Origin of the sequence: Acrocarpospora macrocephala (genome assembly GCF_009687865.1) — a bacterium.
Classification (GTDB): Bacteria; Actinomycetota; Actinomycetes; order Streptosporangiales; family Streptosporangiaceae; genus Acrocarpospora; species Acrocarpospora macrocephala.
Window position 1 is genome coordinate 9,123 of sequence record NZ_BLAE01000008.1, and the last position, 46,430, is coordinate 55,552.

46 protein-coding genes, 2 tRNA genes and 1 other RNA gene are annotated in these 46,430 nt (G+C 66.8%); 27 read left to right on the plus strand and 22 right to left on the minus strand.

Annotated features, from left to right (window positions below; all coding sequences use genetic code 11):
• The coding region (locus Amac_RS07010) for a DNA polymerase III subunit gamma and tau (protein ID WP_155353697.1) at positions 1–1,874 on the minus strand (1,874 nt) is incomplete at its 3' end.
• Between the two features lie 60 nt (positions 1,875–1,934).
• Positions 1,935–2,030, minus strand: an RNA gene (ffs, locus tag Amac_RS07015) — signal recognition particle sRNA small type.
• An 82-nt stretch (positions 2,031–2,112) separates the two neighbouring features.
• Here ffs and Amac_RS07020 point away from each other — a divergent pair.
• The 6 genes from Amac_RS07020 (at position 2,113) to Amac_RS54715 (ending at position 6,609) form a co-directional block, all read left to right on the plus strand.
• Positions 2,113–2,198, plus strand: a tRNA-Ser gene (locus Amac_RS07020).
• Between the two features lie 342 nt (positions 2,199–2,540).
• Complete coding sequence (locus Amac_RS07025) at positions 2,541–2,954, plus strand: ribonuclease domain-containing protein (protein ID WP_155353506.1); 414 nt, start codon at positions 2,541–2,543, stop codon at positions 2,952–2,954.
• An 8-nt stretch (positions 2,955–2,962) separates the two neighbouring features.
• Complete coding sequence (locus Amac_RS07030) at positions 2,963–3,337, plus strand: barstar family protein (RefSeq protein ID WP_155353507.1); 375 nt, start codon at positions 2,963–2,965, stop codon at positions 3,335–3,337.
• Positions 3,338–4,428: 1,091 nt separating this feature from the next.
• Positions 4,429–5,379 carry a KPN_02809 family neutral zinc metallopeptidase gene (ypfJ, locus tag Amac_RS07035; RefSeq protein ID WP_155353508.1) on the plus strand — a complete coding sequence of 317 codons (951 nt, stop codon included), beginning with the start codon at positions 4,429–4,431 and terminating at the stop codon, positions 5,377–5,379.
• A gap of 46 nt (positions 5,380–5,425) precedes the next feature.
• Positions 5,426–6,271: a KPN_02809 family neutral zinc metallopeptidase gene (gene ypfJ, locus Amac_RS07040; RefSeq protein ID WP_155353509.1), complete on the plus strand. Its 846-nt coding sequence runs from the start codon at positions 5,426–5,428 to the stop codon at positions 6,269–6,271.
• Positions 6,272–6,312: 41 nt separating this feature from the next.
• Positions 6,313–6,609 (plus strand): type II toxin-antitoxin system VapB family antitoxin, encoded by a 297-nt coding sequence (locus tag Amac_RS54715; protein WP_218040916.1) that lies wholly within the window; start codon positions 6,313–6,315, stop codon positions 6,607–6,609.
• 243 nt (positions 6,610–6,852) lie between these two features.
• On the opposite strand, the gene Amac_RS07045 is transcribed toward Amac_RS54715, so the two are convergent.
• From Amac_RS07045 to Amac_RS07070, 6 genes are all read right to left on the minus strand, one after another.
• The gene (locus tag Amac_RS07045) at positions 6,853–8,013 is read right to left on the minus strand and encodes a hypothetical protein (protein WP_155353510.1); all 1,161 of its coding nucleotides are present in this window, start codon (positions 8,011–8,013) and stop codon (positions 6,853–6,855) included.
• Positions 8,010–8,567 (minus strand): DUF4365 domain-containing protein, encoded by a 558-nt coding sequence (locus tag Amac_RS07050; protein WP_170322362.1) that lies wholly within the window; start codon positions 8,565–8,567, stop codon positions 8,010–8,012. Before Amac_RS07050 ends, Amac_RS07045 begins: the two co-directional genes overlap by 4 nt.
• A gap of 122 nt (positions 8,568–8,689) precedes the next feature.
• Positions 8,690–8,777 (minus strand) — tRNA-Ser (locus Amac_RS07055).
• A 43-nt stretch (positions 8,778–8,820) separates the two neighbouring features.
• The gene (gene tadA, locus Amac_RS07060; protein WP_155353698.1) at positions 8,821–9,249 is read right to left on the minus strand and encodes a tRNA adenosine(34) deaminase TadA; all 429 of its coding nucleotides are present in this window, start codon (positions 9,247–9,249) and stop codon (positions 8,821–8,823) included.
• Between the two features lie 14 nt (positions 9,250–9,263).
• Positions 9,264–9,746, minus strand: coding sequence for a tRNA adenosine deaminase-associated protein (locus tag Amac_RS07065; RefSeq protein ID WP_155344948.1), 483 nt, complete (start codon positions 9,744–9,746; stop codon positions 9,264–9,266).
• Between the two features lie 15 nt (positions 9,747–9,761).
• Positions 9,762–10,250, minus strand: a complete 489-nt coding sequence (locus tag Amac_RS07070) for a tRNA adenosine deaminase-associated protein (protein WP_155344949.1) — start codon at positions 10,248–10,250, stop codon at positions 9,762–9,764.
• A gap of 140 nt (positions 10,251–10,390) precedes the next feature.
• Between Amac_RS07070 and upp the strand changes: the two genes are divergently transcribed.
• The 6 genes from upp (at position 10,391) to Amac_RS07100 (ending at position 14,417) form a co-directional block, all read left to right on the plus strand.
• Positions 10,391–11,029 carry a uracil phosphoribosyltransferase gene (upp, locus tag Amac_RS07075; RefSeq protein WP_155353512.1) on the plus strand — a complete coding sequence of 213 codons (639 nt, stop codon included), beginning with the start codon at positions 10,391–10,393 and terminating at the stop codon, positions 11,027–11,029.
• Positions 11,030–11,156: 127 nt separating this feature from the next.
• On the plus strand, positions 11,157–11,372 hold the full coding sequence (locus Amac_RS07080; RefSeq protein ID WP_155344951.1) for a three-helix bundle dimerization domain-containing protein: 216 nt from the start codon (positions 11,157–11,159) through the stop codon (positions 11,370–11,372).
• Between the two features lie 85 nt (positions 11,373–11,457).
• A complete protein-coding gene (locus Amac_RS07085) occupies positions 11,458–11,625 on the plus strand; it encodes a hypothetical protein (RefSeq protein ID WP_155353513.1) in 168 nt (55 codons plus the stop codon).
• Positions 11,622–12,152 carry a PH domain-containing protein gene (locus Amac_RS07090; protein WP_155339877.1) on the plus strand — a complete coding sequence of 177 codons (531 nt, stop codon included), beginning with the start codon at positions 11,622–11,624 and terminating at the stop codon, positions 12,150–12,152. The genes Amac_RS07085 and Amac_RS07090 overlap by 4 nt, the downstream gene beginning before the upstream one ends.
• 147 nt (positions 12,153–12,299) lie before the next feature.
• Entirely contained in the window at positions 12,300–13,628 is a 1,329-nt protein-coding gene (locus Amac_RS07095) for a helix-turn-helix domain-containing protein (protein WP_155353514.1), read from the plus strand.
• A gap of 102 nt (positions 13,629–13,730) precedes the next feature.
• Positions 13,731–14,417: a FadR/GntR family transcriptional regulator gene (locus Amac_RS07100; protein ID WP_155353515.1), complete on the plus strand. Its 687-nt coding sequence runs from the start codon at positions 13,731–13,733 to the stop codon at positions 14,415–14,417.
• 11 nt (positions 14,418–14,428) lie between these two features.
• Here Amac_RS07100 and dnaN read toward each other — a convergent pair whose 3' ends face one another.
• A complete protein-coding gene (dnaN, locus tag Amac_RS07105) occupies positions 14,429–15,523 on the minus strand; it encodes a DNA polymerase III subunit beta (protein WP_155353516.1) in 1,095 nt (364 codons plus the stop codon).
• Positions 15,524–16,028: 505 nt separating this feature from the next.
• Here dnaN and Amac_RS07110 point away from each other — a divergent pair.
• Positions 16,029–16,589: a Uma2 family endonuclease gene (locus tag Amac_RS07110; protein WP_246268126.1), complete on the plus strand. Its 561-nt coding sequence runs from the start codon at positions 16,029–16,031 to the stop codon at positions 16,587–16,589.
• 60 nt (positions 16,590–16,649) lie between these two features.
• Here Amac_RS07110 and Amac_RS07115 read toward each other — a convergent pair whose 3' ends face one another.
• Positions 16,650–17,297, minus strand: a complete 648-nt coding sequence (locus Amac_RS07115; RefSeq protein WP_155353518.1) for a response regulator transcription factor — start codon at positions 17,295–17,297, stop codon at positions 16,650–16,652.
• Between the two features lie 2 nt (positions 17,298–17,299).
• The gene (locus Amac_RS07120) at positions 17,300–18,772 is read right to left on the minus strand and encodes a sensor histidine kinase (protein WP_170322363.1); all 1,473 of its coding nucleotides are present in this window, start codon (positions 18,770–18,772) and stop codon (positions 17,300–17,302) included.
• Between the two features lie 133 nt (positions 18,773–18,905).
• On the opposite strand from Amac_RS07120, the gene Amac_RS07125 reads away from it, so the two are divergent.
• From Amac_RS07125 to Amac_RS07160, 8 genes are all read left to right on the plus strand, one after another.
• Positions 18,906–19,769: an ABC transporter ATP-binding protein gene (locus Amac_RS07125; protein WP_155353520.1), complete on the plus strand. Its 864-nt coding sequence runs from the start codon at positions 18,906–18,908 to the stop codon at positions 19,767–19,769.
• Between the two features lie 21 nt (positions 19,770–19,790).
• Positions 19,791–20,549 (plus strand): ABC transporter permease, encoded by a 759-nt coding sequence (locus tag Amac_RS07130; RefSeq protein ID WP_155353521.1) that lies wholly within the window; start codon positions 19,791–19,793, stop codon positions 20,547–20,549.
• Between the two features lie 102 nt (positions 20,550–20,651).
• The gene (locus tag Amac_RS07135) at positions 20,652–21,428 is read left to right on the plus strand and encodes a helix-turn-helix domain-containing protein (protein ID WP_307729703.1); all 777 of its coding nucleotides are present in this window, start codon (positions 20,652–20,654) and stop codon (positions 21,426–21,428) included.
• Positions 21,429–21,455: 27 nt separating this feature from the next.
• Positions 21,456–21,908: an SRPBCC family protein gene (locus Amac_RS07140; protein WP_155353523.1), complete on the plus strand. Its 453-nt coding sequence runs from the start codon at positions 21,456–21,458 to the stop codon at positions 21,906–21,908.
• Positions 21,909–21,987: 79 nt separating this feature from the next.
• Positions 21,988–22,728, plus strand: coding sequence for a metallophosphoesterase (locus Amac_RS07145; RefSeq protein WP_155353524.1), 741 nt, complete (start codon positions 21,988–21,990; stop codon positions 22,726–22,728).
• 92 nt (positions 22,729–22,820) lie between these two features.
• On the plus strand, positions 22,821–23,150 hold the full coding sequence (locus Amac_RS07150; RefSeq protein ID WP_218040917.1) for an ArsR/SmtB family transcription factor: 330 nt from the start codon (positions 22,821–22,823) through the stop codon (positions 23,148–23,150).
• 1 nt (position 23,151) lies between these two features.
• A complete protein-coding gene (locus tag Amac_RS07155) occupies positions 23,152–23,619 on the plus strand; it encodes an SRPBCC family protein (RefSeq protein WP_155353526.1) in 468 nt (155 codons plus the stop codon).
• A 24-nt stretch (positions 23,620–23,643) separates the two neighbouring features.
• On the plus strand, positions 23,644–24,240 hold the full coding sequence (locus tag Amac_RS07160; protein WP_155353527.1) for a dihydrofolate reductase family protein: 597 nt from the start codon (positions 23,644–23,646) through the stop codon (positions 24,238–24,240).
• 52 nt (positions 24,241–24,292) lie between these two features.
• Here Amac_RS07160 and Amac_RS07165 read toward each other — a convergent pair whose 3' ends face one another.
• Complete coding sequence (locus Amac_RS07165; protein WP_155353528.1) at positions 24,293–27,559, minus strand: glycoside hydrolase family 97 N-terminal domain-containing protein; 3,267 nt, start codon at positions 27,557–27,559, stop codon at positions 24,293–24,295.
• Between the two features lie 143 nt (positions 27,560–27,702).
• On the opposite strand from Amac_RS07165, the gene Amac_RS07170 reads away from it, so the two are divergent.
• Positions 27,703–28,860 carry an ROK family transcriptional regulator gene (locus Amac_RS07170; RefSeq protein ID WP_155353529.1) on the plus strand — a complete coding sequence of 386 codons (1,158 nt, stop codon included), beginning with the start codon at positions 27,703–27,705 and terminating at the stop codon, positions 28,858–28,860.
• A 21-nt stretch (positions 28,861–28,881) separates the two neighbouring features.
• On the opposite strand, the gene Amac_RS07175 is transcribed toward Amac_RS07170, so the two are convergent.
• Together Amac_RS07175 and Amac_RS07180 are read right to left on the minus strand one after the other, a co-directional pair.
• Positions 28,882–30,096, minus strand: coding sequence for an RNA polymerase sigma factor (locus Amac_RS07175; protein ID WP_155353530.1), 1,215 nt, complete (start codon positions 30,094–30,096; stop codon positions 28,882–28,884).
• On the minus strand, positions 30,096–30,512 hold the full coding sequence (locus tag Amac_RS07180) for a YciI family protein (protein WP_155353531.1): 417 nt from the start codon (positions 30,510–30,512) through the stop codon (positions 30,096–30,098). The genes Amac_RS07175 and Amac_RS07180 overlap by 1 nt, the downstream gene beginning before the upstream one ends.
• Positions 30,513–31,108: 596 nt before the next feature.
• On the opposite strand from Amac_RS07180, the gene Amac_RS07185 reads away from it, so the two are divergent.
• The gene (locus tag Amac_RS07185) at positions 31,109–31,690 is read left to right on the plus strand and encodes a hypothetical protein (protein ID WP_170322364.1); all 582 of its coding nucleotides are present in this window, start codon (positions 31,109–31,111) and stop codon (positions 31,688–31,690) included.
• Positions 31,691–31,783: 93 nt separating this feature from the next.
• Here the strand turns inward: Amac_RS07185 and dnaB are convergent, their stop codons facing one another.
• A complete protein-coding gene (gene dnaB / locus Amac_RS07190) occupies positions 31,784–34,354 on the minus strand; it encodes a replicative DNA helicase (RefSeq protein WP_155353533.1) in 2,571 nt (856 codons plus the stop codon).
• A 482-nt stretch (positions 34,355–34,836) separates the two neighbouring features.
• Between dnaB and Amac_RS07195 the strand changes: the two genes are divergently transcribed.
• Positions 34,837–36,144, plus strand: a complete 1,308-nt coding sequence (locus Amac_RS07195) for an MATE family efflux transporter (RefSeq protein ID WP_155353534.1) — start codon at positions 34,837–34,839, stop codon at positions 36,142–36,144.
• 303 nt (positions 36,145–36,447) lie between these two features.
• Positions 36,448–37,920: an amino acid permease gene (locus tag Amac_RS07200; protein ID WP_155353535.1), complete on the plus strand. Its 1,473-nt coding sequence runs from the start codon at positions 36,448–36,450 to the stop codon at positions 37,918–37,920.
• Positions 37,921–37,965: 45 nt separating this feature from the next.
• Here Amac_RS07200 and rplI read toward each other — a convergent pair whose 3' ends face one another.
• The 4 genes from rplI to rpsF form a co-directional block, all read right to left on the minus strand.
• The gene (rplI, locus tag Amac_RS07205) at positions 37,966–38,412 is read right to left on the minus strand and encodes a 50S ribosomal protein L9 (RefSeq protein ID WP_155353536.1); all 447 of its coding nucleotides are present in this window, start codon (positions 38,410–38,412) and stop codon (positions 37,966–37,968) included.
• Between the two features lie 17 nt (positions 38,413–38,429).
• Positions 38,430–38,666 carry a 30S ribosomal protein S18 gene (rpsR, locus tag Amac_RS07210; protein ID WP_155353537.1) on the minus strand — a complete coding sequence of 79 codons (237 nt, stop codon included), beginning with the start codon at positions 38,664–38,666 and terminating at the stop codon, positions 38,430–38,432.
• A 69-nt stretch (positions 38,667–38,735) separates the two neighbouring features.
• Positions 38,736–39,326, minus strand: coding sequence for a single-stranded DNA-binding protein (locus tag Amac_RS07215; protein WP_155353538.1), 591 nt, complete (start codon positions 39,324–39,326; stop codon positions 38,736–38,738).
• Positions 39,327–39,449: 123 nt separating this feature from the next.
• On the minus strand, positions 39,450–39,740 hold the full coding sequence (rpsF, locus tag Amac_RS07220) for a 30S ribosomal protein S6 (RefSeq protein WP_155344977.1): 291 nt from the start codon (positions 39,738–39,740) through the stop codon (positions 39,450–39,452).
• 178 nt (positions 39,741–39,918) lie between these two features.
• Here rpsF and Amac_RS07225 point away from each other — a divergent pair, with 178 nt between their 5' ends.
• Complete coding sequence (locus Amac_RS07225) at positions 39,919–40,227, plus strand: hypothetical protein (RefSeq protein ID WP_246268128.1); 309 nt, start codon at positions 39,919–39,921, stop codon at positions 40,225–40,227.
• Positions 40,228–40,591: 364 nt separating this feature from the next.
• On the opposite strand, the gene Amac_RS53530 is transcribed toward Amac_RS07225, so the two are convergent.
• Complete coding sequence (locus tag Amac_RS53530) at positions 40,592–40,768, minus strand: hypothetical protein (protein WP_170321454.1); 177 nt, start codon at positions 40,766–40,768, stop codon at positions 40,592–40,594.
• 179 nt (positions 40,769–40,947) lie between these two features.
• Between Amac_RS53530 and Amac_RS07230 the strand changes: the two genes are divergently transcribed.
• Positions 40,948–41,718, plus strand: coding sequence for a deoxyribonuclease IV (locus tag Amac_RS07230; protein WP_218040918.1), 771 nt, complete (start codon positions 40,948–40,950; stop codon positions 41,716–41,718).
• A gap of 1,241 nt (positions 41,719–42,959) precedes the next feature.
• Here the strand turns inward: Amac_RS07230 and Amac_RS07235 are convergent.
• Positions 42,960–44,147, minus strand: coding sequence for a glycosyltransferase family 87 protein (locus Amac_RS07235; protein ID WP_155353539.1), 1,188 nt, complete (start codon positions 44,145–44,147; stop codon positions 42,960–42,962).
• Positions 44,148–44,877: 730 nt separating this feature from the next.
• Positions 44,878–46,197 carry a glycosyltransferase family 87 protein gene (locus Amac_RS07240; protein WP_155353540.1) on the minus strand — a complete coding sequence of 440 codons (1,320 nt, stop codon included), beginning with the start codon at positions 46,195–46,197 and terminating at the stop codon, positions 44,878–44,880.
• Positions 46,198–46,430: the final 233 nt, after the last annotated feature.

Here is a 46,430-nt window from a genome sequence, read left to right on the forward strand (position 1 = left end):
GTCTGGGGGCGCTGGCTTGTGGGGGGTTGATGTGCTGGCGGGGGAGGCGTTGCCGTACCGGAGGGGGAGCCGCTGGGTGGAGGGCCTGCGGGTGGGCGGGGGGTGCCGCCGGTTGGGCCTGAGCCGACGACGATGTCGACGCGCCAGTTGCCACCGAGGACGTCGCCGAGGGCGGCCGCTACCACCTCGTCGCGTTTGCCCTTGAGGAAGCCTTGGACGTCGCCGGGCTTTTCGAAGCCCACGGTGACCAGGTTGCCTTCGGCGCCCAGGAGGCGGCCTTGGGCGTTGAGGATCATCCAGGCGACTCGCTGGCGGGTTTTGACGGCTTCCAGGACGTGTGGCCACGCTTGCATGACAGTGCCCATCCCGGCAGATTCCGCAGGCGCGGACGCGGGTTCGGCGGCGGGGAGTTGCGGGCTGGGCATACCCGGACGAGCCGCCGCAGGCCAGTCGTCGTCGGATTGGGTACGGCCGCCCGCCGGCCCGGTTGACGAACCGCTGCGAGGTTCGGGGACGGCGCCAGCCGAGGGGGTGGAGACCGTACCGGGGCGGGAGCCGGAGGTCGCATCTGGTTCATGGTCGGGGCGGGAGCTCGCGGCGGAGGCCGTACCAGGGCCAGCGGGGGGCGTGGCGTGGCCGGTGGAGGGTGTGCCGGATCCGGCTTGGGCCGAACCGGCTCCATGGGTTGTGGCGGGAGCCGTACCGGATGAGGGGCGGGGGCCTTCGCGTTCGAGGCGTTCGAGGCGGGCCAGGAGGGCGGCTTCGCCCTGGGCGGCGGCGGGGAGGAGGAGGCGGGCGCACATGAGTTCCAGCAGCAGCCGGGGCGAGGCCGCGCCACGCATTTCGGTCAGACCGGCGTTGAATACCTCGGCGGCGCGGGTGAGTTCGGCGGGACCCATGGAGGCGGCCTGCCCCTGCAGGCGCTCCAGCTCGTCGGCGGGCCGATCGAGAAGACCGTTTCCTGCGGCTTCCGGCACATTCGCCAAGATGACCAGATCGCGGAAACGTTCCAGCAGATCCATCGCGAACCGCCGCGGATCGTGACCGCCCTCGATGACGCGGTTCACGGCATGGAAGACGAGCGAGCCGTCCCGACGGGCGAACGCGTCGACGATCTCGTCCAGGAGGTCACCGTCGGTGTAACCGAGCAGCGAGACCGCGCGCTGGTAGGTGATGCCGGCGTCGTCGGTGCCCGCGAGCAACTGATCCAGAATGGAGAGCGAGTCACGAGCGGAACCGGCCCCGGCACGGACGACCAGCGGAAGCGCTGCCGCCTCGTACGGCACCGACTCCGACTCCAGGATCTCCTCCATGAGCTGCCGGATCGTCGCGGGCGGCATCAGCCGGAACGGGTAATGGTGGGTCCGGGACTTGATCGTCCCGATGACCTTCTCCGGCTCCGTGGTCGCGAAAACGAACTTGAGATGCGGCGGCGGTTCCTCGACGAGCTTGAGCAGCGCGTTGAACCCCTCCCGGGTCACCATGTGCGCCTCGTCGATGATGTAAATCTTGAACCGCGCGGAAACCGGCGCGAAGAACGCACGTTCCCGCAGATCGCGGGCATCGTCCACGCCACCGTGCGACGCCGCGTCAATCTCGATCACATCGAGATGGCCGGGCCCCGTCGGCCCCAGCGCCACACACGACTCGCACACCCCGCACGGATCGGGCGTCGGCCCTTCCGCACAGTTCAGACTCCGCGCGAGGATCCTTGCGCTGGAGGTCTTCCCGCAGCCACGCGGCCCGCTGAACAGATACGCATGATTGATCCGCCCGCTCCGCAACGCCTGGCGCAGCGGCTCGGTGACGTGTTCCTGCCCCTTGACCTCTGCGAACGTCCCTGGCCGGTACTTGCGGTAGAGCGCGAGACTCATACGGTCTCCTCGGGGAGAGCGTCGCCGATGGTCGGCCCTGAGATCGCGAGGATCCCAAAACCAGAAGACCCCCCGCACACCCGCCAGAGCCCGCTTATCCTTGCTGCCTTCCGGCCCTGGGGAGGTTCACAGGATGACGCCGCGCGAGGGGTCCTGACACAGTCTAGCCCTGCCCGGCAGTGCGTGAGGCCACCTCGGAATGGGCGCGGCATCCCTTGGGTCATGTAAGCTTCTCGGCGGAGGATTCGCCTAGTTGGCCTAGGGCGCACGCTTGGAAAGCGTGTTGGGGGCAACCCCTCACGAGTTCGAATCTCGTATCCTCCGCGCTTGGTTGAGCAGCAGAAACACGAAAGGGCCGGTCGATCCAACCGGCCCTTTCGTGCGTCTTGGGTCAGTTGCTTCTTAAGCACCCTCCGAGACCTGTCGCCGCGAGTAGATCCCTCACTGGGTGTGTTGGGGTCGGTAAGCGCCCGTATGCGTCACGACGACACCCCACATGCTGATCCGTTTCTGCGCAGTCAACGTGCCGGCCACCTGGTGATGTCGCCGGCGTTCCCCAGCCGCGAAGAGTTCACCATCCCTTTGACGATCTTTCTCTTCACTTGACACGAGTCAAAGGTGATCATCAGGGGTGTCACTGCCCTCGCTTTCCCTCATGGAGGCTTCGTGCACACCCCGCATCGCCCCCGACCCTGGTGGCCGGCACGGCTCACCCTCGTGCTCGCCACCATCGTCTCCCTGACCGGTGTGGCCGGCATCACCCCCGCCGAGGCGTCGGTCTACAACTCCTGCACCATCTCCCGATGCTCCGACGCGCGTTCGGCCAACGCGACCTGGAGATCCAAGGGCTACCCCACCACCAGCGGCTGGTACTCCTGGCCGGACGGCCGGTACAACTACACTGGCGGGCGCCACTACAACCGCGAGGGCCAGCTGCCCAGCGGCGCCACCTACTACGAGTACGACGTCTACTCCCGGGCGCGGGGGGCGGCACGTGACGCGTACCGGATCGTCGTCAACCGCAGCACCGGCGTGACCTGGTTCTCGCCGAACCACTACACCGACTTCTACCGGCTCTAGGAACTCCCATGACCGCCGCACGTCCGCTGCCGCACTGGCTGACAGTCTCCACCGGCCCGGCGCCGGCGGTCATCGACGGACGCGCATGCCGGACCCGCGCCGCCTTCTTCGAGGAGGCGGCACGGGTTCTGCGCTTCCCCGACTACTTCGGCCGCAATTGGGACGCGTTCGCCGACTCCCTCAGCGACGCGACCCGCGCCGGAACACTCACCCTTGTCGTGGAGCACGCCGAGGACCTCCTCAGCGCCGAGCCTCCCGAACAGTTCGCCACGCTGCTGAGCATCCTGGCCGAGGCCGCCCATACCGGGCTGACCATAACGCTGCACACCGACCCGGACCACGAAGCCCCGCTCCGCCATCGAGCAGCCCAAGCCCTCACCTGATCAGGGGAGCGGCGTCGTTCAGCGGTGGCTGTCGTAGCGCTCATGCCCTGCTCGGCGACCTGCCTGGACTGGCGCGTACAGAGATCCGCACTTGAACGCGCATTAGGGGCAACCCCTCAGGAGTCGAACCTCGTATCCTCCGCGCTTGGTTGAGCAGCAACAACGCCCAGGGGCCGACTGACCCAACCGGCCCTTTTGCCGCGGCTCGGACCAGCTGCCCCTTGAGCACATCTTGCGACCTAGCCGGGTAATAGATCCCGGCCTTCTCGCCTTACTAGTGAAACCTCGGACTCTGCCACAGAACCACGTGTACTCGCATTCTTGGACCACTATCGCTATCCATAGGTCCGCATTTCCATACCATGACCAGAGCTTGCTATGACAATGACATAAAACGTCCTCCGAGCCGAGCCACCCATTCAACCAATGGCGATATCCAATGGCGGTTCTCCGCGTGCATCGCCCCTGGTAGTGGTCTAGAGACACTTTATATAGCACTAGGAGACGATACGATTGCCGACACCTAGTGTCATTTCGTTCGGAGCCTGGCGGTCTGCCGGAACTCGCCGAACACCGACTCGTCGAATAAGTTGCGATTTGGGGCATCCTCAGTGGATAGGCGCTACTCTAGGCCGCACGAACGGATCTCCAGAGAACCGTCTGATGACGGCCCAGGCTGCGTAAAAGAACAGCCCCTCCGCTGGAACGGAGGGGCCGTCATTTCCTGCCCGTACGACTAATAGGAGCCATACGTGCGTGTCAGCTTACGCCAAAACTCGCGGACCGGTCAGAACATCTCGGACACTCAATCCGAAAGCACTCTCCTGACCTCGCGTTGGATCTTCCCGCTCATCATCCTGGGCGTGGCCCTCCCCGCCGTGTGGTCGCGACGCCCCGGACGGCGCAAGGACGCCCGTCAGGTCCTGGAGCAACTCCTGACGCCGATCCGCCCCCGCGCATAACACCCCTAACGGCACATCCGGGAAGGTCAACCCACAAGGTGATCTTCTCGGATGTGCCCCGCGTGAACCCCCCGAGCATGGGGATGATTACGAAGAGTAATCGCCCGGGCGCTCAGGAGGACTGCGCGGATGGATTTCAAAGACGACGCCGAGCTGGACCCGTCCCAGGTCGAGGACGCCAGGGCGTCGGGTCCGCAACCGGGCGGCGGCGGCTCGATGCCCGGTTGTGGCGCGATGCCCGGCTGCGCGCTGCCGATCGGCGGCAAAGGCGGATGTCTGCTCGTCATCATCGGCCTCGGCGCCATCCTCCTGCTCGGCCAGCCTCTCCTGAACGGCTTCTCCGGGGAGTACGGCAACCGGTACGAACCCTCGCCCCGCCAGCCCCAACCCAGCGGAAACCTAGCCGACCGCTGCAAATTCGGCGCAGACGCCGACCAATCCGAAGATTGCCGAATAGTCGGAATCGTCAACAGCATCCAGACCTACTGGAAACAAGCTTTCGCCGGCCGCGGTCGCACGTACACCCCCGCACGTACCCACCTCTTCGGCGGCACTCGCACAACGGTATCCACAGCCTGTGGAAAAGCCGACTCCTCCGTCGGCCCCTTCTACTGCCCAGCCGACCGAAAGGTGTATCTAGACCTAAGCTTCTTCAACGAGCTCCAAACCCGCTTTGGCGCACAAGGCGGACCTTTCGCCCAGGCTTACGTCATCGCCCACGAGTACGGTCACCACGTACAGAACCTGCTCGGCACCATGCGGCGCGTCGGCAACGACCGGCAGGGCGCCAACAGCGGCGCGGTCCGGCTGGAACTGCAAGCCGACTGCTACGCCGGGGTGTGGGCGCACAACGCGCTGCGCACCGGTTTCTACACCGAACCCTTCAGCAAGCAAGACATCGACCAGGCGCTCAGCGCCGCCTCCGCGGTCGGCGACGACAGCATCCAGCGGCGTACCCAGGGCTACGTCACCCCCGAGGGCTTCACCCACGGCACCTCGGCGCAGCGCGAGAAGTGGTTCAGCATCGGCTACGACTCCGGCGACCCCGGACGATGCGACACGTTCGCGGGACGGATCTGAGGGCAGCTGCGACGGTCGGAGGCAACCGACCGCGGGAGCGTCCCAGATGGACTTCGACGATCAGGCACAACTGGACACGTCCCAGGTGGAGAACCGGGGCGGCCGCGGCGGCGGGCTCGCCATCGGCGGTGGCGCCGCCGGAATCATCGTCCTCATCGTGGCCCTGGTCTTCGGGATCAACCCCGGCGACATCATGGGCGGCGGCCAGCCCGCCGGCCTGGAACCCACCTCCGACCTCAGCGAGAAATGCAGGACCGGCGCCGACGCCGACCAGGACGAGCAGTGCCGCGTCGTCGGCGTGGTCAACAGCCTGCAGGAATACTGGTCAGGCGAGATCCAGGGCTACGAACCCGCCAAGACCGCCCTGTTCACCGGCGGCGTGCAGACCGGCTGCGGCAACGCCGACTCCTCGGTGGGCCCGTTCTACTGCCCCAGCGACCGCAACGTCTATCTGGACTTGACCTTCTTCGACCAGCTGCGGTCCCAGTTCGGCGCCTCCGGTGGGCCCTTCGCTCAGGCGTACGTAATAGCCCACGAGTACGGACATCACGTACAAAACTTGCTCGGCACCATGGGCAAGGTGAGCCAAGATCAAGGCCCGGAAAGCGACTCCGTCCGCCTAGAGCTCCAAGCCGACTGCTTCGCTGGAGTATGGGCGAAGAACGCGGTAAACACCGGCTTCTACGCCAAAGAATTCACCCAGACCGACATCAAGGAAGCACTCGGCGCCGCGGCCGCCGTCGGCGACGACAGCATCCAGGAGCGCACCCAGGGCCGCGTCGCCCCCGACGCCTTCACCCACGGCACCTCCGAGCAGCGCGTCACGTGGTTCACCTCCGGCTACGACTCCGGCGACCCCGCCCGCTGCGACACCTTCTCCGGCACTCCCTGACCAGCAGGCAAAGCAGCCCCTTTTCTCCTAAACTACGTAGCGTGATCTTTAAGACGGTCGGCGATGGACGCCCCTACCCCGAACATGGCCTTGGCCATCGCGAATGGGCCCAAATACCACCCAGACAAGTCAGACTCGACACACTAGTCACCACGAAAGCGGTCCTAGATCTCCACTCTCTCCTGGCCAAAGACTCCACCTTCTACGGCGACCTGTTCCCCCACGTCGTCCAATGGCAGGGCGAGCTCTACCTGGAAGACGGCCTCCACCGCGCCCTACGCGCCGCCCTCCACCAACGCTCCGTCCTCCACGCCCGAGTCCTGGAACTAGAAAACTAACCCCCCGTCGGCCAGCCGGAACAAACAAACGTTGTTCCTCTGGCCGATCCCAACTCAGCCCCACACAACCCTTAAGCCCGCGCCTCAGGCCGAATCACCTCGCCGCGAAGGATTCCTCGGTATCCGCGCTATGGCTGGTCTGGCGACAGAGAGTTCACGGCCAAGCAGGCTGAAGCCCTGATGTGCTAGTGGCTAGTGTGACAAAATACGAACTTCTCCGATTTGTCGCGAGCTGCGCTGTGCTTACCCGTTGGTGGCTTCTTCGAGTGGCACCCGTATCGATACGGGTGCGGTTAGCCACCATGATCGCTTTGCCAGAGTCACCACGCCTGAGGCGATGATTGGGCGCCGATCTTCGTGGGCGCGGATGGCGAGTCGGTAGTCATCCCCGGCGAGTCTCATCTTTACCCGGCGTCGGGTGCGGCCCAGATATCCGTCGACCACCACGACGCCTTCGTCCTGGCCTTCAGCCCGTTCCAGGCGGATTACCTGGCCAAGGACGTCATCCTGCTCCACGACCGGGCGGCCACGAAGCGACTCCTGAACTCGTTCCAGGCGGGCTGGACTCGGACGAGGAAGGATTACACGGCTCAGCGTGCCCTCCGGCGGGGGTTGGCTTGGTGACCAGCGGAATGACATATCCAGGGCGCGGACACCTGGCTGCTGACTCATCTTCTCCAGCGAGTCGATCAATTCTGCGCTGGCACCGCGTTGAACCGCGTCGTCAAGTTCGGCCTCCGAACCGTCCGCGAGCAAGTCGCGCGCGGCGGCCAGCCCCGTCGCCAGCGTCGTCATCACCCGACGTGTGTACGTGCCGATGACCGCCTGATCGTCGGCGTCAGGTTCAGGGAGTTCCTCTGACCTGGTATCGACATGACGGGCAAGAATGGTGAGGACGAAGCTGCCCCGCAGGGTGTGCCCCATCCGGACCTCCTCGGCGAGGAATTCCTTCACCGCGTCAGGACGTCGCCCCGGATTCGAGGCACGCGGCCTGATCGCGCTGCAGGCGGCCGCTGTGAGCATCTGGCTCACACCGTTCAGCAGTTCCTGCGCCTCACTTAGCGGTATCGATCCGTCAAGGGTCTGCTGATCCGTACGAAGCAGCAGAATGTCACTGCGAGCACTCGCGATCTCCAGAGCGAGATCTTCCTGATTGCCAATGCCATACACGTCCGCGATCGTGGCCAGGGCATCTGCCAGGCGCGCTGAGAAGTCACGGTAGGAGCGATCGTACGGAAGCATCAGACTGGCGTCCGCCAGCACGTTCTCCCAGATCGAGAACAGACCATCCCGCACGTCGGTCTGAACCCATCCGCTCACCTCAAGGAAAGCCTCGATCGCGGCAGGCGACAGATCTTCGGTGAGGATCAGTGGCCGGGCAGCGTGGTCACTCGTGGCGTTCATGGCTGTCCTCCATCACCCACACGCTGAAGTATCCCCAGGAGCTGCTCGACATTGAAGACGTTCACCCTGGGAAGGACCACGGTCTTCGACGCGGTTTCGATGGGTTCATGCCCTTCGAGGCACACCCAATATGCAGTCTTGCGGAGCAGCATGCCCTCTTCCTGCGTCTCCAGCCATCGATCAAGCCGGTGGGGCACCAGGAGAACGACAAGAATCTTCCGGTTGTAGGTCCTCAGATCACGCAAGGCGTCATAGTGACTGCGATCTAGAGACCAGTGCACGCCATCATCCCTCAGGACATCCTGCTCGGTGCACTTCATCTGCACGTCCACCGTGGACGAGCTGAAACGACGATGATTGGCGACCTGACGGATCGTGTAGTCGACGCGCTCGTCATCTACCCTGAGGTCCGAGATCTTGCATCTGCTGGCCGCTGTGATCGCATGCGTGAAGGCGAGGCTGAACTGCTCCTTGCACTTACTGGCGTGCAACGAGCCGTAGGGAGCACCAGCGGAGGTCCACAGCTCACCCCACTGATCTTGCTGCGAAAGCACTCGTGTCCCTCCAACGTCAGGAGAGCTGCCAGGTCTAACACACCGGACCGACAGAACGAGGGCGGCCACGAAACGCAAGAGAGCCGCTGACCTGCGCACGCAGATCAACGGCTCATTTCGGGTGGCGGTGGTGGTGGGATTTGAACCCACGGTAGGTTGCCCTACACGCGCTTTCGAGGCGCGCTCCATCGGCCACTAGGAGACACCACCGCGCAGCAGCTTACCGGACAAAGGTGGGTGGGTGCGCCCGCATTCAGGGGCGGCGGGCTGCGAAGAAGGTGCGCAGCAGGGCGGTGGATTCGTCGGCGAGGACGCCCATGAGGACTTCGGGGCGGTGGTTGAGGCGGCGGTCGCGCAGGACGTCCCAGAGGGAGCCGGCGGCGCCGGACTTCTCGTCGGGGGCGGCGTAGACGACGCGGGCGAGCCTGGCCTGCACGGCGGCGCCGGCGCACATCGTGCACGGTTCGAGGGTGACGACCAGGGTGCAGCCGGTGAGGCGCCAGTCGGCGCGCGCGGCGGCGCGGATGGCGAGGATCTCGGCGTGCGCGGTCGGGTCGTGCGTGGACTCGCGGGCGTTCCCGGCTTCGGCGAGGATCTCGCCGGTGGGGGAGAGCACGACCGCGCCGACGGGGACTTCACCGCGCTCCCCGGCCTGTACGGCTTGCGCCAACGCCACCCGCATGGCGCCCTCGTACGTCACCGCAACCGGTCGAGCTCGTCCCCGAAGGACAGCCGCTCCGCGACGACGGAGAGCGTGTCGGCCGGAAGCATGCCCTCCTCCATGCTGAGCTCCAGCAACTCCTCCGCGCTCAACCCGAAATCGGCGAGCAGCTCGAAGTCCCCGGCGGGCCGTACCCCCAGATCGGGCGTCTCCTTGTCCACCGCCACCCCGGCCAGCTCGGCGAACAGCTCGCCCAGCGAGTCGGCGAGCCCGGCCTGCGCGTCGGAGAGGAATACGCGGGGATCGGCCTCCCCGTCGTACCGGACGATGGCGAACCATTCATCCTCGACCTCGACGCAGAGCACGGCCAGCTCGTCGCCGGTCAGCCCGAGGGCTTCCTGGACGGCGTCGCCGACGTCGTCGGCGATCTCCGCTTCGGTGAGGTCGACTTCGGCCCCGGTCCAACCGGAGCCGTTGCGAAGGAAGGCGGCGGCGAAGAGATTCGGTCTCGGTGGCATGTCCAGCTCCCGACGTCAGCCGGTGGCGGCGTCGACGGCACGTTCGAAGGGGTCGCGGAATCCGAGGCGCGCGGCGATGCTGAAGAGCACCTCGTCGGGGTAGAGGTCGTCGTCGCCGGAGAGGGCGCCGAGTTCCATCTCGTCTAGGCCGAGGTCGGCGAAGACCGACAGGTCGCCGCAGGGCAGGACGCTGTCGAGCTCCTCCTCCTCGGGCACGGGCACATCGAGGTAGTCGAGCACCTGGCGGGCCAGCGGCCATTCCCAGGCGGCGGTGATGTCGGAGAGGAAGACACTGACGCGTTCGCCGAAGACCCGTAACGCCACGAAGAAGTCATCCCCCACCGCGACCAAGCCAATCGTGCCGCCGTCGCTGGGCTGCTGGCGGAGAGCTTGGATGAGGCCGCGGAGGTCGGAGGTCAGCGCCACCGGCAGCATCTCGGCTTCCCAGTGATCGTCCTCGCGGTAGACCACAATGGCGAAGTCAAGCGCGTCTTCGTCTGTCATCGGTGCTCCACCGGCGCGGTCTTCACGTTGGCCATGGTCCCAGAAGTGCACCGATGCCGTCCGGTGCTCACGCCAAATTGTGATCAAAACAGCCGGGCTGCTTCCGGCGGAGCTAGCGGTTGGCGGTAAATTTTGCTGTCATGGAGACCCTTGTCGTTGATCATCCGCTTGTCGCCCACAAGCTGACCACGCTGCGCGACGTACGGACCGACTCGCCGACATTCCGCCGGCTGGCCGACGAACTGGTCACCCTCCTCGCGTACGAGGCGACACGCGACGTCCGGGTCTCCGCGGTGACGGTGGAGACGCCGCTGACCCCGGCCCAGGGCGTACGGCTGTCGCGGCCGGCCCCCATCGTGGTCCCGATCCTGCGGGCCGGCCTGGGGATGCTGGACGGGATGATGCGCCTGCTGCCGACGGCCGAGGTCGGTTTCCTCGGCATGATCCGCAACGAGGAGACGCTCGAAGCGTCCACCTACGCGACACGGTTGCCCGAGGACCTCTCCGGCCGGCAGTGCTACGTGCTGGATCCGATGCTGGCCACCGGCGGGACCCTCGCCGCCGCCATCCAGTACCTGTTCGACCGCGGCGCGGAGGACGTGACCGCGCTCTGCCTGCTGGCGGCCCCGGAAGGCCTGGCGCACCTGGACGGGATGTTCCAGGGTTCCAGCCGCCCGATCCGGGTGGTCACGGCCGGCCTGGACGAATGCCTCAACGACCAGGGCTACATCCTCCCCGGCCTCGGCGACGCGGGCGACCGGCTCTACGGCGTCGTCTAATCCGTCTCTGAGCACTCCGAAACTCGGGCTTTCCCTGGCCATAGTTACAGCGCGTGCCGACACGGGTACGTAGAGTAATGACGACGTCTCTTTTGCGTCACTCGACGGGCGCGTGCCAGGGAGAGCCATGAGTCAGCTTCCGGACAATAGTGATCGTTACGAGCAGGTCGAGGCCGCGCTCCTAGATGAGTTCGCGGGGGTGCACCCCGCCACGACCGTCACGCGCTGTATTCAGGCCGCCCACCATGGCGCTGTGGAAGTGACGGGTCACGCCTATCCCGGGCTGGTGGAGCGGATCGCACGGAAACACCTGCAGGTCCTCGCGGCCGCGCAACGCGGATAAGCAGGGGTCATATCGACGCCGGATGTTCCGACTTTTTCCGCTTTACCGAACATGGTGCCTGGGTAATCTATACCTCATGGGAGTGGTGACGGCAGTGCAGGTCAAGAAGATCCTTAAGTGGGGAGCTGTGGCCCTGGTGGCGTTCTACCTGTTGTCGAGGCCGCATGACGCAGCCGACACCGTGACGGGCGCCGTGACCGGCGTCATGAACGCGGCGGACTCGGTGGCCCAATTCTTCGCGCGTCTCACATGAGGCTCGTGACCCACGGGGATTCGGCCCCGTCATCGGTCAACCGCTACCTCCTCCCCCACGAGCACCAGGTGATCATGGTCCGGCGTCACCCGGCCGTGCTGCTCCGCCCGGTGGCCGAGATCTTCGGTGGCCTCATCCTGGCCGGCCTGCTGAGCAAGTGGCTGGGGGAGAACAACGGGGGCAACGCCCTGGTCGTGATCTGGTGGGCCTGGCTGCTGCTGCTGATCCGGTTTGTCTGGAAGGTGGCGGAGTGGTCGGTGGACTACTTCGTGGTCACCTCGGCGCGCATGCTCCTCACCACCGGGCTGATCACGCGCAAGGTCGCGATGATGCCGCTCGGCAAGGTGACCGACATGAGCTTCCAGCGCGACCTGCTCGGACGCATGCTCGGCTACGGTGAGTTCGTCATGGAATCGGCCGGTCAGGATCAGGCCTTGCGGTCGGTCCCATACATCCCTTACCCGGAGACGTTGTACCTCGAAGTTTGCCAAATGATTTTCCCCAGCAAGGACGACTCGGACGACTGACGTCCACAATTGTCGCTTTCTCTGGTCGAATCCCGAGGTGTGGACAAAGGTTCGCCCTCGGGATTCTTGACGGGAGGGTTACCCGATTGAGGGGCTTCGTGCCATCATGGCGGGACCATTGACCATTCCCATGCCCTGAGAGACCAGATGCCGAGTCAGGGAACCATAGGTGACCGCGTCCGAGGCCTGCGGTTGAGCAGGCGCATGTCCCAAGCCCAACTTGCCGGGCCGGATCTGTCCGACTCTTACGTCTCGCTGATCGAGTCAGGTAAGCGAACGCCGACGCCGGTCGTCGCGCGCCTGCTGGCCGAGAGACTCGGTTGCACGACGGAATTCCTGCTGCACGGGATCGAACCGCGGCAGCGGATCGACACCGAGCTGAGCCTGCGCCACGCGGAGCTCGAGCTCTTCCACGGCGACCCGGCGATGGCGGCTGACCGCTTCAGCGACATCGTCAAGGCCGCGGGCGAGGAGAACGCGATGCTCGCGGCCCACGCCCGCTTCGGCCGGGCCCGGGCGCTGGAGTCGCAGGGCCGGATCGGCCGCGCGGTCGAGGCGTTCGAGCGGCTGCGCCGGGAGGCCGCCGCGCATCCCGAGCGGCTCGCCGGGCTGCCGCTGACGGTGGCGCTGTGCCGCTGCTACCAGCGCGCGGGCGACCTGCAGCGGGCCCGCGACCTGGGCGCGCAGGCGCTCTCCCAGGTGGATCAGCTGGGCGTGGACCAGGGCGAGCTCGCGGTCGACCTGGCCGCCGCGCTGGTCGAGACCGAGACCGGGCTGACCTTCGTGGACCGGGTGATCGCCTCCAACGGGGTGACGCCGGTGGCCGACCGCAGCAACGAGATCCTGGCGCTCTGGCAGGCCAGCGTGACCGCCGCCGAAGGTGAGGACTCCGCGCTGGCCGTGCAGCTGGCCGAGGACGCCATCGCCGCCGGACGGCCCGCCCGGATGGCCATCAGGATGGCCAGGATCGCGATGCGCTGGGCCAGGATCACCGTGGTCAACCGCGCGGACGAAGATCTGGACCGCGCCAATGAGCTGGCCACCGCCGCCGGTTCGGTCTTCGCGACCTTCCCCGCGGAAATGCTCGAGCACGCCCGCAGCCTGATCGTGCTTTCTCACGTACGGCTTCGCGCGGGAAACCCCGACGAGGCCGGGGAACTGGCCAACCGGGCGCTCGACGGCCTGGTGGGCGTGCGGGGGACGACTCCCGCGGCGGCCTATCTGGTGCTGGCGGAAGTGGCCCTGTCACGGTCTCAGGACGCCGGTGGCGAGCTGCGCCGGGCGCAGGAGTTGCTCAGCGTGGCCGGGCCGCAGCCCGACCGCGAGACCGCCAGGACCTGGCGCGAGCTCGGCGACCTCTGGGGCCAGGCCGGTGCGCGGGAGAACCAGGCCAGGGCGTATCGTAGGGCGCTCGAAGCCGTGGGCATCCACGCGAACGTGCCGGGCACCGCGGTGCCCGCGGTGCTCACCCGATAGCTCCTCCCAGGGCACCCGGATTTGTGCTGGATGCCCTGGAATAATTAGGGTCGACCAGTCATTGACTCATGGGATGACTGGTTTCCCCGGAGGAGGCGGACTGTGAGTCTGCGTACGGCGCAGCGTGCGTCTCTCGTGGACCAGGTGATCGACCAGCTCAAGGAGCAGATCACTTCTGGTTCATGGCAGCTGCATGGCAAGATCCCCACCGAGACCGTGCTCGCCGAGCAGCTGGGCGTGGGGCGCAACACCGTTCGCGAGGCCGTCCGCGCGCTCACCCACGCGGGCTTGCTCGACTGCCGCCAGGGCGACGGCACCTACGTCCGCGCCACCAGCGAACTGTCCGGCGCGATGGCTCGCCGCCTGCGCACCGCCGAACAGCTCGAAATCCTTGAGGTACGGCGTGCGCTCGAAGTGGAGGCCGCACGCCTGGCCGCCACCCGCAGGACCGACGCCGACATCGTGGCCATGGAGACCGCCCTGGCCCGCCGCGAGCAGGCCTGGTCCGGGGGCGACCCCACCATCTTCGTGGAAGCCGACCTGGCCTTCCACGTCGCCGTCGTGCAGGCCACCCACAACCGCGTCCTCATCGACCTCTACGCCGACTTCTCCGCCGCCCTGCGCGCCAGCATCGCGGCCGCGGGCGGCACCCTGGAGCAGAACTACATCCCCCACGACGGCATCGTCCGCGCCATCGCCGCCGGCGACGCCGCAGCCGCCGAACACGCCGGCCACGCCTGCATGGAACACATCCTCATCGCCCTCACCGACGCCCAAGACCTCAGCTAGACCGTGCCCGGTCACGGTAAGCGCAGGGACATGACCAGGTAGCGGAAGGACGGGTCGTCGCCTTCCTCGGTGATGAGGGCTGGGCGGGTGGGCGAGTCCATGTTGAGGCGGACCTTTTCGGTTTCGACGCCGGCGAGGCCGTCGAGCAGGAACTGCGGTTGGAAGGCGATGACGATGTCGTCGCCGTCCAGCTCGGCCTCGACCACCTCGGCTCCCCGGCCGATGTCGCCGCCGCCTGCCTGAATGAGGACCTCGCCGCCGGAGAACGTCAACCGGACCGAGGCCGTGTTCCGCTCGGCGACCAGGGTGACGCGCTTGATCGCCTCGATGAAGGCCGCGACCGGGATGGTGGCGCAGATCGGCCAGTCGCTGGCCAGGCGGGCCCGATAGTCGATGAACTGGTCGTCCAGCAGCCGCACGGTGGTCGCCTTGCCCTGGCTCTCGAAGCCCGCGACATTGTTGCCCAACCCCACGGACACCTCACCGCCGCGCAGTGACTTCGCCACGTCGACGAGCACCTTGGCGGGCACGACGACGGCATGGGCCGCGTCATCGAGCTCCGGCGACCAGAGAAAATCCCGAGCCGCGATCCGGTAACGATCCGTGGCGGCCATCGAGACGTTGATCCCCTCGATGTCCATCCGCACTCCGGTCAACATGGGCAGGGTGTCATCCCGGCTGGCCGCCACCGCCACCTGCGCCACCGCCGTCGCGAACACACCCCCGCTCACCGCGCCGATCTTCGGCGGCAACGTCGGCAACGTCGGAAAATCCTCCACCGGCAACGTCAGCAGCCCGAACTCGGCGCTCCCACAGGTCAGCACCGCCTCCGACCCCGACGTCACGATCTCCACCGGCTTCCCCGGCAGGCTCCGCGTGATCTCCGCCAGCACCCGCCCCGGAATCAGCACCCGCCCCGGCTCAGCAACCTCCGCCTCCACCTCGGCCCGCGCCGACACGTCATAATCAAACGCCGAAACCCGCAGCCCCTCGCCCGCCTCAAGCAACAACCCCGACAACACCGGCAAGGCCGGCCGCCCCGGAATCACCCGAGCCGCCCACGCCACCGCCTCACCCAGCACATCCCGGTTGACCTGAACCTTCACCGCAACCTCCCTCGAGCCACAAGTCCCGCTGCCAAGCTATCGACCACCACCGACAGAATCCGGCCCCTCCCAGTCTGTCACCACCCTCTAGATCACCACAGCGGCCCAACTGTCCCTCATGTCCTCCAACACACGGGAGGGCATTGCCGTCCAACCGTCACGTCCCCGCCTGCGTGCGTTGAGTTGATCGGTGTGCTTCGAGAGGCGCGAACAGGCGCTCACGCCCGGAGTCACGTCCCCGCCCGCGTGCGTTGATCCGCGATCTGGCGGAGCGTTCGCAGCCACGCCAGGTCGCGTCCACGTGCGTTGATCAACTGGAACAGCCTGCCACCCGAGTCTCCAGCGACATTCCTCGCGAAACCCGACCCCCAGACCAACGTGATTCGATGGCCAGGGCTGCTGGGTTAGCATCGAACCGGCGAATCAGCACTCGCGATAGCCGCTGGGAGGCGTGATCATGAGCGGACCTGGCTTGGCCCACGACGTGGGATTCGGGCCGTACACCGTGTTGGATCTGCACGAGCTTCCGGAGGACGGCAAGGGGTTCGAGCTCGAGGACGGGTGGCTGATCGAGGTGGCGGCTGGATCACGACACAACTGGGCGGCACGGAACCTGTCCCGAATCATCGAAGCGGCGGCTGTCCGAGCCGGCGCCGCAGTGATCGTCTGTGACGGCGGCGAGTGGGAGATCAGTACCCCGGCCGGAATCCGCAAACCGGATATCTTCGTCATCCCCCGTGAAGTCGCCCGGGCTGTGATCATCGATGAATCGCCGAAGGTGATCCCCGGCAGAGAGGTGCTGCTGGCCGTCGAGGTCGTCTCCCCCGGAAGCAGCAGCGAGCGCAACGACCGAGTGCGCAAGGTCGGCGAGTATGCTGCCGTCGGCATCTCGCAGTACTGGATAGTGGACCATCATCCGAACCCCCGCGTGCAGGTGCTGACGCTCGGCGAGCACGGCTATACGGCTACACCTGCAGTGATCGCGGGGACGATACTGACGAGCGAGATCGAAGCGGACAAATCCTTCGAGATCTCTTTCGACCCCGCCGTGCTTCTCGAATTCTGAGCTCGATGGTCGCGAGCAGACGTTCGAAGGCGACCTGGCGCGCTTCTCGAATCTGAGTGGCTACTTGTCGTTCAGGTAGGCGAGAACGGCCAGGACGCGGCGGTTGTCGTCGTCGCTGGGGGCGAGGTTGAGTTTGAGGAAGATGTTGGCGGTGTGTTTGCCTACCGCGCTTTCGCTGAGGAACAGGCGCTGGCCGATGGCGGCGTTGGATCTGCCTTCGGCCATGAGTTCGAGGACTTCGCGTTCGCGGGGGGTGAGGCGGGCGACCGGTTCGTTTCTGGAGTTGCTGGCCAGGAGTTTGGCGATGACCTCGGGGTCCATGGCGGTGCCGCCCGCGGCTACCCGGCGGATGGCGTCGATGAACTGTTCGGCGTTGAAGACGCGATCCTTGAGCAGGTAGCCGATCCCGCCGGTGCCGTCGGCCAGGAGTTCCCGGGCGTAGAGCTGTTCGACGTGCTGGGACAGGACGAGGACGGGGAGCCCGGGGATCTGGCGGCGGGCGGCCAGGGCGGCTTGCAGGCCCTCGTCGGTGAACGTGGGCGGGAGGCGTACGTCCACGACCGCGACGTCGGGGCGGTGGGTGATCAGGGCGGTGAGGAGGTCGGGGCCGGATTCGACGGCCGCGACCACCTCGAAGTCGTGGGCTCTCAGGAGGTGGACCAGACCCTCGCGGAGGAGGTGCAGGTCTTCGGCGAGAACGACCCTCATGATCAACAGTCTATGGCCTCTTCTCTGGCTACCGAGGCCGACAGCACGATTCCTCCGGCCAGCATGGTGGCGCCCAGGGTGATCATCGCGAAGACGGTCGGCCACTGCAGCGGCTCGGGCATGTAGAGGGCGAGGAACCAGGACTTGGTCGGGGCGCCGAAGGCCAGCATGAATCCGGTCACGATGCCCTGCGGGATCAGCGGGATCCAGCACAAAGTCCAGCAGATCGCCACCAGCGCACCGCGCCAGCCCGCGGACCGGATCTCCGGCTCCTGAGCGGACAGCGCGAACGGGAGTTCCAGGGTGGCGACCGTGGGCCCGCCAGGTGGGCTGGTCAGCGCGAGCACGCCGTCGAAGGTGGCCAGCCGGCGCTCGATTCCGGACAGGCCGCCGCCGGGATGGATCACGGCGCCACCGGACCCGTCGTCGGCGACGGTGACGCGCAGCGCCCGGCCGCGCCTGCTGATGTCGATGGAGACCTTGGTGGCGTGCCGGGAGGCGTTGGCGAGGAGCTCGGCCACCGCGAAGTACACAGCCGACTCGACGGGTGATTCCGGTCGTTCGTCCAGGTCGACGGAGACCTCGACCTTCAGCGGGCTGTCCAGCGCGAGCGCCCGGATCGCGTCGCCGAGGCCGCGTTCCGCCAGTACGGGCGGGTGGATGCCGCGGACCAGCTGCCGCAGTTCGGCGAGCGCGGTCGCGGAGGACTCGCGGGCCTTCGCCAGCAGCGCTTTCGCGGCTTCCGGATCGCTTGCAATGAGTTGCTCGGCCGCGCCGATCGTCATGCCCACGGCGACCATCCGAGCCTGCGCGCCGTCGTGCAGGTCACGCTCGATCCGGCGCAACTCGGCGGCCTGGGCGTCGACGGCCTCGACGCGTACCTGGTTCAGGTGGCGCACCTGGCCGATCAGCTGGGTGGAGGCGGTCGGGCCGAGCATGCCCATCGCGTAGAACCCGTAGATCCGCAACGCCCAGGGCGCGACCACGATCGCGGCTACCGGGAGTGCCAGGCCCCAGAGGTTGCCCTGCCAGGTCTGGTAGACGCCGTATCCGATCAGGAGGGTCGGGCCCGCGGCGAGGACCGCGCGGGTCCAGGGGTCGATCAGGAGCCAGACGATTTCGCGCCAGGTCGATGGGTCGCGCAGGAACCAGTTCAGGCGGGCGTTGAAGGCGGGCATGGTGGGTTTGCGGTAGAGGGTACGGCCGTCGCGGTACCAGCCGTCGCGTTGCCGTACCGGCGGAGGGGGTGGGGGATGGTACGGTTCCTCGATCTTGATGCCGGTCCAGCGGAGGATCAGGCGGCGGTCCAGGCGGGCGACCGAGCGGATCAGGCGGATCGAGGGGGGAAACAGGAACACCATGCCAAGGATGAACGACAGCACGACGCCGACCAGCGCGATCAGCGCCGCGGGAATCTGGATGAGCACCACCGCGAACAATGCCAGCCCGTGTCCGAGCACCTTGATGTGTTTCATGACCCCAAGTTTGGACGAATGACTCTCGGCAGGGCAGTGGCCGAAGGCGTACGGACGGGGTGGGGGTAGGTACACCGGCACTGGGTCGCCAAGCGCATTCTGCGGCGGGCGCGGGATTTCTACCTTTCGAGGTATGGAAATCATCACGGTCGAGAACCTGCACAAGCGCTACGGCGACAAGGTAGCGATCACCGATGTCTCCTTCGCCGTCGAAGAAGGGGAGATCTTCGGAATTGTCGGGCGCAACGGCGCCGGCAAGACCACCACGGTCGAATGTGTGGCCGGGCTGCGTACCCCCACGAGTGGCACGATCAATGTCGTCGCCGATCTCAAGCAGCAGGTGGGCGTGCAGCTCCAGGACTGCTCGCTGCCGGACAAACTACGCGTCGGCGAAGCCCTCAGCCTGTACGCCTCCTTCTACACCAACCCCGCCTCCCCCACGGACCTGCTGGCCGAAGTCGGCCTCGACCCACGCGTGCCGTTCGCCAAGCTCTCCGGCGGCCAGCGGCAGCGGCTGTCGATCGCGCTGGCCCTGGTCGGCAACCCGCGGATCGCCATCCTGGACGAGCTCACCACCGGCCTGGACCCGATGGCCCGGCGCGAGACCTGGGACCTGATCGAGCGGATCAAGGAACGCGGCGTCACCGTGCTGCTGGTCACGCACTTCATGGAAGAGGTCGAGCGGCTCTGCGACCGGGTCGCGGTGATCTCCGAGGGCCGGGCCCTCGCGGTCGACACCCCGGCCGGTCTGATCGCCCGCGCCGAGGGCTCGGACCGGGTGATCTTCCGGACCACCGGGTCGGTGGAGCTGCTGAAGGCGCTGCCCGAGGTGGCCTCGGTCGTCATCGAGGGCGACCTGGTCACGGTCACCGGCAACGCGAACGTGCTGCACGCCGTCGTCGCCGCGCTCCCCGCCGGGCGGATCGCCGACCTGCGCACCGAGCGCACCACCCTGGACGACGCCTTCCTCATCCTGACCGGCCACTCGGCCGTCTGACTCTTTCCGAAGGAGCCCCCCATGCCCGCCACCGCCCTCTTCCCCCGCCGGCTCGCGATCACCGAGATCAAGCTCTACCTGCGCGAACCGCTCGCCACCTTCTTCGCGATCGGGCTGCCGCTGGCGCTGCTGCTGATCTTGGGTGCGGCCATCCCCGACTTCCGCGAGCCCGCCGCCGACATGGGCGGCGCCCGGCCGGTCGACACCCACCTGCCGGGCATGATGATCCTGCTCTCCATCCTGACGGTGGCGTTCAGCGTGATGCCGTCCGCGCTGGTGATCTACCGGGAGCGTGGCGTGCTGCGGCGGATGTCCACCACGCCGGTGCGGCCGATCTCGGTGCTGACCGTGCAGCTGGTGATCAACGCGGTGACGTCGATCCTGGCCACCGCGCTCATGCTGATCTTCGGACATCTGATCCTGGAGGTTCCGTACCCGCGCATGTTCCTGGCCTTTGCCGGGGTGTTCGTCCTGGGTTCGGTGACGATGTTCGGGATCGGTCTGGCGCTGGCGGCGGTGGCGCCGAACTCGCGGGTCGTGCAGAGCGTCGGCGCGGGCATCATGTTCCCGCTGCTCTTTCTGGGCGGTATGTGGCTGCCCCGGCCGTTGATGCCGGAATGGCTGCTGGTGGTCAGCGACTACAGCCCGACGGGCGCGTTCGGGCAGGCGCTCACCGACGTGCTGGGAAACCACGCGCCGAGCCTGCTGCACCTCGGGGTGATGGTCTTCTGGGCCGCCGCCGGCATCGTCGCCGCCACCCGGTGGTTCCGCTGGGAGTAACCCGTGCTGATCTGGTACGGCCTCCGCCTCCTGGCGGGGGCCGTTTACGTTCGAGGTAATCGCCCGCATTCTGTCGGGGGGCGTAGTTTCGGGGTTGTGACGGTGACTGAGCGGCCAGTGGGCGAGTTGCTCCGGCGGTGGCGGGAGCATCGGCGGCTCAGCCAGGTGGAGCTGTCGATCCAGGCGGAGATTTCGACCCGGCATATCAGCTTTCTGGAGACCGGGCGGGCCAAGCCCAGCCGGGGCATGGTGTTGCGGCTCGCGGATCATCTTGATCTGCCGCTGCGGGAGCGGAATCGGTTGTTGCTGGCGGCCGGGTTCGCGCCGGTGTACGGAGAGTCGGGGCTGGGGTCGCCGCGGATGGCGGCGGTGTATGACGCGATCCGGAGGATTCTTGACGGTCACGACCCTTATCCGGCGGTGGTCGTGGACCGGAGATGGAACCTGGTGGACGGGAACCGGGGCATCACCCACCTGACCTCCGGAATAGATCCGGATTTGTTGGGAAATGTGTTGCGGGCGTCGTTGCATCCCGAGGGCCTCGCTCCGCGGATCGTCAATCTAGGCGAGTGGCGGGCGCACCTGCTCGGCCGGCTGCGACGGCAGATCGCTATCACGGCGGATCCTGAACTTTCCGATTTGTACGGCGAGCTACGCGCCTACCCGTGCGACCAGCCGGAGCCGGAGGTCGAGCTGCCCGGACCCGGCGACATCCTCATTCCGATGCGGATCCGGTACGGCGATCGCGAATTGTCGTTTCTAAGCACGATTGCGACTTTTGGGACGCCGCTGGATGTAACCGTTGCCGAGTTGGCTATCGAATCGTTCTTTCCCGCTGATGATCAGACGCGTCGTGAGATGTCACAATTCGCGGATTAGATCATTGTTCCACAGCAGGAGGCAGGCGTGCCGGAAACGGTACTGACGAACACGTTCCACGTCGACACCACCCCCGAGGCGGTGTTCGAACATCTGACCACCCCCGAGAACTATGTGGGCCTGTCCCCCATCGTGATCGCCGTCCACGACGTCGACCGCTCGTCACCCGGAGTGATCCGCTACACGGCCGTCGAACGCTTCCGCTTCCTCGGCTTCATCACCCACGACAACCCGATCAAGGTCGAACTGTTCACGGAGGGATTGTCGTTGTACGGGGAGGTACGCAGCCCGGGGAACATCCGGATGGGATACCGGTTCGACCTCCACGCGGACGGGGACCGCACCCGGATCGAGGACCGGCTCGACCTGCGGGCTCCCTGGTTCCTCCTCCGGTACGCGGCGGGCGAGGCACGCAAGGTGCAACTGGCCCGAGGCCGCATCCTGGCCGAACGCCTGGCCCCAGCGGAATCCGCAAGCTGAGACTCCCCTGCGTGTGGTCACCGGGAGCTGTCAGCCGCTCCCCATGAGAGGCTGGCAGTCCGGTCTTTGAGGAGTGCTCATGATTGTTCTGGCTCACGTCAGCGATGTCCACATCGACGGAAGCGACCGCAACACCGAACGGACCGCGCACGTCATGTCGTACGTGGAGGAACTGGACGTCTCCGCGGTCATCGTCACCGGCGACATCGCGGACAACGGCGCCGAGGACGAATACACGATCGCCCGCGCGGCACTCAAAACCCGCCACCCGTCGATCGTCTGCCCTGGTAACCACGACAGCCGGGAGCCCTTCCGCAAGGTCATGCTCGACTCGGATGCCGAAGTTGTCGAGCCCATCAACCAGGTCTTGAGGATTCCTGGAGCCACGATCATTCTGTGTGACTCCAGCATTCCCGGTCGCGCCGAAGGACGTCTGGACGACACGACGCTCGCCTGGCTGGACGACACGCTCGCCGCCGAAACCGGTCCTGTCTTCGTCGGCATGCATCACCCAGCGACAGCGCTCGGGATTCCCTACGTGGACGGCATCGGCCTACGTGAGCCAGAACGCTACGCCGCCATCCTCGAACGCCACCCGCACGTTGTCGCCACCCTCGTCGGCCACGCCCACACCGGCGCCGCCACAACCTTCGCCAACCGTCCCCATCTGGTCGCGCCCGGCGTCGTCAGCACCGCCCTCCCACCCTTCGAGTGCACCACCCAACCCCCAGTGAGCTTGGACCTCCCACCTGCTCTCGCCCTGCACATCTACGACAACGGCCAGCTGACGACCCACTACCGAGCACTCCCGCTGCCCTAGGGCTCTTCTTCTTAAGGGTTGACACGAGCTGCGGCAGGACGCATATTCAACCTACAAGTTAATTAACCGATCGGTTGAGGAAGGCGGAGACCGTGGACCGGCTGAGCGAGGTGTTCAGCGCCCTCGCCGACCCGACCCGGCGGGCCATCCTGGCCCGGCTGGCGGAGGGCGAGGCGACGGTCAACCAGCTCGCCGAACCGTTCCCGATCAGCCTCCAGGCCATCTCCAAGCACCTGAAGGTGCTGGAACGGGCAGGGCTGATCACCCGCGGCAAGGAAGCGCAATGGCGGCCATGCCGCCTCGACGCGGGGCCGCTACGCGAGGTGGCCGACTGGATCGCCGACTACCAGCGGTTCTGGGAGCAGCGCTACGACCAGCTCGGCGAGTACCTGCAACAGCTTCAGAAGCAACAGGAGGAGTGAGATGAGCGACAACCTGACGGTGACCCTGCCGTCCGACCTGGAGGTCAAGATGGTGCGCGTGTTCGACGCGCCGCGCGCGCTCGTCTTCGAGGCGCACGCGAACTGCGAGCACCTCAAGCACTGGTGGGGCCGGGGCAACCCGCTCGACTGCGTGATGGACTTCCGCCCGGGCGGAACGTACCGCTTCGTCGAACACACGCCGGACGGCGAGCAGTACGCCTTCCGCGGTGAGTACCGGGAGATCCAGGCGCCGGAGCGGATCGTGCAGACCTTCGAGTTCGAGGGCATGCCCGGCCACGTGTGCGTGGAGACGCTGGAGCTGACCGAGGAAGACGGCAAGACGACGGTCACCAGCGTCACCCGGTTCGACACCAAGGAAGACCGCGACGGCATGGTGTCCTCCGGCATGGCGGACGGCGCCCGGGAGTCCTACCAGGCCCTGGCCGCCTACCTGGCGAAACTCTCCTGAATCTCTACGGTCACGGAGGAACCAATGCGCGAGCTGACAGTGGACCTGTTCTGCACGGTGGACGGCTGGCTCTCGGGCCGCAACTCACCCGGCTACTTCGGGTACGCCGGTCCCGACCTGCAGGGGTGGATCGACGAGCAGGTCGCCCTCCCGCACGTGATGCTGATGGGAAGCAACACCTACACCGCGCTGGCACAGATCAACGCCGAAGGCGGCGATCCGACGATGCCGGCCGAGTCCCCCGCGTTCAAGCGTATGGACGAGCTGCCCAAAGTGGTGTTCTCAAAGTCGTTGAAGCCGCCTCTGACATGGATCAACACCTCGTTGGTGGCCGAGGACGTCGCGGTGGCCGTACCCGCGATGAAGGACGAGCCCGGCGATCCGATGCGAGTGATCGGCAGCCCGACCCTGGTCCGCAGCCTGTTCCGGCTCGGCCTGGTGGACCGCCTGCGCCTCATGGTGTTCCCGCAGGTGCTCGGCGAGAGCGGACAGGAGCGCTTCCTGCAGGGCCTGCCCGATGTCAACCTGCGGCTCATGTCCACCGAGGTGCTCGACCAGCGGCTGGTCCTGCTGGACTACAAGCTGGAGGAAACTCCAGCCGTTCAGGGCCCGGAGGCGTGATCTGCGTCCGTCCCCGCGCGATCCAACGATCGCGCGGGGACAGTGATTTGGGTTATCGGCGGATGACACCTGGGTTGGGTTCGAGGCTGATGGAGTCGAGGTTGACGTTGCCGTTGTCGCTGGGGCCGTACACGAAGGTCAGCGGGGTGGTCGTGGTGAGGCGGAGGTCGACCTGGTGCTCGGACCAGGTGTCCCAGTTCGGCAGGGTGGGCAGCCGGAGCTGGAGGGACTGCGTTCCGCTGGAGAGGGTCATGGTCTGGGTGGCGCCCATGGCGTTGGCGTAGCGGAGGCGGATGGTGTACAGGCCGTCGGCGGTGACGGGGGCGTTGAAGCGTACGCCGCTGTCCTTGGTCTTCAGGCAGGCCACGAAGCCGGTGCCGGTGTAGCCGGTGTGGTCGGTGCGCCGGCACGCGCCGCTGACGAGCTGCGCGGACTCCGCTTCGATCGTACGGGGGCCGGTGGCGAGAAGTCCGCTGACGGACAGCAGGTCGGCCGCGACGTCCGGGGCGATCGGCTCGGCGTTGACCAGGGCGGTGAACCGGTTGAGGGCTTCCCGCATCCCCGCCGGGTCGTTGGCGATCGCCGCGGTGATCGCGGCTTTGACCTCCAGGGCGAGGCTGCCGGACAGGGCCGGGCTGAGGGCGCCTGCTTCTGTTGCCAGCCGCACCTTCAGGGCGAGGGAGAAGAGCGCCTCCGGTGTGCCGAGTCGGGAGGTGAGCCGGTCGTCGATGGCGGTGCGGGCCGGCGAGGTCACCTCGGTGAGGGGGAGACCGTAGAGGGCGAGGCGTACTTCCTGGAGGGCCAGGAGACGGCCGGTCGAGTCACCCTGACGGAGGAGGGCCTCGGCCCTGGTGATCGTGGGCTGGAGGAGCGCCATCGCGGCCGAGGTCACCTCGCCGGACTTCCGCAGTTCCCGGACGAGGCCCAGCAGCGGACGCGTCTGTGCGGTGAGCACCGGTTCACCGCGCTCGCCGGTGGGTGCGCCGACCGCGACCCGGAAGTCCTGGTCGGGCACCTCGGCGGCGGGCAGTGTCCATTCGACCGTCCGGGCTCCGCCGCCCGCGACGCGGACGCGCTGGGCATCGCCGGCGGCGCGGCCGTCGAGGAACACCTGGGTCTGGAACTCCGCCACGGTGCTGCCGGTGTTGGTGAGCTGGGCCTTCACGGTGAGCTGCTGGGTGGCCGGGTCCAGTACGGCTTCGGGGGTGCCGTAACCGGCGCGGGGCGTGGCGTACCAGGGGAGGTCGGCGAGGTCTTCGGCGGTCGCGGGCCTGATCTTGACCGCCTGGCCGCCGGCGGCGACCAGCGACATGGACAGCCGGGTGGATGATCTGACCAGGGTCCTGCGGATCTCGACGGGCAGCGGGTCGCCCTTCCAGGTGGTCTCCTGGGCGTCGGCGTAGGTCTCCGCGACGAAGGTGCCGTTGGGGAGGAACGACAGCGGCACCTGGAGGGTCCGGTCGTTCTCGTCGGTGATCGCGCCGAGGTACCAGGTGTCGCCGCTGCGCCGGGCGGTCGTGGTGTAGTCGCCGATGACGCTGTCCAGGACGCGGGTCTCGTCCCAGGTGGCGGGCATGTTCTTGAGGAAGGCGAAGCCGGGGTGGGCGGTGTAGTTCTCGGGGGTGTCGGCGAGCATCTGCAGCGGGCTGAAGAACGTCGGGTACAGCGCGAGTTGCGCGGCCGAGGTGGTCTGGACGCGGGTGCCGAGCCGGGCCGGGTCCCAGGTGACGTTCAGGACGCCGGGCGTGTAGTCGGCGGGACCGCCCATGAACCGGGTGAAGGGGAGGATCGTGGCCTGTGCGGGCGGGTTGCCGTTGACGCCCATGTAGTTCTGCTGCTCCATGCCCGCGACGCCTTCGCCCGTCATCATGTTCGGGTAGGTGCGGGACAGGCCGGTGGGCTTGATCGCCTCATGGGCGTTGATCGTGATGCGGTGCCGGGCCGCCGCGTCGATCACCCGCTGGTAGTGGCGGACGGCCTCCTGGTCGTAGTGGCTGCGGTTGACGCCGCCGAGCAGGAACTTCGTGGCGTAGCCGGTCTTGATCGCGTGGATGCCGAGTTCTTCGTACCTGGAGAAGATCTTCTCCAGGTTCTGGTCGTAGTAGTCGATGTCGCCCCGGGTCTCGTTGTGCGCGATGTACCCGATGCCGTTGTCGGCGGCGTACCGGAGGACTTCGGGGAGGTCGAAGTCGGCCTGCGGGGTCAGGAAGTCCTGGCCCGCCCAGGACCCGCCGGAGTTGGTGTTCCAGCCCTCGGCCAGCACGAACTTCGCGCCCGCCGCTTTGGCCAGGTCGATGTACTGCTTGAGCCGTGCGGTGGTCGCGCCGTGCTTGGGCCCGGCGTTCCAGGTGGTCTGCCGGCGCTGGAGCTCCCACCAGACGCCGACGTACGTCGCGGGCTTGATCCAGGACGTGTCCTCGCAGATCGCGCACGGGTCGTTGAGGTTCTCGATCAGATGGGATTCGCCCAGGTCGCCGGGGCGCTCGCCCACGGTCAGGGTGCGCCAGGGCGTGGCGAACGCGCCGTTCAGCTTGGCCTTGGTACCGTCGGGGAGGGCGATCAGGTCACTGGAGAACCGGCCGGGCCGTCCTGGCACCGACTTCAGCGTCATGCTGGGGTAGTCGGTCAGGTCGGCCTCGTGCACTACCACGTAGGAGTCAGCGGCGAGGGCGGCGGTGATGGGGGTCTGGGCGGTGGAGACGCCGGACAGGGGCAGGTCGCGGTAGTGCTGTTCGTCGGCGGACCAGGTCTTGCCCGCGGCGATCGACCAGCTCCGCGCGCCGGGGTCGAGGGCGAACTCGGTCTGCTCGGCGGTGACGGTGTAGGCGTCCAGGCCGGGCTGGTCGGGGAAGCGGTAGCGGAAGCCGACCCCGTCATCGAAGACCCGGAACACCAGGTCGAGTTTGAACCCCGTGCTGGCCTGGACCGCGTGGACGGTGAGCTCCCGCGCGTGGTTCCTGACCTTGCTCGACGTCCCCCAGACCGGCTGCCACGTCTCGTCGATCGTGCGCCGTTCGACGGACTCGATGGCCATGCCCTGGGTGAGGCTGGGTCGTCCCGCGAGATCCACACCGAGCCCGGACGCGCCGACGAGTGTCTTGTCATGCTTCGTCACGCTGTAGGTGAGACGCCCGCCGACGGTGGTGACCGCGACCCGCAGGTCACCGTCCGGCGACTCGACGACCTGAGCGCTCTCCTCGGGTGCGAGTTCCTCGGCCAGCGCCGGCACCGCCGCGATCCCTCCGGAGACCAGGATGGCCGCCGTCATCGAGAGCAGTCCCGCCCGTCGTCTTCTCCGCTCGGCCTTCTTACGTTCCATGCATGCCTCTTCTAACGGGGGTGCTGATGCGATGGTGAAGATTCCGCTGTTCCGTGACGGTAGAGGGCAGGAAAGACTCTGGTCAACACTCTTAATATTTATTAATTAGTGCACTAAGCATCCAAATTAGCTATGCTTGGCCAGTGTCCACCACGCAGAACCAGCGGATCGAACGCAGCAGGCGCGCGATCCTCGACGCGCTGAACCAGTCCTTCCCCGCGACCCGGCAGGAGCTGAGCCGCCGGACCGGCCTCGCGCCGAGCACGGTGGCGGGAATCGTCCGGGGCCTGCTGGCCAACGGACTGGTGCAGGAGACCGAGGCCGCCGACCACACCGGACGCGGCAGGCCGACGTCACGGCTGTCGCCGCGCCGCCCGCCGGGGCATCTCGTCGGGATCGACTTCGGGCACACGCACATCTCGGCGGCGCTCGCCTCGACCGCGCAGGAGATCGTCGTCGAGGGTACGGTGCCCCTCGACGTGGACGCCTCGGCGAGCAACGCCTTCGACCAGGCGGCGATCCTGGTCGCCGACCTGCTGGCCCGGGCGGGAGTTCCGGCCGGTTCGGTACGGCGGACCGCGGCGGGGATCCCGGGGCCGATCAACCAGGCGACCGGCAAGATCCAGTCGGCCACGATCCTCGCCGGCTGGGCCGGGGTCCGGCCTCGGCAGGAGCTGATCGCCCGGCTCGGCGGGGAGGTGGTGATCGCGAACGACGCGGAGCTCGCCGCGCTGGCCGAGCACACGCACGGGGCCGGGCAGAACGTGTCCGACCTGATCTACGTCAAGGCGTCCCACGGCATCGGAGCCGGGCTGATCCTCGCAGGCAGCCGGTACACCGGGGCGTACGGGGCATCAGGGGAGATCGGGCACACGCTGGTCCAGGAGGGCGGGGCACAGTGCCGTTGCGGACAGCGCGGCTGCCTCGAATCGGTGGTGTCGATCGACGAGGTGTGGCGGCAGCTCATCGCGGCGGGCCTGCCGCCCTCCGAACGGCCCGACGACCTGTTCCTGGACGCCCTGGTCGACAACCCGGTCGTGGCCCGGATCGTCGCCGACGCGGGACGCCGGCTCGGCCGGGTCCTATCCGACCTGTGCAACGCCCTGGACCCCGCGATGCTCATCATCGGCGGCGAACTCGCGACCGCGGGAGACCCCCTCCTGGACGGAGTCCGCGAATCCCTGCGCCGCTTCGCCCAACCCGCGATCAGCGACCGCGTCCAAATCCGCTCCTCCACCCTGGGCCCCCGCGCCGGCCTGGTAGGAGCCTTGACCCTCGCCGCGACGGCACCCACCCCATGAACCAGGCCCGCGCTGGAGAAGTCAGCCCAGCGCGGCCGCCTTGCGCAGCAGCACTGAGCGTTCGCGCTGGTTGGCGCACAGCCGGGCCGCCAGCTCCAGCTCGGCGCGCGCCTCCGGTCGCCGTCCGAGCCGGGCCAGCAGCTCACCGCGTACAGTCGGAACCAAATGCGAACCGGGGAGCCGGTCCAAGGCGATCAGCTCGTCCACGATGGCCAGGGCTTGCGCCGGACCCGAGGCCATGGCCACGGCGACGGCCCGGTTGAGCTCGACCACCGGCGAGGGCGCGACCCGGCCGAGCGCCTCGTAGAGCACCACGATCCGTTCCCAGTCGGTCGCCTCCACCGACGGCGCCGACGCGTGGGCGGCGGCGATCGCAGCCTGCAGGCCGTAGGGGCCGAGCCCGCGAGCCGATGCCTTGACCAGCGCGGCCAGCCCACGGCGGACCGCCGAGAAGTCCCACCGCCGCCGGTCCTGGTCCGCCAGCAGGATCGGCGAACCATCCGGGCCGGTCCGGGCCGGGAAGCGCGCGGCCGTCAGCTCGCACAGCGCGAGCAAACCGTGCACCTCCGGCTCGTCCGGCTGCAGCGCGGCCAGCGTGCGGGCCAGCCGGATTGCCTCGTACGCGACGTCGGGGCGTAGCAGCCGCTCGCCCGACGTGGCCGTCGACCCCTCGGTGAAGATCACGTAGACGACGCTGAGCACGCCGCCCAGCCGTTCCCGGCGTTCACCGGCCGGCGGCAGCTCGAACGGCACCCCGGCCGCCGCGATCGTCTTCTTCGCCCGGGTGATGCGGGCCTGCACGGTCGGCACGGGTACCAGGAACGCGCGGGCGATCTGTTCGGTGGACAGGCCGCCGACCACGCGCAGGGTCAGCGCCACCCGGGCCTCGGGGGAGAGCACCGGGTGGCAGCTGACGAACATCAGCGCCAGGATGTCGTCGTCGATCTTGTCGGGGTCGACTTCTTCGTCGACCGCCGGGGCGGCCGCCAGCAGGGCGTATCGGTCCTGGAGGGCGGTCCGGCGGCGGATCGCGTCGATCGCCCGCCGCCGGGCCGTGGCCATCAGCCAGCCGCCCGGATTCGCCGGGGATGCGAGCGGCCACGACAACAGCGCCTCGGCCACCGCCTCCTGGGCCGCGTCCTCGGCCAGCCCGAAATCGCCGGTGAACCGGGTCAGCGCGGCGACGATCCGCGCCGACTCGATCCGCCAGACAGCCTCGACGTCGGCCGTACCCATCAGATCCGGCCAGTGCTCTCGCTCCCGGCCCGTTCCTCGACGGACCCCTGGTTGTCCTGCGGCATCTCGTCGTCTCCGGCCACCCGGCGGACCTCGATCTTGGATCCGGGGACCGCCGGGACCCGCTTGGCCCACTCGACCGCCTCCTGTTTCGAGGCGACATCGAGCAGGAAGTAGCCCCCGAACAGTTCCTTGGTCTCTCCATACGGCCCGTCAGTGACCACCGGGGTCTCGCCGCTGAAGTCGACCACGACGCCCCGGCGCGGATCGTCCAGCCCTTCGGCCGCGAGGAGAACACCTGCCTTGATCATCTCCTCGATGTACCGGCGGGTCGCGGCCATCGCCTCGTCGATCGACGCCATCATGGCCGCGTTCGTCTCATCGGTGCCCCGCATGATCAGCATGTACTTCGGCATCGCGTTCTCCTCGTCCAGCGGGGCCGCCTCTCGGCCCTCGCACTCGCACCCACACGTCGAACGAGCGGCGCACGGATCGACACAGTCCCGAAGAAATCTCTCGCCACGACGCAGCCGATCCCTCCGGCCCGCGTTTCGCCCGTCAGACCGGCCCCTGAGCGGTGGCTGACGCGGACGCCATGCTGCTCAGAAAGCTTAACGTCGCTGCTACGTCCTGATCGAAGTCGGCGTAGAGCAGGCGCGCGCCAACTCCAGACGCGACTCATAGATCACATGGCCATGGGTAGTGGCGCTCCAATAGGTGCCCGAGTAGTGCCGCTGACCTGCATGCATCGGAAAGTCCGCCACGGAGCGGCCGCTCCGCACGCCTCCGCAGATGCACCACGCCAGAGATGACCTTCCTCGCTACGCCCGTCCTAGACGGCGGAGGCTGACCTGTGCGGTCTCGACATCGATGTGAACCGCCATGTCCTACTCCTCAACACAGCAGACCAATAGGTTCCGTCTCCGATACGTGGCGGTGGATTTGTCTCACCGATATGGCGCTTTCCTCAGTTCTCGCCCATGTTGATTCCTTGCGATGCGACCCTGACCGTATGATCTCCGACGCCGAGCGTGCCCTTCGACCGGCCTGGCGCTTCCCGTTGCTTTTCTTCGGCGCCTTTGCCGTGGCCATCGCACCGCTCTACTACGGACATCCGGCTAACCTCCTGCCCTTTGATTTCCTGTGGTTGATGGGACTGACGGTCGGCGCCGTTCTGACTCGATGGTGGTACACGCGACGCGGCCGACCGGCCAAACTCCTCCCGATCGTGCTGTGGGTGATCCTGGGATTCGCCCCGATGCTGCAGAGGCTGGGCTGGCTGTTCTACCTGTGGCCGTTCTTCGTCAGGAACGACTTCGGCCTGTTGGCGATCGGGATCGGCCTCATCGCGCTGGCGGTCCACGAGCGCAGCCGGTTCCTATGGATACTCACCCTGGCCTACACCACACTGGCCACACTGGGTGTGGTCTACGACATCGAGAACGTCTACTACGACGTTTTGGGCCTGTTCGGCGTCCGGGACCAGGACATGCCCTTCGATCTGATGCAGGTGACACCGGTGCTGCTTCCCGGACTGCTCCTCCTCGCCGGAGGGCTGCTCACCCCACGCACCGCAAGCCGGATGGAGCACTGATACCCACGTTTCACCCAATTGGCGGATCCACCATCGGCCCGTCAAGATCGGTGAGATTCCGCCAAGATCCTCGTGACCCTACACAAGCGAAGGTCAGTGCTGGGCCATGTCGACGAAGCGGCTGTAGTGGCCCTGGAATGCGACGGTGACTGTGGCTGTGGGGCCGTTTCGGTGTTTGGCGACGATGAGGTCGGCTTCACCGGCGCGGGGGGATTCGCGCTCGTAGGCGTCCTCGCGGTGGAGGAGGATGACCATGTCCGCGTCCTGCTCGATGCTGTTGTGGACAGAAATGCCGTTGGCGACGAAGTTGTGGGTGCCGAGCACCGTCGCGTCGTACACCATCTGCTCGCCGAGCGCCTCGACGGAGTCGATCTCATCCCAGAAGACATCGTTGGTCGCCGTGATCTCCAAATCCTCACGATCGAGAATCGCGACCATCTGACCAAGCGTGCCCGCCTCCGCCCGAGGACCTGGTCCCTGCGGCTGGCTCAAGACATCGCGCAACTGGTCCCACATCCCCTGAGGAAGACGACCGGGATCGGTTGTCCCCGTCCTCAGCCGAAGTTCCCGCACACACATCTCAGCCGCCGCACCCGACATTCCCACATCTTCAAGAAATCGCAACTGGTTCTCGGGCCCGTAGATCATCAGTCGATGAGCTCCACCCACCGCCACGATCCGGGTCATCACATTGAACCGCAGCAACAACCTCGCAAGATCATCCACCAACCCCCGACTCCCCACGAAACTGATCCGCGCTTCACCAGGCGCATAGCTCCCAAGCGCTTCGTCATCGTTCACCTGCCCGGCAAATATTCCGCCTCCGTGTACACGTCCGTCTTCCACCGCTATCGCATGCCCAGACTGCATATCCGGCGCACTCGCGTGTCCTGAATGCGCTCCGCCTCCATGCACATATGCGGGCGTTTCGCACTCAGGGGCAGACCCGGATTCCCCATATACCGGTCTTGCGGCTATTGCGGCGGAGGCTTCTCCCTTGCGCGTGAGCACAGGGTTCCCCTCCCAGTGGATCTCGCCGTTGCTCGCCCACAGTTGCCTCAGAAGTAAGGCGAGTTGGGTCTTGCGTAGGCCGAATACGGCGTCAGGTAGGGAAGTCGCGTTGAGGAGGCGTGGGAGATCTATCCCCTGCGAAGGGACATGTTCCGTGGTCTTAAGTGGGGGAGGGACGTGGCGAGGGACGGCTACTCGGGTGCCCTGGGGGAGGTCGCCTACGGCGTGCCAGCCGTCGTAGGTGAGGAAGGGGTGGTTGGCGGTGGCTTCGAGTTCGCGGCCGGAGCGGAGGCGGACGCGGTAGACGGGTTTGATGCCGCTGGGGAAGACATGGGTCAGGGTGCGGGGGACGAGTTTGAGGCGGTCGTCGAGGGACCAGACGGGGATGTCGCGGGTGTCGGAGTCGAGGAGGTCGCGGAGGGTGGTTTCGGCGCCGGTGTCGGCGCGGAGGATTCGGGTGTTCGCGGTGAGGCAGCCGGACTCACGGAGGTCGGAGACCGCGGGGCGTTTGTCGGTTCGCTGTTCGGGGCCTCGGTTGAGCTGGGAGATGGCGATCACGGGGACCTCCAACTCCTTGGCGAGCAGCTTGAGCGCTCGGGACAGCTCGGAGACCTCCTGCTGGCGGCTCTCGGTCTTCTTGGGGGAGCTCATCAGCTGGAGGTAGTCCACGATGACGAACTTCAGGTCGTGGCGCTGCTTGAGGCGACGGCACTTGGCCCGGATCTCCATCATCGACATGTTGGGCGAGTCGTCGATGAATAGGGGCGCCTCGGCGACCTCGCCCATGCGCCGCGCCATCCGAGTCCAGTCGTCGTCATTCATCAGACCGGAACGCATGGTATGCAGGGCAACCCGCGCCTCAGCCGACAGCAAACGCATCGTGATCTCATTACGCGACATTTCCAGCGAGAAGATCACCGTGGTCAGACCATGCTTAATCGCCGCAGACCGGGCGAAATCCAGTCCAAGGGTCGACTTGCCGATGGCGGGACGGGCGGCGACGACGATCATTTGTCCTGGGTGGAGTCCGTTGGTTAGGGCGTCCAGGTCCTGGAAGCCGGTCGGTACTCCGACCATCTGGCCGCCGCGGCTTCCGATGGCCTCGATCTCGTCCAGAGCGGCCGGCATGATCTCCGAAAGCGGCAGATAGTCCTCCGAGGTACGCCTTTCGGTGACCTTGTAGATCTCGGCCTGAGCCCGATCGACGAGATCGTCGACTTCCTCGTTCTGGCCACCGTAACCGTAGGAGACGATTCGGGTCCCCGCCTCGATCAACCGCCGGAGCACCGCCTGCTCACGAACGATCTTGGCGTAGTACCCGGCATTGGCCGCCGTCGGCACCACGACGGTCAGGGTGTGCAGATATGCCCCGCCCCCGACCTTCGCCACATCACCCCGCCGCTGCAATTCATCGAAGACCGTGACCGCGTCGGCCGGATCCCCCCGCCCGTAAAGATCAGTGATGATCTCGTAAACGATCTGATGGGCAGGCCGGTAGAAGTCATCGGATCGCAGAACCTCGACCACATCGGCGATCGCGTCCTTGGAGATGAGCATGCCGCCTAGGACCGATTGCTCGGCCTCGATGTTGTTCGGCGGAGTCCGCTCGAACGAAGGCTCAGACGGCCCACCCGAAAAATCGACAACGCTCATCGCAACCCGACACCCAACACCGGCTGCGGCCGCTCACGCCGCCAACCGGCTATCCCCAGACCAACTCCACACCGACGCCCTCGTGGGCGGCGACGAGAGCCACCCCTCGCGGCGGGATCTCGTCGTGTGCCGTCGCGGTGTCCGGCTATTCGATCGGTCATGCGTCCCCCTCCACTCCGGCCGCACCACCCCCAGTTGTAGAGGACCGGGACGACAGTTTCCCGGGTTGTGGGGGCAACCGGCAACGAAGCCTGTCGACAGACCTGTGGATAAGGTGTGCACTTCTGCCGCCAGGGTGTGGGAAGCCTGGGGACGAGCCTGGGGATAACCTGTCCACAGGCTGTGGATAATCACTGTGACCTGCGGAAACAATATCCACCGGCTGTGGAGAAAAGAAAGTCGGGGCACCGATCGGAATCGGTCCGAAATGTCCCGTATATCCCTAGTATGGATGATCTTGCGGTAATCAGCATAATGGGTCCATGCCACTTACCCATGGCCAAGGCCGTACCACCGACCGGGAGATCCTCCGGCTTGCCGTGCCGGCCTTCGCGGCGCTGGTCGCCGAACCGCTGTTCCTGCTGACCGACTACGCGATCGTGGGACGGCTGGGGACGAGCGCGCTGGGGGCGCTCAGCGTGGCGGGGACGATCTTGGCCACGATCGTGAACCTGTGCGTCTTCCTGGCGTACGGCACCACGGCCGCGGTCGCCAGGCAGGTGGGGGCGGGCAACCATCGGCAGGCCGTACAGCGCGGGATGGACGGGGTGTGGCTGGCGGCGGCGATCGGGGTGGGCGTGGTGGTCGTCTGCTGGCCGCTGGCGCCGGGGCTGGTGGGGCTGATCGACGCGCCGCCGGAGGTGACCGCCGACGCGATCACGTACCTGCGGATCAGCCTGGTCGGGACGCCGGCGATGCTGATCGTGCTCGCGGGGACCGGGGTGCTGCGCGGGCTGCAGGACACGGTCACGCCCCTCGCGGTCTCGGTCGGCGGGTTCGCGCTCAACGCCGCGTTGAATGCCTGGTTCGTGCTCGGGCTCGGATGGGGGCTCGCAGGGTCGGCCTGGGGCACGGTGGCCGCCCAGTCGCTGGCCGCGGGGGCGTACCTGATCGTGGTGGTGCGGGGCGCGCGGCGGGTACGGGCTTCGCTGCGGCCGGATCCGGCGGGCATCAAGGCGTCGGGAACCGCCGGGGTCGCGCTGCTGATTCGCACCGTCTGCCTGAGGATCGTGCTGGTTACGGCGACCGTGATCGCGGCCAGGCTGGGTATCGCCGAGGTCGCCGCGCACGGGATCACCACGCAGGTGTGGACGTTGCTGGCCTTCGCGCTCGACGCGATCGCCATCGCGGGTCAGGCGCTCACCGGGAAGCTGCTCGGTGCCGGCGACGTGCTGGGCGCGCGGCGGGTGACCGGGCGCATGGTGATGTGGGGCGTCGTCAGCGGCGTGGTGCTGGGCCTGGCCGTGATCGGCTGTCGCCCGTTCATTCCGGGGATCTTCGCCGCGGAACCGGCGGTGGCCGCGCAGATCGACGCGGTGTTGTGGACGGTCGCGCTGTTCCAGCCGATCGCGGGCGTGGTCTTCGTGCTCGACGGGGTGCTCATCGGTGCGGGCGATCAGCGGTATCTGGCCTGGGCCGCCGCGGTCACCACCCTCGCGTACCTGCCGTTCGCCCTGCTGGCGGGCAGTCTGGTCGGGCTGTGGCTGGCCATCGGGGTCTGGATGCTGGCCCGGCTGGCCACGCTGGGCCTGCGCGCGCGGGGTGACGCCTGGTTGGTGAGCGGCGCCTGACCATCGGGCCGAGGGCCGAAACCGCACAAACAGCCGACCGTAGCTGTGAATAAATGGAATCCGGCTCGGCGATTCATGAGCATTTAAGGTTGAACCATAGCCGGTGAGTATGGCCGACCAAGCCTCCAGACCAGGGCAAACACTTCAACTTCATAACATGTCCAATAAATGACGGGAGGGTAGTCATTTGGGCCCTTGTCGGCAGTAGTGAGATGAGGCACTGTTGCCTACGGTCTTGCCTCTGACGATTGGCCTGTCGTGACGTCTGTACGCCAGCCCACATCGACCTCCGTGCTCCGTCGCATGCCCGCGACGGAGGCCACCGTGCTGCGCACCGCGGGCCTGCGGGAGATCTACACCCGCAATGACCTGATCGTGCTTGGTTTGGGCGTCATGATCGGTGCGGGCATATTCAGCATCGCCGGCAGACAGGCCGCCAGTATGGCCGGTCCCGGCGTCATCCTCTCTTTCATGATCGCCGGAATTACCAGCCTGCTGGCCGCGATCTGCTACGCCGAACTCTGTTCCACGATGCCGGTCTCCGGCAGCGCGTACACCTACACCTACGTCATTTTCGGTGAGGTCTGGGCCTGGATCATCGGCTGGTCGCTGATCCTGGAGATGGAGCTCGCCGCCGCCGTGGTGGCCCGGGTCTGGTCGCTGTACTTCGCTCAGATGCTCACCGAGCTCGGCATCGCCGTGCCCCCGCTGCTGAGCCGCCCCGAAGGCTTCGACCTGTTCACCCTGCTCATCCTGACCACGCTCACCGGAATCGTGGCATTCAACGCGAAAGTCGGCCTGCGCGCCCTGTGGGTCATGGTCTCCGCCAAGCTCGTGGGCATCTCGGCGGTCATCATCATCGGCGCGCTGCACTTCAGCCCCAGCAACATCGCCCAGATCCCGGTCGACCCCGCCCCGCTGGTGACCGACGCGGACACGCTGCACTCGACGGTCTTCGGCCTGCTCATCGGCGAGACCCACGCGTTCGGCTGGTTCGGGATCCTGGCGGCGACGCCGGCCATCGCCTTCGCCTACCTCGGTTTCGACATCGTCACCACGGCGGCGGAGGAGACCAAGGACGCGACTCGGACCGTTCCGCAGGGCATGATCCGGGCCCTGGCCACGGCGACCGTGATCTACATCGCGGTGGCGGTGGTCATGATCGGAATGGTGACGTACTCAAAGATCACGCAGGGGGCGCCGCTCGCGGACGCGTTCCGGCTGGTCGGCGAGACCTTCATGGTGCACGTGATCAACATCACCGCCGTGCTCGGGCTCACCACTGTGGTGTTCGTGCTGCTGGTCGGCCAGACGCGGGTGGTGTTCGCGATGGCCCGCGACGGCCTGCTGCCCACCCAGCTGGCACGGCTCAGCGGCTCGCACCGCACCCCCGCGACCGCGACCTTGGTCATCGGCGCGATCGCGATCCTGCTGGCCGAGTTCGGCCCGGTCCTCACCCTGGAACAGCTCGTCGTGATCGGTACGCTGTTCGCGTTCATGATCGTGTCAGCCGGTGTGATCAGTATGCGGCGGAGCATGCCCGACCTCCCCCGCGGCTTCAAAGTCCCGATGTCCCCGCTGGTCCCGGCTCTGTCCATCGTGGCGACGTTATGGCTGATGCTGAACCTGCAGGTCATCACCTGGCTGTATTTCGTGCTCTGGATGGCCGTCGGCGTGCTCGTCTACCAGTTGTACGGCCGCAGGCACAGCGCCCTGGCCCCCACCATCGGCCGCCACCGGCGCCCGCAACCGCCCAAACACCAGTCCCGGACATGACAATGGCCCCTCGTTTCGGCGAGGGGCCATCGTTCGCGCCGGAGATCAGATGGCGAGGACCTCGATGTCGAGGGTCGCGGAGACCTCGGGGTGCAGCTTGACGCTGACCTTGTGCGAGCCGGTGCTCTTGATCGGGTTGCCGATCTCGATGCGGCGACGGTCCAGCAGCGGGCCGCCGGCGGCCTTGACGGCGTCGGCGATGTCACCGGTGGTGACCGCGCCGAACAGCCGGCCCGAGTCGCCCGCCTTGGTCTTCAGCTTCACCTTGAGCGCGCCGAGCTGGCCGGCGACCTCCTTGGCGGTGCCGAGGTCACGGATCTCGCGGGCGTCGCGGGCCTTCTTGATGGAGGCGATCTGCGACTCGGCGCCTCGCGTCCAGCGGATCGCGAAGCTGCGCGGGATCAGGTAGTTACGGCCGTAGCCGTCCTTGACCTCGACGATGTCACCCGGAGCGCCGAGACCGGAGACCTCAGTGGTGAGAATGAGCTTCATGGCTGAGTCCCCTTTCCTTAGCGCGCGGTGCTCGTGTATGGCAGCAGGGCCATCTCACGGGCGTTCTTGATAGCGGTCGCCACGTCGCGCTGGTGCTGGGTGCAGTTGCCCGTCACCCGGCGGGCACGGATCTTGCCGCGGTCGGAGATGAACTTCCGCAGCAGCCCCGTGTCCTTGTAGTCGACGTAGGAGATCTTGTCGTGGCAGAAATGGCAAACCTTCTTCTTAGGCTTGCGCAGTGCCGGCTTGGCCATCGTGGTGCTCCTTTCAGAGCCCCGCTCAACGCGGGAATGGTCGCTCGGTTATGGATGTGTGGGTGAAAGCTAGAAGGGCGGTTCGTCGCTGAAGTCTCCGCCGCCGCCGCCGAAGCCACCGCCGCCGCCCTGCTGGCCGCCGTAGCCGCCACCACCGCCGCCTTGGTAACCCCCGCCGCCGCCTCCGCCGCCGCCGAAACCGCCGCCACTCGGCGGGGCCGGAGACGCGGACGCCCACGGGTCGTTGGCCGGGCCGCCGCCGAAACCGCCGCCCCCGCCACCACCGCCCTGCCGCGCGGTCTTGTTCACCTTCGCGGTGGCGTTGCGCAGCGAGGGGCCGACTTCGTCGACCTCGACCTCGTAAACCGTGCGCTTCTCGCCTTCCTTGGTCTCATACGACCGTTGGCGCAGCCGTCCCTGCACGATGACCCGCATGCCACGCTGCAGGCTCTCGGCGACGTTCTCCGCCGCCTGCCGCCACACGTTGCAGGTCAGGAACAGACCTTCGCCGTCTTTCCACTCATTGGTCGTCTTGTCGAGGAACCGCGGAGTGGATGCGATGCGGAACCGGGCCACGGCCTGCCCCGTCGGGGTGAAGCGCAGCTCCGGGTCGTCGACAAGGTTGCCGACGATCGTGATTGTTGTGTCGCCTGCTGCCATCGGTCGCTTTCGCCTTCCTATCCCGGTTCTTCAGGGGCTCAGAGTACGACCTGCCTCCGACAAAATCGGGGCTTCCCGTAACTCCCTGTCTACTCCCCTTCAGCCGTCCGGGACCAATGTTCGTCAGTGAAGCTCGGGACGGAGAACCTTGGTGCGAAGGATGCCCTCGTTCAGGTTGAGCTGACGGTCCAGCTCCTTGATCGTGGCAGGCTCGGCGGTGAGGTCGACGACGGCGTAGATGCCCTCGGACTTCTTCTCGATGTCGTAGGACAGCCGGCGGCGGCCCCAGACGTCTACCTTCTCCACGGTGCCGCCATCGTTGCGCACGACCGTCAGGAACTGGTCGAGCGAGGGCTGCACGGTGCGCTCATCGAGGGACGGGTCAAGGATGACCATCATCTCGTAACGACGCATGCGGAATCCAACCTCCTCTGGACTCTTGCGGTCACGGCGCCTTGCCGTGACAGGAGGACGCTGCGGTTCGCGCGGGTGATCACACGCGCTTACCAGATGCAGCCGAATAAGGCTACCAGGGCCGGGATTGTGCGCTGGCCGAGCCGGGAATCCTTAGCGGGGAGAGGGGGTGGCAGGTATGCCACACATGCTTGGCCCGATCGAGAGCGAGCCCTTCCGTTTCACCCTCAACACCGACGGCAGACCCCACACCATGGAAAACATCCTCGCGGTCGGAACCTTGATCGTGGGAATCGTGGCATTCGTCCTGGGTTTCATCGTCAGCGCCCACGCCGTCGCCACCGCCCTCGGCATCATCGGCTTCGCCGGCGGCTTGTTCTCCCAGTACGTCTCCGTCACCACGCCGCAACGCAGCCTCATCATCATGGGCGTCGTCGGATCCTTCGTCGGCGCCGTCCTGGGCATCGCCCACGGCGGCTTCTCCTAACTCCGGCGGATCAGGTACGGCAGCTGAGCGACGAGCGCGGCTGCTGATTCTTCTAATGACATGCTCGTACGTCCCGCGTGGCCCGTACCCGTGTTCGTAGGCCCTTTCGGGTGGTCCGGTGCCTCCGCTTGTACGACGCCGCCGGGGTGGTCCAGCACCTGTGCTCTGATACCCGTGCTCATAGGCTCTTGGCCGGGTGATCCAACACCCGTGCGCATAGGCACTTGGTGGAATGTCCGATACCCGTGCCCTTACGCCCCCCATTGGGGTGGTCCGGTTACCGCGATGGGCGGGTGCTCGCGGAGGCCTGCGGTGCCCGCCCATCGGGTGCGTGGTCGTTATGTGGTGCTTGGCTTGGTCGGCTTCATCTTCCGAGGTTGAGATTTACTCCTAGGAGGACGAGGAACCACAGGAAGATCGAGAGCAGGGCCTCTGCGATGTCGCGCAGGAGCCTGGGGGTGAGGTAGTCGTAGATCCAAGCGACATATATGCCGACCAGTATGTAGATCAGCACGATGGCTCTCCCGATCCGTTGGTTCATGTGATCTCCTTCTGTCGCGACACGCGGGTGGCAGGGCGTGTCAGCCGCCCCAGCGACTGCCCGGCGAAGAAGCCTTGAAACGCTCTTGAAGGAGGCATAGGGTTCCGCCGCCCTTTGTCCGGGCGGTCTGGATGGGGAAAGCAGGGAGACTGTCGGAGGGCTCGGATACGCTCGGTTTCATGGTGCGTATCGGAGCTCACGTCGATCAGGATGATCCGCTGGCCCACGCCGCCGCGCGGGACGCCGATGTGGTGCAGTTCTTCCTCGGCGATCCGCAGGGGTGGAAAGGCCCGGTGATGCCGGCCAGCGCGGATGCGATCCGGGATTCCGAGGTGGATGTCTATATCCATGCGCCGTATCTGATCAATGTGGCTACGGCCAACAACCGGATCAGGATTCCCAGCCGGAAGCTGCTGGAGGGGCAGTTGAAGGCGGCGGCGTCGCTGGGGGCCAAGGGGCTCATCGTGCATGGCGGGCATCTCAACAAGGACGACGATCCTCAGATCGGGTTCGACAACTGGCGCAAGGTGTTCGAGCGGATGGACTGCCCGATTCCGGTGCTGATCGAGAACACCGCCGGTGGTGGGAACGCCATGACCCGGCGGTTGGACACCATCGCCCGCCTCTGGGACGCGGCGACCGCGGGCGCCCAAGACCCTTCCAAGATCGGTTTCTGCCTGGACACCTGTCACGCCCACGCCGGCGGCGAGGACCTCATCGGCATCGTCGACCGCGTGCTGGCCATCACCGGCCGAATCGACCTGATCCACTGCAACGATTCCCGCGACAGCTTCGACTCAGGCGCCGACCGCCACACCAACCTGGGCACCGGCCAAATAGACCCCGATCAGATTCTCACCATCTGCCGCACCGCCAATGCCCCCATCGTGGTCGAAACCCCCTCCGAAGGCCAAGCCGACGACATCGCCTTCCTCCGCAAACACCTCTAACCCCAACGCACGCACCGCCCACCCAGCCTTGTGACGAGGCTTCGTCCCCATCCCTCCCAGCCCTTCGATTCCCTTGGGCTCCGCCCGACCCTGCCAGCGCCGTGGTCGCCCGAGCGAAGCGGCAGCCGATCTGGGTTTCCCACCCCCTCAGCCCGTTGCTTCCCCTCAGGCTCCGCCTGAGCCCGCCATCCTGTGGTTCCTGTACGAAACGACAAAGTGGGAGAACCTCCGCTCGGGTCGAATCGGTGCCTGCCAGCGGATCGTTGTGAGGAGAGGGAGTGCGGAGGGGAGTCGGCGGTGTGGTGCGTTCTTTCGACGCAATTTTGCTGGCTTCGGTTATCGAATAGTCCCGCACATGGCGTGATCACAATCAAGAATTCTTTGTGAGGGAATGTCGCTTTGGGGGCTTGGGAACTGTGGGTGGAGGTCGTGTGGCCAGCGCTCGCTTGGATGACATTCGCTGATAGTGCTTATGTTCAAGCAGGTCAGCAGCCATGGGTTGGGTAGTGCGCGGGCACGCGGCCCGAGGTCACCTCATTGCGGAGTCGGACTGTCACACATGGTTAGACGTTCTCGATAGGTCTGAACGGGTTGCAAACGTAAGTCGAGAGCTGTGAGATTTGCTTTGGCAACTCCCGGATCGCGCATCGGACATGGGTGATGAGGGCCGAGCCTTGGCCGGTCCGGTGCCGTGAGGAGGGGGTCGGCGGCTCGTGTGGGTGTCTCCGGCAGGACGGGAGACCGATGCGAGCCGTTCGTCGTTTTGGGGGCGGACCCCGGGAACCAGGAAGGAACGTTCGCAGTGATTCGTAGCCGCTCGCGAGTTCAGCTGGAGGATCCTGGCGAACCGGCCGAGGAGCCCGAGGAGGAATCCGCCGATCCGGGTGAATCGGAGGATCCGGACCAGCCGTCCGATCCTCGGCCTTCGACATGGATAGCGACTGCACCACCAAGCGTGACCCGGACCTTCCACACCACGCCCGTAACCGAGACCATAAGCACCACGCCCGTAACCGGGATCGTCCGCATTACACCCGTGGCCCGGACCGCCGGCACATCGCCCGTGGCCCGGACCATCCACACCGCCCCGTGGCCCGGGCTGCCCGCATTACGCCTGTGACCAGGCCGCCCGCGCAGTGCTCAGTGATCCGGACCACTCAACTACACCCAGGCCGTTCGCCTGTGCATATCGTCGCGGTGGTTTCCCACAGCCTGTGGATAAACTCTCTGGATTCGCGAGCTTAAATAGCGGGTACAGGTTCCGGTTTCGCCAGGGCGGGGCGGGTGCTTCGCCAGAGGGCTACGAATGAGACGATCGCTGCGGCGAGCAGGATCAGGTTGCGGGTGACCAGGATCAGGGTGCCGGGGAGTTCGCCGGTCCAGCTGTAGTCCTGCTCGACCCAGGGGTACATGATCCCGGTCAGCAGCATGGCCGTCAGGAGCAGCCAGGCGGCGGGGCGCTGGCTGGACTCGCGGACCGCGAACGCGACGGCGGCGATGCCGATCAACCAGATCAGGTACTGGGGGGACAGGACGCGGCTGGTCAGGACCAGGAAGAGCACGGTGGTGAAGGCGGCGTCGTAGTAGGTCGTCTCGGTGGGGGTGGCGCGTAGCCACCAGACGAACAGGAGCAGTAACGCCACGGGGGTGGCGATCACGCTGATCCGGGTGGCAGTTTCGATGCCGTCGCCGACGAGTTCCATCGCGCCGTGCTGGTAGCTGGTGAAACCGCCCCACCAGCCGAGTACGCGGCCGAGCACGAACGGCGTGCCAGCCAGAGACTCGACCTGGAGGCCGCGTTCCTGCTGGTTGGTGAGGAAATCGAGCGCGTTCGGCATGACCAGGGCGGCGGCTCCACAGGCCACGATCGTGGCGCCGAGTGCGGCGCCGGTGCCGGTGAGGAGTTCGCGCCAACGGCGGAGGCCGACCAGGAGGGCGATCGGCCACACCTTGATGGACAGGCCGACGCCGATGAGCATGCCGCGGATGAGGGCGTCCCGGGAGACGGTGAGCGCGGCGACCGCGACAAGGGTGACCATCAGGTCGTATCGCGAGATGAGTACAGGCCCGAGCATCGCGGCGCCGATCGTCCAGGCCCAGATCGCGGCGGGGCCGGTGCCGGAGCGGGTCGCGAATCGGTTGATGAGCAGCAGGATGGCGAGATCGCAGAGGATCGCGATCACGTAGAACGAGATCTGGTAGCTCCAGGGGAGCAGGTGGGGGGCCAGCATGGGCAGGGCGGCGAACGGGGGATACTGCCATTTTTCATCGCCTGCGGGGAACTCGCCGCTCAGCAGGATGGTCGCCCAGTCGCCGTACAAGCGGACGTCGTTGTCGAAGGAACCCTCGTGGCCGACCGGGATGACCTGGGTCGCAGCCAGGAACAGGACGGTTCGGGTGATCACCCAGACCGGCAGTGCATATCGCACGATTACCTGACCTTCCCCGAAAAAACCGTCATCCCGAACAATCCGTCAGACGCAGGTTAGCGGGCGATCATCCGTCCGAGCAGACCTCAGGTCGGGAGCGACAAGAAACATCAACGACTCCTCCAGGAAACCGGCACCGGCGACAAAGATGGTCACCGCCGACAACTCAACGACGCCATCGCCGTCCTCCTCGGTTCCACACACGCCGCATCCGACCTCGGCGTCACCCTTTCGCCTAGATCACGAGCTCCGCCATGGCCGCCCTCGACCGGTTCGCGCTGCCCGCCCGCGCGGGGAACCTCGCCCTGCAACCGCCAAGTCCGGCCATTGGGCTGCCCCGGTCAGACCTCGGCCCGCTCCATGGGCGAGGGCGCGCCGTTCGCGGGACGCCGCCGCACCAAACAACGACCTTCCAGACGCACAGGAACCTCCCCCCACAAGCCGCCCGGTCCGCCTATCGAGCTGCCCCGATCAGACTCCCCCAGCTCCTTGGTGAGGCACGCCGTGCCGAACGCCGCCGCCGTACCAAAACGCGAGCTTCCAGATGCACGGGAACCTCGCCCTGCAGCCAACAGGTCCGCCCGTCGGGCTGCCCCGATCAGACCTGCTCCTTGGTGGGGCGCGCCGTTCGCGGGACGCAATCCGCTCCCACAGCGCGGCCTTCCCTGTAGCCGCCGAGTCCGGCCGTCGGGCCGTACCAGGACGCGGCCCTTCAGATCCGGTGAAAGATTCAGCTCACTGGGGCTGGGGGGCGGCGGAACAGGACGAAGCGGTCGGGGGCGTGGTTGAAGACGCCGCCGGATTGGTCGTCTATGTCGTTCTGGCGGACGAGGTCGTGTTCGGGGCGGAGGATGTCCCAGACGACGAGGGCCATCAGGGCGATCACGGCTAGGGCGCGGGCCCAGACCGCCAGGAAGTACGGGCCGTCGCTGATGCCTTCGGCGGTGTGGGCGGGATCCATGCCGACGAAATAGAGCCAGATCGCGAAGAAGTACCAGACCTCGGTGAGTTGCCAGATCGCGAGGGCGGGCCATTTCGGGCGGGCGAGGACGGCGAGGGGGATCAGCCAGAGGACGTATTGGGGTGACCAGACCTTGTTCGTCACCATGAAGGCGGCCAGGGCCAGGAAGCAGATCTGGGCCAGTCTGGGGCGGCGGGGGGCGGACACGGTGAGGACGGCGATGCCGAGCAGCAGGATCGCGAGGGTGCCCATGGCCATCTCGTTCAGCGTGTCGGCGTTGGCCAGGAAGCCCCACTGGTACTTCTGGAAGAAGAACCAGAGCCCGCCCCAGTCGACTCCGCGCTCGCTGCTGAAGACGTAGAACTTGCTCCATCCGGCGAAGCTGATCAGCATGATCGGGACGTTGACCAGGAGCCAGGTGGCGACGGCGGCGCCGAGTGTCTTTCCGAACGCGAGCCACTTGCCGGTGCGGACGGTGAGCAGGAACAGGGCGCCGAGGAACATCAAGGGGTAGAACTTGGTGGCTACGGCGAGGGCGAGGAGGATGCCGGCGAGGTACTGCTTCTCTCGGGCCCAGGCGAGCAGGCCGCCGAGCGCGAGTGCGCCGGCCGCGAGGTCCCAGTTGATGTACGCGCAGAGCACGACGCCGGGGCCGATCGCGTACCAGAGGGCGTCCCAGCGGCGGGTGGGACCGGCCAGGGCGGCCATCAGCAGGACGCCGACCACCAGGCTGGCCCCCATGAGGATGACCGTGATGTCGTAGAACGTCACGCCGTCGCCGAAGGACAGGCGGCGGGCGAACTCCATGATCGCGCCAATGCCGACGGGATACTCGACGTCGGGATTGTCGATGTACGGGATGCGTCCGTCGCTCAGCTGGCGGGCGAACCAGAGCGGATAAATGTCGGTATAACAGAAGTTGCTGTACTGCTCGACCCCCGTGTTCCACGCCCCTCCGAACCGGCACGCCGACTTCCAGAAGTACGCGAGGAACGCGCCCAACACCGCGAACGCACCAAGCGGAACGTACGGCACGGCGCGGAACGCGACCGACGCCAACGGTCCCGGGGCACTAGAGGTCCGAGTCATGCCTGGTATTTGACCATCCCCTCACCCCCGTTGGCGACCTCCATACTCAGAATCCCCCACGTGTCCACCCTCCGAATCACCGCAGGCCCTGAGCCGGACATGTCATTCGATGAAGTGGTTCTCCACCCGCCCAACCCTTAGTTTCCCCTCGGGCTCCGCCCGCCCCCGCCATCCCCGTGGTCGCCCGAACAAGGCGGCGGCTTGATCCCGGTGGTTCCCCCACCCACCCGCCC

Bases quoted from the DNA above. Each gene is read 5' to 3' on its own strand.
- Amac_RS07030 (WP_155353507.1), top strand. From the start codon at position 2,963: ATGACCGCCGCACGTCCGCTGCCGCACTGGCTGACAGTCTCCACCGGC.
- ypfJ (WP_155353508.1), top strand. From the start codon at position 4,429: ATGGATTTCAAAGACGACGCCGAGCTGGACCCGTCCCAGGTCGAGGAC.
- ypfJ (WP_155353509.1), top strand. From the start codon at position 5,426: ATGGACTTCGACGATCAGGCACAACTGGACACGTCCCAGGTGGAGAAC.
- Amac_RS07045 (WP_155353510.1), bottom strand. From the start codon at position 8,013: ATGAACGCCACGAGTGACCACGCTGCCCGGCCACTGATCCTCACCGAA.
- tadA (WP_155353698.1), bottom strand. From the start codon at position 9,249: ATGCGGGTGGCGTTGGCGCAAGCCGTACAGGCCGGGGAGCGCGGTGAA.
- Amac_RS07065 (WP_155344948.1), bottom strand. From the start codon at position 9,746: ATGCCACCGAGACCGAATCTCTTCGCCGCCGCCTTCCTTCGCAACGGC.
- Amac_RS07070 (WP_155344949.1), bottom strand. From the start codon at position 10,250: ATGACAGACGAAGACGCGCTTGACTTCGCCATTGTGGTCTACCGCGAG.
- upp (WP_155353512.1), top strand. From the start codon at position 10,391: ATGGAGACCCTTGTCGTTGATCATCCGCTTGTCGCCCACAAGCTGACC.
- Amac_RS07080 (WP_155344951.1), top strand. From the start codon at position 11,157: ATGAGTCAGCTTCCGGACAATAGTGATCGTTACGAGCAGGTCGAGGCC.
- Amac_RS07090 (WP_155339877.1), top strand. From the start codon at position 11,622: ATGAGGCTCGTGACCCACGGGGATTCGGCCCCGTCATCGGTCAACCGC.
- Amac_RS07095 (WP_155353514.1), top strand. From the start codon at position 12,300: ATGCCGAGTCAGGGAACCATAGGTGACCGCGTCCGAGGCCTGCGGTTG.
- Amac_RS07115 (WP_155353518.1), bottom strand. From the start codon at position 17,297: ATGAGGGTCGTTCTCGCCGAAGACCTGCACCTCCTCCGCGAGGGTCTG.
- Amac_RS07120 (WP_170322363.1), bottom strand. From the start codon at position 18,772: ATGAAACACATCAAGGTGCTCGGACACGGGCTGGCATTGTTCGCGGTG.
- Amac_RS07125 (WP_155353520.1), top strand. From the start codon at position 18,906: ATGGAAATCATCACGGTCGAGAACCTGCACAAGCGCTACGGCGACAAG.
- Amac_RS07130 (WP_155353521.1), top strand. From the start codon at position 19,791: ATGCCCGCCACCGCCCTCTTCCCCCGCCGGCTCGCGATCACCGAGATC.
- Amac_RS07145 (WP_155353524.1), top strand. From the start codon at position 21,988: ATGATTGTTCTGGCTCACGTCAGCGATGTCCACATCGACGGAAGCGAC.
- Amac_RS07155 (WP_155353526.1), top strand. From the start codon at position 23,152: ATGAGCGACAACCTGACGGTGACCCTGCCGTCCGACCTGGAGGTCAAG.
- Amac_RS07160 (WP_155353527.1), top strand. From the start codon at position 23,644: ATGCGCGAGCTGACAGTGGACCTGTTCTGCACGGTGGACGGCTGGCTC.
- Amac_RS07165 (WP_155353528.1), bottom strand. From the start codon at position 27,559: ATGGAACGTAAGAAGGCCGAGCGGAGAAGACGACGGGCGGGACTGCTC.
- Amac_RS07175 (WP_155353530.1), bottom strand. From the start codon at position 30,096: ATGGGTACGGCCGACGTCGAGGCTGTCTGGCGGATCGAGTCGGCGCGG.
- Amac_RS07180 (WP_155353531.1), bottom strand. From the start codon at position 30,512: ATGCCGAAGTACATGCTGATCATGCGGGGCACCGATGAGACGAACGCG.
- Amac_RS07185 (WP_170322364.1), top strand. From the start codon at position 31,109: ATGATCTCCGACGCCGAGCGTGCCCTTCGACCGGCCTGGCGCTTCCCG.
- dnaB (WP_155353533.1), bottom strand. From the start codon at position 34,354: ATGAGCGTTGTCGATTTTTCGGGTGGGCCGTCTGAGCCTTCGTTCGAG.
- Amac_RS07195 (WP_155353534.1), top strand. From the start codon at position 34,837: ATGCCACTTACCCATGGCCAAGGCCGTACCACCGACCGGGAGATCCTC.
- Amac_RS07200 (WP_155353535.1), top strand. From the start codon at position 36,448: ATGCCCGCGACGGAGGCCACCGTGCTGCGCACCGCGGGCCTGCGGGAG.
- rplI (WP_155353536.1), bottom strand. From the start codon at position 38,412: ATGAAGCTCATTCTCACCACTGAGGTCTCCGGTCTCGGCGCTCCGGGT.
- rpsR (WP_155353537.1), bottom strand. From the start codon at position 38,666: ATGGCCAAGCCGGCACTGCGCAAGCCTAAGAAGAAGGTTTGCCATTTC.
- Amac_RS07215 (WP_155353538.1), bottom strand. From the start codon at position 39,326: ATGGCAGCAGGCGACACAACAATCACGATCGTCGGCAACCTTGTCGAC.
- rpsF (WP_155344977.1), bottom strand. From the start codon at position 39,740: ATGCGTCGTTACGAGATGATGGTCATCCTTGACCCGTCCCTCGATGAG.
- Amac_RS07225 (WP_246268128.1), top strand. From the start codon at position 39,919: ATGCCACACATGCTTGGCCCGATCGAGAGCGAGCCCTTCCGTTTCACC.
- Amac_RS53530 (WP_170321454.1), bottom strand. From the start codon at position 40,768: ATGAACCAACGGATCGGGAGAGCCATCGTGCTGATCTACATACTGGTC.
- Amac_RS07230 (WP_218040918.1), top strand. From the start codon at position 40,948: ATGGTGCGTATCGGAGCTCACGTCGATCAGGATGATCCGCTGGCCCAC.
- Amac_RS07240 (WP_155353540.1), bottom strand. From the start codon at position 46,197: ATGACTCGGACCTCTAGTGCCCCGGGACCGTTGGCGTCGGTCGCGTTC.